This window comes from Pseudomonas sp. W15Feb9B (assembly GCF_000828175.1).
GTDB classification, from domain to species: Bacteria; Pseudomonadota; Gammaproteobacteria; order Pseudomonadales; family Pseudomonadaceae; genus Aquipseudomonas; species Aquipseudomonas parakoreensis.
This window is the reverse complement of sequence record NZ_JTKF01000040.1, coordinates 1-57671: the sequence shown is the minus strand read 5'-3', so window position 1 is coordinate 57671 and position 57671 is coordinate 1. Positions and strand designations below refer to the sequence as shown.

The 57671-nt window shown below is 60.1% G+C and carries 47 protein-coding genes (1 of these 47 running past the window's edge); 25 read left to right on the top strand and 22 right to left on the bottom strand.

What is annotated here, in order from left to right; genetic code table 11:
- Together OC71_RS20390 and pmbA are read right to left on the bottom strand one after the other, a co-directional pair.
- Positions 1-109, bottom strand: partial view of a hypothetical protein gene (locus OC71_RS20390; RefSeq protein WP_041072832.1) — the 5' end (the start) only. Its footprint begins 299 nt before the window's first position; only the first 109 of its 408 coding nucleotides appear in the window; the start codon lies at positions 107-109; the stop codon falls past the left edge of the window.
- A 248-nt stretch (positions 110-357) separates the two neighbouring features.
- The gene (gene pmbA, locus OC71_RS20385) at positions 358-1704 is read right to left on the bottom strand and encodes a metalloprotease PmbA (protein ID WP_041072830.1); all 1347 of its coding nucleotides are present in this window, start codon (positions 1702-1704) and stop codon (positions 358-360) included.
- A 108-nt stretch (positions 1705-1812) separates the two neighbouring features.
- On the opposite strand from pmbA, the gene yjgA reads away from it, so the two are divergent.
- The gene (gene yjgA, locus OC71_RS20380) at positions 1813-2337 is read left to right on the top strand and encodes a ribosome biogenesis factor YjgA (RefSeq protein WP_007961589.1); all 525 of its coding nucleotides are present in this window, start codon (positions 1813-1815) and stop codon (positions 2335-2337) included.
- 106 nt (positions 2338-2443) lie between these two features.
- Here yjgA and tldD read toward each other — a convergent pair whose 3' ends face one another.
- The 8 genes from tldD to mreB form a co-directional block, all read right to left on the bottom strand.
- On the bottom strand, positions 2444-3886 hold the full coding sequence (gene tldD / locus OC71_RS20375) for a metalloprotease TldD (RefSeq protein WP_007961588.1): 1443 nt from the start codon (positions 3884-3886) through the stop codon (positions 2444-2446).
- 4 nt (positions 3887-3890) lie between these two features.
- A complete protein-coding gene (locus OC71_RS20370; RefSeq protein ID WP_041072828.1) occupies positions 3891-4751 on the bottom strand; it encodes a carbon-nitrogen hydrolase family protein in 861 nt (286 codons plus the stop codon).
- Between the two features lie 137 nt (positions 4752-4888).
- Positions 4889-8692 (bottom strand): YhdP family protein, encoded by a 3804-nt coding sequence (locus OC71_RS20365; protein WP_041072826.1) that lies wholly within the window; start codon positions 8690-8692, stop codon positions 4889-4891.
- 75 nt (positions 8693-8767) lie between these two features.
- On the bottom strand, positions 8768-10225 hold the full coding sequence (gene rng, locus OC71_RS20360; protein ID WP_007961585.1) for a ribonuclease G: 1458 nt from the start codon (positions 10223-10225) through the stop codon (positions 8768-8770).
- 58 nt (positions 10226-10283) lie between these two features.
- Positions 10284-10880, bottom strand: a complete 597-nt coding sequence (locus OC71_RS20355; RefSeq protein ID WP_041072825.1) for a nucleoside triphosphate pyrophosphatase — start codon at positions 10878-10880, stop codon at positions 10284-10286.
- 44 nt (positions 10881-10924) lie between these two features.
- Positions 10925-11416 (bottom strand): rod shape-determining protein MreD, encoded by a 492-nt coding sequence (gene mreD / locus OC71_RS20350; protein WP_003221660.1) that lies wholly within the window; start codon positions 11414-11416, stop codon positions 10925-10927.
- Positions 11416-12543: a rod shape-determining protein MreC gene (mreC, locus tag OC71_RS20345; protein WP_084234255.1), complete on the bottom strand. Its 1128-nt coding sequence runs from the start codon at positions 12541-12543 to the stop codon at positions 11416-11418. The genes mreD and mreC overlap by 1 nt, the downstream gene beginning before the upstream one ends.
- 141 nt (positions 12544-12684) lie before the next feature.
- Positions 12685-13722 carry a rod shape-determining protein MreB gene (gene mreB, locus OC71_RS20340; RefSeq protein ID WP_002555108.1) on the bottom strand — a complete coding sequence of 346 codons (1038 nt, stop codon included), beginning with the start codon at positions 13720-13722 and terminating at the stop codon, positions 12685-12687.
- A gap of 211 nt (positions 13723-13933) precedes the next feature.
- Here mreB and gatC point away from each other — a divergent pair, with 211 nt between their 5' ends.
- From gatC to OC71_RS20310, 6 genes are all read left to right on the top strand, one after another.
- Positions 13934-14221 carry an Asp-tRNA(Asn)/Glu-tRNA(Gln) amidotransferase subunit GatC gene (gatC, locus tag OC71_RS20335; protein ID WP_003221657.1) on the top strand — a complete coding sequence of 96 codons (288 nt, stop codon included), beginning with the start codon at positions 13934-13936 and terminating at the stop codon, positions 14219-14221.
- Between the two features lie 16 nt (positions 14222-14237).
- Positions 14238-15689 (top strand): Asp-tRNA(Asn)/Glu-tRNA(Gln) amidotransferase subunit GatA, encoded by a 1452-nt coding sequence (gatA, locus tag OC71_RS20330; protein WP_041072817.1) that lies wholly within the window; start codon positions 14238-14240, stop codon positions 15687-15689.
- 10 nt (positions 15690-15699) lie between these two features.
- A complete protein-coding gene (gene gatB / locus OC71_RS20325; RefSeq protein ID WP_041072816.1) occupies positions 15700-17145 on the top strand; it encodes an Asp-tRNA(Asn)/Glu-tRNA(Gln) amidotransferase subunit GatB in 1446 nt (481 codons plus the stop codon).
- Positions 17146-17336: 191 nt separating this feature from the next.
- Positions 17337-17711, top strand: a complete 375-nt coding sequence (locus tag OC71_RS20320) for a septal ring lytic transglycosylase RlpA family protein (protein WP_041072815.1) — start codon at positions 17337-17339, stop codon at positions 17709-17711.
- A 46-nt stretch (positions 17712-17757) separates the two neighbouring features.
- Positions 17758-18819: a calcium/sodium antiporter gene (locus OC71_RS20315; protein WP_041072814.1), complete on the top strand. Its 1062-nt coding sequence runs from the start codon at positions 17758-17760 to the stop codon at positions 18817-18819.
- Positions 18816-19193 carry a carboxymuconolactone decarboxylase family protein gene (locus OC71_RS20310; RefSeq protein ID WP_041072813.1) on the top strand — a complete coding sequence of 126 codons (378 nt, stop codon included), beginning with the start codon at positions 18816-18818 and terminating at the stop codon, positions 19191-19193. The genes OC71_RS20315 and OC71_RS20310 overlap by 4 nt, the downstream gene beginning before the upstream one ends.
- Before the next feature lie 85 nt (positions 19194-19278).
- On the opposite strand, the gene OC71_RS20305 is transcribed toward OC71_RS20310, so the two are convergent.
- The 5 genes from OC71_RS20305 to kdgD all read right to left on the bottom strand — a co-directional run bounded on the left by OC71_RS20305 (position 19279) and on the right by kdgD (position 25957).
- Complete coding sequence (locus OC71_RS20305) at positions 19279-20220, bottom strand: AEC family transporter (protein WP_041072811.1); 942 nt, start codon at positions 20218-20220, stop codon at positions 19279-19281.
- Positions 20221-20453: 233 nt separating this feature from the next.
- Complete coding sequence (garD, locus tag OC71_RS20300) at positions 20454-22007, bottom strand: galactarate dehydratase (protein WP_041072809.1); 1554 nt, start codon at positions 22005-22007, stop codon at positions 20454-20456.
- A gap of 11 nt (positions 22008-22018) precedes the next feature.
- Positions 22019-23383 carry an MFS transporter gene (locus tag OC71_RS20295; RefSeq protein WP_041072807.1) on the bottom strand — a complete coding sequence of 455 codons (1365 nt, stop codon included), beginning with the start codon at positions 23381-23383 and terminating at the stop codon, positions 22019-22021.
- Between the two features lie 156 nt (positions 23384-23539).
- Positions 23540-24985 carry an aldehyde dehydrogenase family protein gene (locus OC71_RS20290; RefSeq protein ID WP_041072805.1) on the bottom strand — a complete coding sequence of 482 codons (1446 nt, stop codon included), beginning with the start codon at positions 24983-24985 and terminating at the stop codon, positions 23540-23542.
- A 60-nt stretch (positions 24986-25045) separates the two neighbouring features.
- On the bottom strand, positions 25046-25957 hold the full coding sequence (kdgD, locus tag OC71_RS20285; RefSeq protein ID WP_041072803.1) for a 5-dehydro-4-deoxyglucarate dehydratase: 912 nt from the start codon (positions 25955-25957) through the stop codon (positions 25046-25048).
- A gap of 237 nt (positions 25958-26194) precedes the next feature.
- Between kdgD and OC71_RS20280 the strand changes: the two genes are divergently transcribed.
- Positions 26195-27508: a hypothetical protein gene (locus OC71_RS20280; protein WP_041072801.1), complete on the top strand. Its 1314-nt coding sequence runs from the start codon at positions 26195-26197 to the stop codon at positions 27506-27508.
- A gap of 3 nt (positions 27509-27511) precedes the next feature.
- Positions 27512-27700, top strand: a complete 189-nt coding sequence (locus tag OC71_RS20275; RefSeq protein WP_041072799.1) for a hypothetical protein — start codon at positions 27512-27514, stop codon at positions 27698-27700.
- 209 nt (positions 27701-27909) lie between these two features.
- On the opposite strand, the gene OC71_RS20270 is transcribed toward OC71_RS20275, so the two are convergent.
- The 4 genes from OC71_RS20270 to OC71_RS20255 form a co-directional block, all read right to left on the bottom strand.
- On the bottom strand, positions 27910-28659 hold the full coding sequence (locus OC71_RS20270) for a FadR/GntR family transcriptional regulator (RefSeq protein WP_041072876.1): 750 nt from the start codon (positions 28657-28659) through the stop codon (positions 27910-27912).
- Positions 28660-28837: 178 nt separating this feature from the next.
- Positions 28838-30565, bottom strand: coding sequence for an ABC transporter ATP-binding protein/permease (locus tag OC71_RS20265; protein ID WP_041072797.1), 1728 nt, complete (start codon positions 30563-30565; stop codon positions 28838-28840).
- A 96-nt stretch (positions 30566-30661) separates the two neighbouring features.
- Positions 30662-31222, bottom strand: a complete 561-nt coding sequence (locus OC71_RS20260) for a response regulator transcription factor (RefSeq protein WP_003221630.1) — start codon at positions 31220-31222, stop codon at positions 30662-30664.
- Entirely contained in the window at positions 31215-32477 is a 1263-nt protein-coding gene (locus tag OC71_RS20255) for an ATP-binding protein (protein WP_027610820.1), read from the bottom strand. Before OC71_RS20255 ends, OC71_RS20260 begins: the two co-directional genes overlap by 8 nt.
- A 412-nt stretch (positions 32478-32889) precedes the next feature.
- Here OC71_RS20255 and OC71_RS20250 point away from each other — a divergent pair, with 412 nt between their 5' ends.
- A complete protein-coding gene (locus OC71_RS20250) occupies positions 32890-33609 on the top strand; it encodes an SIMPL domain-containing protein (RefSeq protein WP_041072795.1) in 720 nt (239 codons plus the stop codon).
- Between the two features lie 340 nt (positions 33610-33949).
- On the opposite strand, the gene OC71_RS28290 is transcribed toward OC71_RS20250, so the two are convergent.
- On the bottom strand, positions 33950-34126 hold the full coding sequence (locus OC71_RS28290) for a hypothetical protein (RefSeq protein ID WP_161794914.1): 177 nt from the start codon (positions 34124-34126) through the stop codon (positions 33950-33952).
- A 23-nt stretch (positions 34127-34149) separates the two neighbouring features.
- On the opposite strand from OC71_RS28290, the gene OC71_RS20245 reads away from it, so the two are divergent.
- The 15 genes from OC71_RS20245 to OC71_RS20175 all read left to right on the top strand — a co-directional run bounded on the left by OC71_RS20245 (position 34150) and on the right by OC71_RS20175 (position 55514).
- Positions 34150-35313: an acetyl-CoA carboxylase biotin carboxylase subunit family protein gene (locus tag OC71_RS20245; RefSeq protein WP_041072793.1), complete on the top strand. Its 1164-nt coding sequence runs from the start codon at positions 34150-34152 to the stop codon at positions 35311-35313.
- 20 nt (positions 35314-35333) lie between these two features.
- Entirely contained in the window at positions 35334-36419 is a 1086-nt protein-coding gene (locus tag OC71_RS20240; protein WP_052510606.1) for an AraC family ligand binding domain-containing protein, read from the top strand.
- A gap of 3 nt (positions 36420-36422) precedes the next feature.
- Entirely contained in the window at positions 36423-39791 is a 3369-nt protein-coding gene (locus tag OC71_RS20235; RefSeq protein WP_041072791.1) for an ATP-binding cassette domain-containing protein, read from the top strand.
- A gap of 47 nt (positions 39792-39838) precedes the next feature.
- Entirely contained in the window at positions 39839-40771 is a 933-nt protein-coding gene (locus tag OC71_RS20230) for a hypothetical protein (RefSeq protein ID WP_041072789.1), read from the top strand.
- A 13-nt stretch (positions 40772-40784) separates the two neighbouring features.
- On the top strand, positions 40785-41693 hold the full coding sequence (locus tag OC71_RS20225) for a mitomycin antibiotic biosynthesis protein (protein WP_041072787.1): 909 nt from the start codon (positions 40785-40787) through the stop codon (positions 41691-41693).
- A 27-nt stretch (positions 41694-41720) separates the two neighbouring features.
- Positions 41721-42569, top strand: a complete 849-nt coding sequence (locus tag OC71_RS20220; protein WP_041072785.1) for an aminotransferase class IV — start codon at positions 41721-41723, stop codon at positions 42567-42569.
- Between the two features lie 315 nt (positions 42570-42884).
- Positions 42885-44486: an ABC transporter substrate-binding protein gene (locus tag OC71_RS20215; protein WP_041072783.1), complete on the top strand. Its 1602-nt coding sequence runs from the start codon at positions 42885-42887 to the stop codon at positions 44484-44486.
- Between the two features lie 260 nt (positions 44487-44746).
- Entirely contained in the window at positions 44747-46372 is a 1626-nt protein-coding gene (locus OC71_RS20210) for an ABC transporter substrate-binding protein (RefSeq protein ID WP_041072781.1), read from the top strand.
- Positions 46373-46672: 300 nt separating this feature from the next.
- On the top strand, positions 46673-48271 hold the full coding sequence (locus OC71_RS20205; protein WP_041072779.1) for an ABC transporter substrate-binding protein: 1599 nt from the start codon (positions 46673-46675) through the stop codon (positions 48269-48271).
- Positions 48272-48448: 177 nt separating this feature from the next.
- Positions 48449-49861 carry an OprD family porin gene (locus tag OC71_RS20200; RefSeq protein ID WP_041072777.1) on the top strand — a complete coding sequence of 471 codons (1413 nt, stop codon included), beginning with the start codon at positions 48449-48451 and terminating at the stop codon, positions 49859-49861.
- Between the two features lie 77 nt (positions 49862-49938).
- On the top strand, positions 49939-51534 hold the full coding sequence (locus OC71_RS20195) for an ABC transporter substrate-binding protein (protein ID WP_041072775.1): 1596 nt from the start codon (positions 49939-49941) through the stop codon (positions 51532-51534).
- 73 nt (positions 51535-51607) lie between these two features.
- Positions 51608-52618 carry an ABC transporter permease subunit gene (locus OC71_RS20190; protein ID WP_041072773.1) on the top strand — a complete coding sequence of 337 codons (1011 nt, stop codon included), beginning with the start codon at positions 51608-51610 and terminating at the stop codon, positions 52616-52618.
- Between the two features lie 10 nt (positions 52619-52628).
- Positions 52629-53555 (top strand): ABC transporter permease subunit, encoded by a 927-nt coding sequence (locus OC71_RS20185; RefSeq protein WP_041072771.1) that lies wholly within the window; start codon positions 52629-52631, stop codon positions 53553-53555.
- Between the two features lie 10 nt (positions 53556-53565).
- Positions 53566-54534 carry an ABC transporter ATP-binding protein gene (locus OC71_RS20180; protein WP_041072769.1) on the top strand — a complete coding sequence of 323 codons (969 nt, stop codon included), beginning with the start codon at positions 53566-53568 and terminating at the stop codon, positions 54532-54534.
- Positions 54534-55514: a peptide ABC transporter ATP-binding protein gene (locus OC71_RS20175; protein WP_041072767.1), complete on the top strand. Its 981-nt coding sequence runs from the start codon at positions 54534-54536 to the stop codon at positions 55512-55514. The genes OC71_RS20180 and OC71_RS20175 overlap by 1 nt, the downstream gene beginning before the upstream one ends.
- A 210-nt stretch (positions 55515-55724) precedes the next feature.
- On the opposite strand, the gene OC71_RS20170 is transcribed toward OC71_RS20175, so the two are convergent.
- Complete coding sequence (locus OC71_RS20170) at positions 55725-55979, bottom strand: hypothetical protein (protein ID WP_041072765.1); 255 nt, start codon at positions 55977-55979, stop codon at positions 55725-55727.
- Between the two features lie 157 nt (positions 55980-56136).
- Complete coding sequence (locus OC71_RS20165) at positions 56137-57366, bottom strand: MFS transporter (RefSeq protein ID WP_041072762.1); 1230 nt, start codon at positions 57364-57366, stop codon at positions 56137-56139.
- Between the last annotated feature and the right edge of the window lie 305 nt (positions 57367-57671).

Below are 57671 nucleotides of genomic sequence, written 5' to 3'. Positions count from 1 at the left end.
GGTAGTGTTCGATCAGGCGCGGTTCATCGGGGTCCATCGCGCAACGGATCTGGCGACTCATCCAGCGCCAGCTTTCGAGGTACGGCTGCTCGTGCAAGGCAGAACTCATGATCCGGGACTCGTGCGGAGATGAGATTCATTATTAGATGATAATGAGAACCAAAACAAGAGCACCTGGTTACACAAACTCCATTGTGGAAGCGAGCCTGCTCGCGAAGGCGTCGTGTCATTCGCCGCTGCGGTCGGCTGCTATCGCTTTCGCGAGCAGGCTCGCTCCCACAAGGTTTTGTGTGGAGCCAAGAAAAAAGGCGCGCCACCCGATGAGGTGGCGCGCCTTTCTTGTCTGACCGCTGGGGCTTAGCTGCCCGCCACAGTCATCCGCTCGATCAATACCGAGCCTGTGCGAATGTTGCTACGCAGTTCCAGATCATTACCGACGGCGACGATCTGCTTGAACATGTCGCGCATGTTGCCGGCGATGGTCACTTCCTGCACCGCGAACTGGATTTCGCCATTCTCGACCCAGAACCCCGCCGCTCCGCGCGAATAATCGCCGGTGACCATGTTCAAACCATGACCCATCAATTCGGTAACCAACAAGCCGCGACCCATGCGTTTCAATAGTGCCGCCTGATCTTCATCACCATGCGTCACGAACAGGTTATGCACGCCCCCCGCGTTGGCGGTGCTTGGCATGCCGAGTTTGCGCCCGGAGTACGTGCCGAGAATGTACGACACCAATTCGCCCTTTTCGACGAACGGTTTGGCGTAGGTGGCCAAGCCATCACCGTCGTAAGACGCACTGCCCATGGCGCGCATCAGATGTGGACGCTCATCGATGGTGAGCCATTCCGGAAACAGCTTCTGCCCCAGCGTGCCTTCGAGGAACGACGATTTGCGATACAGACTGCCGCCGGAGACCGCTGACAGAAAGCTGCCGAACAACCCGCCCGCCAGCTCGGCAGAAAACAGCACCGGCACTTCGCAGGTCGGCACCGGACGCGCGCCCAGACGACTCGCGGCGCGTTGCGCGGCACGCTGGCCGATGCTCACCGGATCCGCCAGCAGGCTGCCCTGACGATTGACGTCATACCAGTAATCGCGCTGCATCTGGCCATCGGCTTCGGCGATCATCACGCAGCTCAGGCTGTGCCGGGTCGACGCGTAACCGCCGATGAAACCGTGGCTGTTGCCATACACGCGGCAGCCCTGATGGGTGCTGAGGGTGGTGCCGTCGGCGTTCTTGATTCGCACATCAGCGTCGAACGCGGCGGCTTCACAGAGCAACGCCTTCTCGATCGCCTGCTCCGGGGTGATGTCCCATTCGTGGAACAGGTCGAAATCCTGCACATCCCTGGCCATCAACGCGGCATCGGCGAGGCCCGAGGCTTCGTCTTCAGAGGTGTGTTTGGCGATCGCCAGTGCGGCAGCAACGGTTTCACGAATCGCATCCGGCCCGGTGGCGGAGGTGCTGGCCGAGCCTTTGCGCTGGCCGACGTACAGGGTGATGCCAAAGCCCTGGTCGCGATTGAACTCGACCGTCTCGACCTCACGCTGACGCACCGAGGTCGACAAACCCTGCTCCAGCGACACCGCGACTTCACAGGCACTGGCGCCCTGACGCTTGGCTTCGGCGATGATCTGCTCGACCTGTTCCTGCAGTGCCGGCAATGCTTGCGGGCCGACGCTTTGAACTGCACTCATGCTCATCTCCACTCAAATTCTGCTTTCGGCTGGGGTCATCGAGCGACCGGGCCGGACAAGCGGCCCCCGACTGGTTATCATGGCGGCGTTTCTTTGCGGACTGCCACCATGGTTGATTCTTACGACGACTCCCTCGATACGGGAGAAAAAAGCAAATCTCAGGTCAAACGCGAGCTGCATGCTCTGGTTGACCTTGGCGAGCGCCTTACAACACTCAAGCCCGACTTGCAGGCAAAACTGCCATTGACCGACGCTCTGCGCCGGGCCCTGGCCGATGCGCCGAAGCACACCGCGAACATCGCGCGTAAACGGCACCTGCAGTTCATCGGCAAACTGATGCGCGATCAGGATACTGACGCGATTCTGGTCCTGCTCGATCAACTCGATGCCTCCACCCGTCAGTACAACGAGCGTTTCCACAACCTCGAACGCTGGCGTGACCGGCTGATCGCCGGTGACGATGCCGTGCTGGAGAAATTCGTCGTCGAATACCCGGACGCCGATCGCCAGCAACTGCGGTCGCTGATCCGTCAGGCTCAACACGAGGTTGCACACAACAAACCTCCTGCTTCCAGCCGCAAGATCTTCAAGTACATCCGTGAGCTGGACGATACGCAACGCGGCCTGCGTTGATACTCGCCCCTGTAGGAGCTGCCGAAGGCTGCGATCTTTTGACTTTGATTGTTAAAAGCAAGACCAAAAGATCGCAGCCTGCGGCAGCTCCTACAGCTTTTTTTGTTTATGCGCCCGTGCCACCCACGGTAATCGCATCGATCTTCAGCGTCGGCTGACCGACACCCACCGGTACCGACTGCCCGTCCTTGCCGCACGTGCCCACACCGCTGTCCAGTGCCAGATCGTTACCGACCATCGACACCCGGCTCATCGCCTCGGGACCATTGCCGATCAACGTCGCGCCCTTGACCGGTGCGGTGATCTTGCCGTCCTCGATCAGGTACGCCTCGCTGGTGGAGAACACGAACTTGCCGCTGGTAATGTCGACCTGACCGCCGCCGAGGTTGGCGCAGTAGATGCCTTTCTTCACCGATGCGATGATTTCCGCCGGATCGCTTTCGCCACCGAGCATGTAGGTGTTGGTCATGCGCGGCATCGGCAGATGCGCGTATGACTCACGACGACCGTTGCCGGTACGGGCTACACCCATCAGGCGCGCGTTGAGCTTGTCCTGCATGTAACCCTTGAGCACACCGTTCTCGATCAGCGTGGTGCACTCGGTCGGAGTGCCTTCGTCGTCGACGCTCAGCGAGCCGCGACGGCCGCTCAACGTGCCGTCATCGACGATGGTGCACAGTTTGGAGGCGACCATTTCGCCCATTCGCCCGCTGTAGGCCGAACTGCCCTTGCGGTTGAAATCCCCCTCCAGACCGTGGCCGACCGCTTCGTGCAGGAGCACGCCGGACCAACCCGATCCGAGGACGACAGGCAAAGTGCCGGCCGGTGCCGGAATCGCTTCCAGGTTCACCAGCGCCTGACGCAGCGCCTCACGGGCATAGCCCATGGCGCGGTCTTCGGCGAGGAAATAGCGGTAATCGGTACGCCCGCCACCGCCATGCCCGCCGCGCTCGCGACGACCATTCTGCTCGACGATCACGCTGACGTTGAAACGCACCAGCGGACGCACGTCAGCAGCCAGGCCACCGTCGGTAGACGCCACCAGAATCCTTTCCCAGACCCCGGCCATACTCACGCTGACCTGTTGAATCCGTGGATCAAGAGCGCGGGTAGCGACGTCGATGCGCTTGAGCAGCTCGACTTTCTCGGCGCGGCTCAGCACTTCCAGCGGATTGTCCGGCGCATACAACTGCGCGACATCCTGAGTGCTGAACGCCTGCACCGTGCCGTTCTGCCCGGCGCGGGAGATCGAGCGGGCGGCACGGGCCGCAGCGCCCAGGGCTTCGAGGGTGATCGCGTTGCTGTAGGCAAAACCGGTTTTCTCGCCGGACTGCGCACGCACGCCAACACCTTGGTCGAGGTTGAAGCTGCCTTCCTTGACGATACCGTCTTCCAGCGACCACGACTCAGAGATCTGGCCCTGGAAATACAGATCGGCAGCATCGATGCCCGGGCCGGCCAGATCGCCGAGCACACCTTGCAGGCTCTCGATGGTCACGCCGCCGGGCGCCAACAGGTGATCGCTGACTGAGGACAACAACTCGCTCATAGGTTTACGCCTTAAATTCATGTTCTGAAGCAGGCCGCTGGGCGCCCTGCGAGAAAAACCGCCGATGACGGGTCACCGGCATTCGCGCCCTGATAGACGCTTGTTCATCACTGTCGCGTGCGGCCAACAATACCGCCTCGCCTTGATCCTGGTGCGCCAGCACCCGGCCCCACGGATCGACAATCGCTGCATGACCGAAGGTTTCACGCGGTCCCGGATGGGTCCCGCCCTGCGCTGCCGCCAACACATAACACTGGGTCTCGATGGCCCGGGCGCGAATCAGCACCTCCCAGTGCGCCGCACCGGTCACAGCGGTGAAGGCAGACGGGGCGGTGATCAACTCGGCACCAGCGGCGCGCAATTCGCTGTACAACTCCGGAAAGCGCAGGTCGTAGCACACGGTCAGGCCGACTCGGCCAACCGGTGTGTCCGCCACCACCACGCCACTGCCATAAGCATAGTCATCGGATTCGCGATACCGCCCGCGATTGTCCGCCACATCGACATCGAACAGGTGCAACTTGTTATACCGTGCGACGGTTTCACCCTGATCGTTGACCAGTAGCGAACAGGCATGCGACTTGGCGTCCGGTTGCCCAAGCGGCGGCAACGGCAAGGTGCCGGCCACTATCCATAACTTGAGGTCGCGGGCGGTCTGTTTCAACCATGGCAGGATCGGGCCTTCACCGAGCGCTTCGGCCTTACCGATGTCGGCAATGTCGCGACGGCCCATGGCAGCGAAGTTTTCCGGCAGCACTGCCAGCTTCGCGCCACCGATTGCCGCCTGCTCGAGCAGGCGTCGGGCCTGCGCCAGATTGGCCAGCACATCGCTCTGGCTGACCATTTGAATCACCGCTAAAGACATGGCCGCTTCCTGACAGGGAGTCCACTTATCACTGTAGGAGCTGCCGCAGGCTGCGATCTTTTGATTGTGCTTTTAAAAACCAGATCAAAAGATCACAGCCTGCGGCAGCTCCTACACGGGGAAAAGCCTCATGCTACTCAAAAAGGCTTGTCGAAGGTGATTTTCGGCTCTTTCCACGGGCCCTTGACGGTGTATTTGACGCTGGCGAAGCGTGCCACGCGGTCACCGATCAGCTTGTCGATAAGGAACAATGCCCCGCCGACCGCTGGCGCGCCGACAATCAGCGCGGCGATCGGCAGATTGTTGGTCACCGGCAAGGTCACCAGCAATTTTGCATCGACCTGATCGCCAACCAGATCCAGCGTACCGTCCAGCTCAAGATTGCTTGAAGGACCGGTCAGCCGAATCGGCTCGCGGGTGACATACACGCCGCTATTGGCCACCAACAAGCCCTTGACCCGGTCGTAGCTCAAGCCTTTGCCAAACAAGTCGGAGAAGTCCAGACGCAGACGGCGCCCAATGGAATTGAAGTTGAGCAGACCGAACACCCGCAACGCCTGCGCGCCGCCCTCCACTTCAACGAACTGACCTTTATTCAGCGAGGCATCCAGCGTGCCGGAGAAACGCTTGGTCGCCAGCCACGCCGGCGATCCCGGCCAGCGGCCATCGACGTCCATGTGGAATTCTTCACTGGTCACGCTCGGCGCGAAGCCCCAGCCCTTAAGCACATCGGCAAGGTTCTTGCCGCTGATCCGGCCCTTGAACCAGCTGTTGGTCGAACCCGGGGTACCTTCCCAGCCGCCATTGCCTTGCAACAGGATGCCCTTGAGGCCCATGTCCATATTGTTCAGGGCGATGCCTTTGGCCGTTGGCCGTACCTTGAGCGACCAGCCGCCTACCAGATCCGCGCCGAGAAACAATTGATTGATGGTGATGTCCAGCGCGGGGATCTTCGTCGGGTCGACGGAAACCAGCGGATCAGGCGAGTTCTCGTCGGCCTGCACCGTCGGATCCGGTGCCGGCAGCCGCACGTATTGCAGATTGACCGCGATCGGTGCGCCCTTGGCATCGGGAAGACTGGCCGAGCCTTTGGCCTGCTGGCTGTCGAGCGCCAGATTCCACGCCCACGGTTTGCGATTGACCTGAACTGCCGCCTGATCGAGAGTGGTGCCGAATGCGGTGAGCTTGCCCACCTTGAAGTCGGCACTGTTGAGTAATTGCTTGGCGCTGCCACCCGGGTCGTTACCGGCGTATTTATTGACCAGGTCCTGCCACGGCGCGACGTCCAGCTCCGACAGCACACCGCGTATGCGCAGGCCTTTGGCGTCCGGCAGGACTGCGTCGCCAGTACCGAGAAACAGCTCGCCACGACCATCGGCGAAATTGCTCGGCGGTGCGGCGAAGGTGAAGCTGGCCAGTTGATCGTAACTGACCCAAAAACGCCGCTCCGGACCTTGCAAGCTCATGCGGAACACCGTGTCACGCCCTTGCTGGGCCGACATGCCGAACGGCGCCGGCAGATCCACCGCGACGCCTTTCATGCTGGAACTGACCGTCAGTTGACTGTCAGTGCCGTCGAGGTTGACCTGCAACTGATAGGGAAGGGTCCCAGACACCGGCAACGGTTGAGTCACGCCCAGCCAGTCAGTGAGTTTCTTGACCTCGACCTGCCCGGAAGCCGAGACCCGCGTCTTGAGCTTGCCCGGGCTGCCATCCGCGAAAATCTGCGCGGTCACCGGCTTGTCAAAAGCCTTGGCGGCGATGTTCTGCCCACTCAATCCTTTGGCGCTGTCGAAACGGAAATCGCCTTTGAGCTGGCTCAGCTCAAGTTTCGGCTCCGCCAGTTTCAAGCGCGCATTGGCAGTCTTGAAGTCGACGAGGATCTTCGGCAAATCGCCCTTTTCCAGCGGGATATCGAGTTTGACCTTGCCCTGCAGATCGCCCTCGCCTTCCCAGCCGGCAAACGTTTCGCCAGTGCCGATCGGTGCAGTCTGGAGAATTTTCAGGCCATCACCCAACCCACCGGCAAACCCGCCGTCGAGGAACAGATGCGTATGCTGCCCCGCCGGGACATGGGGAATATTGACGAAAACGTCGCTGACCTGGGTGTCGAGCAACTGCCCCTTGTCGGCCACGATGCGCACGCCGCTGTCCTCGATGAACACGTCGCCACTGACCTTGCTCACGTGCGGCCAGCCCGGCTGGAACGCCAGCTCGGCGTCATGCACCTTGAAGAACAGGCTGATGCTGCGATCGACATCCTTGGCATTTTTGCTCAGCGAACCCTGATACTGGAAAAAACCCTGGTCCACCGCGCCTTTGAGGATCGCCGTGCGCAGCCACTCGTCGAGGGCCGGACTCAAGACTTCGGGCAGGTATTTGGCGGTGTAGCGACCGTCGCCATCGACCAGCCCGACGCGCAGGTCCATGTAGTCTTCCTGGCTATGGTCGAAGTGCAGGCGGATCAGGAAATCGCCAGCAATTTTGCCCTCCTCGCCCAGCACTTTCAGGTAAGGCGCGATCAGGGTGAAACCTTCTTTGTCGAGCTTCCAGGTCAGCCGGGCATTGGCCTGAATGTATTGCCATGGCTTGGCGAAGATCGGGTCGAGGTGCAGGACGAAATCCTTGCTGTCCAGGCGCAGCTCGCCGCCGTCGAGGTTGCCGCTGAGGCTGCCACTGACGTTTCGCGCCGCCGGGGCGCCGTGATAGGCGTCGAACCCGACTTTATCCAGATTGGCCGCGAAGCCGAATTTCGAGCCATCGGTAGCGTTGGGGCGAAAATCCAGCAACACGTTGCGCAACCCGCCGGTCACTTTCAGGTGGTCGACAACCGTGGCGAAGCCTTCAGGCAGCGGCCCCAGTGCATTCAGCAACGGGGTGACCGGCTGCAAATCGAGGCGGTCAGCCTGCAGATGCCACAGCTCGTCGACTGCATCAGTGGCTGCCGTCTGCTTGAGCTGCACGTGAGTTTCCCAGCGGGTTTCGCCAAAACTCATCGCCAGCGAATCAAGCGTAACGGTGGCGCCGTCATCGTCGCGCTGGTAATAGCCATTGAGCGCCAGATTGCTGATCTTGATCGGCTTGCGCTCGGCATAAGCGCCGGTCACCTGCGGTGCGTTCAAACGGACAGCGGCGCTTTGCAGGGCGCCGTCGTTCCAGTTCACCCACAACTCGCCGCCCGCCTTGATCTCGGAAAAATTCCATTGCTGGGTCAAACGCTCGGGCAACCACTTCGACCAGTCGCTTTGCGGCAGGCTGACATAGCCTTCCACCGAGCTGTCCGGCAGTCGGGAGGGGCGAATCCGTGTTCGCAGGCTCATCGCCATCGGCTGCCCGTCGGGCAAAGTCAGACGAGCATCGAGGCGCTGCCGGCTGCTGCCGGTTTTCAGATTGAGGCCGACGTAGGTGAAGGTCATCGGCGCATGGTCCAGCGGCTGCACGGTCACCTGACTGTCGAGCACCGACAATTGCTGAACGATCTGCGAGCGCTTGAACAGTTGTTCGGGATCAAGCGGCTGGTCGTTCTGCACCGGCAGGCCTTCCAGCGACCATGTGCCGTCCTGCGCTTCCTTGACGCTGATTTTCAGACCGTTCAATTCCAGATGGGCGATACGTACTTCGCGCGCCAGCAGGCTGCCCCAGAGATCCGGCACCACACGTACCCGGTCCAGACGCAAGGCATTCGCGCCGTCACCGACCATCACGTCATGGGCCAGCAGGATCGGTGCAAATCCGCTCCAGTCACCTTCCAGTTCGCCGATCTGCAGCGGCATGCCGAGCGCGGCACTGGCCTTGTTTTCGATGTCGGTGCGGTATTCCGCCACCAGCGGCGTCAATTCCCGACCGAGGCTGACGTACAACGCCAACAGCACCAGAACCAACGCGCACAGGCCCAGTCCCCAGCGGGTAAGTGCGGCCAAAATGCGTGTCAGACGCTCCATGTCAGTTGGCTCCCATGGCGAAAAAACTGCGAAAAGCTGAGGCCAGCCGTTGTGGATTAAATGTGCTGCAGGGGATCAGAGCAGCACCACATCATATTGTTCCTGGGAATACATGGTTTCGACCTGAAAGCGTATGGTGCGACCGATGAAACCTTCAAGCTCGGCGACGTTACCGGATTCTTCATCGAGCAGGCGATCCACCACTTTCTGGTTCGCCAACACCCGGTACCCCTCGGCCTGATAGGCGCGGGCCTCGCGCAGAATTTCGCGGAAGATCTCGTAACAGATGGTTTCCGGAGTCTTCAGCTTGCCGCGCCCCTGACAGCTGCTGCACGGCTCGCACAGCACTTGCTCAAGACTTTCGCGGGTACGTTTGCGGGTCATCTGCACCAGGCCCAACTCGGTGATGCCGATGATGTTGGTCTTGGCGTGATCGCGCTCCAGCTGTTTTTCCAGGGTACGCAGCACTTGACGCTGGTGCTCTTCATCTTCCATGTCGATGAAGTCGATGATGATGATCCCGCCCAGATTGCGCAGGCGCATCTGCCGGGCAATCGCGGTCGCGGCTTCAAGGTTGGTCTTGAAGATGGTTTCTTCAAGGTTGCGATGGCCGACGAAGGCCCCGGTGTTGACGTCAATGGTGGTCATGGCTTCCGCCGGATCGACCACCAGATAACCACCGGACTTGAGAGGCACTTTGCGTTCAAGGGCTTTCTGGATTTCGTCTTCGACGCCATACAGGTCGAAAATCGGTCGCTCACCCGGGTAGTGCTCCAGACGATCGGCGATTTCCGGCATCAGTTCGGCGACAAACTGCGTGGTTTTCTGGAAGGTTTCCCGGGAGTCGATGCGGATTTTCTCGATCTTCGGGCTGACCAGATCGCGCAGGGTACGCAGCGCCAGACCGAGGTCTTCGTAGATCACGCTCGGTGCGCCGATGGTCTGGATCTGCGCATTGATCTGGTCCCACAGGCGCCGCAGGTAGCGGATGTCCATGAGGATTTCATCGGCCCCGGCGCCTTCGGCGGCGGTACGCAGGATGAAGCCACCGGCCTCCTTGATTCCTTCCTTGGCCACGCAATCGCTGACCACCTGCTTGAGGCGCTCGCGCTCGGCTTCGTCTTCGATCTTCAGGGAAATGCCGACATGGGCGGTGCGCGGCATGTACACCAGATAGCGCGACGGGATCGACAGCTGGGTGGTCAAACGTGCGCCTTTCGAACCGATCGGATCCTTGGTGACTTGCACCACCAGGCTCTGGCCTTCATGCACCAGCGCGCTGATGCTTTCCACCGCCGGGCCTTCGCGCAGGGAAATTTCCGAGGCGTGAATGAATGCCGCACGGTCCAGACCGATATCGACAAATGCCGCCTGCATGCCCGGCAGCACCCTGACGATCTTGCCTTTATAGATGTTGCCGACGATCCCGCGTTTTTGCGTGCGCTCGACGTGGACTTCTTGCAGCACACCGTTTTCGACCACCGCCACGCGCGATTCCATCGGCGTGATGTTGATCAGAATCTCTTCACTCATGGCAGGGTCTCGTTCAGGCATGTTCACGATAATGGCCGCATCTTGATCCATACGACGCTCATTGCGCGTTCAGGTTTTGCCAACAGGGTATGCCGAAATGGCCCAACAGTTCTGCGGTTTCGCAAACCGGCAGCCCGACCACCGCCGAATAGCTGCCATTGAGCCCGGCGACAAACACCGCGCCGAGGCCCTGAATGCCATAACCGCCGGCCTTGTCCCGAGGCTCGCCACTGGCCCAGTAGGCCGCAGCCTCTTCGCGGCTGATCGGGCGGAAGCGCACCAGACTGCGCACCACGCGCGACTCGCAATGCTGGCCTTCCAGCACAGCGATGGCGGTCAGCACTTCATGCTCCTTGCCGGACAACATCATCAGCATGGCGCATGCGTCGACTTCGTCCACCGGTTTGCCAAGAATTTTACCGTCGAGGACCACGGCAGTGTCCGCCCCCAGTACGCAAAACGCCGCGTCGCAGGCGAGCGCGCGTCGACCGGCCTCGGCCTTGCCACGCGCCAGGCGCTCGACATAGGCCGAAGGCGATTCTTCGGCAAGCGGGGTTTCGTCGATTTCCGCGCTGATGGCGGAGAACGGCACGCCGATCTGCGTGAGCAATTCACGCCGGCGCGGCGAACCAGAGGCGAGGTAAAGCGGCTTCATCAAGACATCTCCCTTGTCGAGGTGCGGGCACATGCCTGACCGAATCAGTTGATTTTGTAGCGCCGGCGCAATCCACGCAAAGCGAAGCTGACCCAGGGCCAGAGCAACGCGCTGGTCAATGCCGGCAGCACCAGTGCCAGCGTTGGCTGGCGGTTGCCGGTCAGCGCGCTGAGCCACAGTTGAACCAGCTGAGCGAGGCCGAAGATCACCAGGATCACCAGGCATTGCTGCCACATCGGGAACATCCGCAGACGCTGCTGCAACGACAGCACCAGGAAGGTGATCAGCGTCAGGATCAACGCGTTCTGCCCAAGCAGCGTGCCGTACAGCACGTCTTCGGCCAGTCCCAGGCAAAACGCGGTCACCATGCCGACCGTTTGCGGCAGGGCCAGAGCCCAGAACGCCAGAAGCAGCGCCAGCCACAGCGGGCGCAGGATCTCCATGAATTGCGGCATCGGCGACACACTGAGCAGCAGGCCGATGAGAAACGTCAGCCAGACCATCCAACCGTTACGCGAAGCGGTAGCCCCGACCATTATTCTTGTCTCCCGGTGTTGGCCGGCGTGGTGACAGGCGGTTTGGCCGCTGGTCGAACCGCCGGCTGGGACGCTGCAGGCCGGCTATTCGCGGGCGTGGCTGCAGTTGGTTTGGCAGGGGGCTTGCTGGCGACCGGTTTGGCCGGCGTAGCACTGACTGCCGGCGTGGCGGTCGCGGCCGGCGCAGGCACCGCTGCAGGCGGTGTCACGGTTTTCGGCACCGTGGCCGGAATCACCGGTCCACCGCCCTGCGCATCAAGATTTTCCTGAGCCTGCGCCGCATCGTTGGCGCGCTCTTCGGCGGTGCGGTTGTCGCTGAATACCAGCAGCAGATAACGGCTGCGGTTCAACGCAGCGGTCGGCACCGCACGGACAATCGCGAAAGGCTGACCGGAGTCGTGGATGACTTCCTTGACCGTTGCCACCGGATAACCGGCCGGGAAGCGCTGCCCGAGGCCGGAGCTGACCAGCAGATCGCCTTCCTTGATGTCAGCGGTATCGGCGACGTGCCGCAGTTCCAGACGTTCCGGGTTGCCGGTACCGCTGGCAATCGCCCGCAGACCGTTACGGTTCACCTGGACAGGAATGCTGTGCGTGGTGTCGGTCAGCAGCAGCACACGGGAGGTGTACGGCATCAACTCGACCACCTGGCCCATCAGACCGCGCGCATCGAGCACCGGCTGACCGAGCACCACGCCATCGCGCTCACCCTTATTGATGATGATGCGATGGGTGAAGGGATTGGGGTCCATGCCAATCAACTCGGCCACTTCGACCTTTTCGTTGACCAGTGCGGAGGAATTGAGCAACTCGCGCAGCCGCACGTTCTGCTCGGTGAGAGCGGCGAGCTTTTGCATGCGGCCCTGCAACAGCAGGTTCTCGGTCTTGAGTTTTTCGTTTTCGGCGACAAGCTCGGTGCGACTGCCAAACTGACTGGCGACACCGTCCCACAACCGGCCGGGCAGGTCGGTGATCCAGTAGGCGTCCATCAGCACCAGCGACATCTGGCTGCGTGCAGGTTTGAGCAGACTGAAGCGGGCATCGACCACCATCAGCGCGACCGACAGCACGGCCAGCACCAACAGGCGCACGCCCAACGAAGGGCCCTTGGCGAAAAGCGGTTTAATAAGCCGCTCCTCCCAGGCAAATGTTCTGTTTATTCATACGGCATCAAACCGGCCTGGATGAAGACTGACAGAAGATAAACGCCAACAGGCAGCACTGCAAAGTGCTGCCTGTGCGCTCACCCACGTATTGCAACCCAGCGCTTATTCGCTGGAGAGCAGGTCCATGGTGTGCTTGTCCATCATTTCCAATGCACGGCCACCGCCGCGAGCAACGCAGGTCAGCGGGTCTTCGGCAACGATCACCGGCAGACCGGTTTCCTGGGCCAGCAACTTGTCGAGGTCACGCAGCAGCGCGCCACCACCGGTCAGCACCAGACCACGCTCGGCGATGTCGGAAGCCAGTTCCGGCGGCGATTGCTCCAGGGCGCTTTTCACCGCCTGAACGATGGTTGCCAGAGACTCTTGCAGAGCTTCCAGCACCTCGTTGGAGTTCAGGGTGAATGCGCGTGGAACGCCTTCGGCCAGGTTGCGACCGCGAACGTCGACTTCGCGAACTTCGCCGCCCGGGTAGGCCGTACCGATTTCCTGCTTGATGCGCTCGGCAGTCGATTCACCGATCAGGCTGCCGTAGTTACGGCGCACGTAGGTGATGATCGCTTCGTCGAAGCGGTCGCCGCCCACGCGGACGGATTCGGCATAGACCACACCGTTCAGGGAGATCAGCGCGATTTCGGTGGTACCACCGCCGATATCGACGACCATCGAGCCACGGGCTTCTTCAACCGGCAGGCCGGCACCGATCGCAGCAGCCATCGGCTCTTCGATCAGGAACACTTCACGGGCACCGGCACCAAGGGCCGATTCACGGATGGCACGACGCTCAACCTGGGTGGATTTGCATGGAACGCAGATCAGCACACGAGGGCTGGGCTGCAGAAAGCTGTTTTCGTGAACCTTGTTGATAAAGTATTGCAGCATCTTTTCGCAGACGCTGAAGTCGGCAATGACGCCGTCCTTCATCGGACGAATGGCAGCAATGTTGCCCGGCGTACGGCCGAGCATGCGCTTGGCTTCGGTGCCGACAGCGACGACACTTTTCTGGTTACCGTGTGTCCGAATGGCCACAACCGATGGCTCATTCAGGACGATACCGCGCTCGCGCACGTAAATAAGGGTGTTGGCAGTGCCCAGGTCAATGGAAAGATCGCTGGAAAACATGCCACGCAGTTTCTTGAACATGGGAAAGGGACCCTAGGCAACGCGTGGGTAAAAAAGTGCGGCAAACTCTAACAACGACAGGGATTTTGGGCAAGGCGCCAATATGTTAAATTGGCCGCTTTTCTGTGCACCAAGCCCCACAATCGCGGCCTTATGACCGTAGAAGTGCGGTAGTGTTCCGACAATCTAACACACGGACGCCGTCCGTTCTGTTTTCCACTGGAGAATCCCGATGGCGCTAGAACGCTCCGACGTGGAAAAAATCGCGCATCTGGCCTGCCTTGGCCTGAATGATGCCGATCTTCCGCACATTACTTCCGCCCTCAACAGCATTCTCGGGCTGGTCGACGAAATGCAGGCCGTCGATACCGACGGTATCGAGCCTTTGGCCCACCCGCTGGAAGCCAGTCAGCGCCTGCGCGCCGACGTCGTGACCGAGACCAATCACCGCGAGGCTTACCAGTCCATCGCACCAGCGGTCGAAAACGGCCTGTATCTGGTTCCGAAAGTCATCGACTAAAGGGAAAGAGCCTGCAATGCATCAAATGACTCTGGCCGAGATCGCCCGCGGTCTCGCCGATAAAAAGTTTTCCTCCGAAGAGCTGACCAAAGTCCTGCTGGCGCGTATTACCCAGCTCGATCCGCAGCTCAACAGCTTCATCAGCCTCACCGAAGAGCTGGCGCTTGCGCAGGCGAAAGCCGCCGACGCGCGCCGGGCCAACGGTGAGAGCGGCGCCCTGCTTGGCGCGCCGATCGCCCACAAGGACCTGTTCTGCACCCAGGGCATCCGCACCAGTTGCGGCTCGAAGATGCTCGACAACTTCAAGGCCCCGTACGACGCCACCGTGGTTGCGAAACTGGCGGCTGCCGGCGCCGTGACCCTGGGCAAGACCAACATGGACGAGTTCGCCATGGGTTCGGCCAACGAGTCGAGCTGGTACGGCGCGGTGAAAAACCCGTGGAACCTGGAACACGTACCGGGCGGTTCGTCCGGTGGTTCGGCCGCCGCGGTTGCCGCGCGCCTGTTGCCGGCGGCCACGGCCACCGACACCGGTGGTTCGATCCGTCAGCCCGCCGCGTTCACCAACCTCACCGGTCTGAAACCGACCTACGGTCGCGTATCGCGCTGGGGCATGATCGCTTATGCCTCAAGTCTCGATCAGGGCGGCCCGCTGGCTCGCACCGCCGAAGACTGCGCGATTTTGTTGCAAGGTATGGCCGGGTTCGATCAGAACGATTCGACCAGCATCGATGAGCCGGTTCCGGATTACTCCGCGAGTCTCAACACTTCGCTGCAAGGCCTGCGCATCGGCGTGCCGAAGGAATACTTCAGCGCCGGTCTCGACCCGCGCATCGCCGAACTGATCCAGAACAGTATCAAAGAGCTGCAGAAGCTCGGCGCCGTGATCAAGGAAATCAGCCTGCCGAACATGCAGCACGCGATTCCTGCGTACTACGTGATCGCCCCGGCCGAAGCCTCTTCGAACCTGTCGCGTTTCGACGGCGTGCGCTTCGGCCATCGCTGCGAGAACCCGGAAAACCTGATCGACCTGTACAAGCGCTCGCGTGGCGAAGGCTTCGGGCCTGAAGTGCAGCGCCGGATCATGGTCGGCGCCTACGCGCTGTCCGCCGGTTACTACGACGCCTACTACCTGAAAGCGCAGAAGATCCGCCGCCTGGTGAAGAACGACTTCATGGCGGCCTTCAATGAAGTCGATATCATCCTCGGCCCGACCACGCCGAACCCGGCCTGGAAGCTCGGCGCGAAGAACAGCGATCCGGTCGCTGCCTATCTGGAAGACGTCTACACCATCACCGCCAACCTCGCAGGCCTGCCGGGTCTGTCGATGCCGGCCGGCTTTGTCGACGGTCTGCCGGTGGGCGTGCAGTTGCTCGCGCCGTATTTCCAGGAAGGCCGTTTGCTCAACGTTGCGCACCAGTATCAGCTCAACACTGACTGGCACACCCGCACCCCAACCGGCTTCTGAGGAGACACACATGCAATGGGAAGTCGTGATCGGGCTGGAGATTCACACTCAGCTCACTACCCGGTCGAAAATCTTTTCCGGTAGTTCCACCCAGTTCGGCTCCGAGCCAAACACCCAGGCCAGCCTGATCGACCTGGGCATGCCCGGCGTATTGCCGGTGCTGAACCAGGAAGCGGTACGCATGGCGGTGATGTTCGGTCTGGCGATTGACGCCGAGATCGGTCAGCACAACGTGTTCGCCCGCAAAAACTACTTCTACCCGGACTTGCCGAAGGGTTACCAGATCAGCCAGATGGAATTGCCGATCGTCGGCAAGGGCCACCTGGACATCGCCCTGGAAGACGGCACGGTCAAACGCGTTGGCATCACCCGCGCGCACCTGGAAGAAGACGCTGGCAAGAGCCTGCACGAAGAATTCAACGGTGCCACCGGCATCGACCTGAACCGTGCCGGCACGCCGCTGCTGGAAATCGTTTCCGAGCCGGACATGCGCAGCGCCAAGGAAGCCGTGGCTTACGTCAAAGCGATCCACGCGCTGGTGCGTTACCTGGGCATCTGCGACGGCAACATGGCCGAAGGCTCGCTGCGTTGCGACTGCAACGTCTCGGTCCGCCCGAAAGGCCAGGTCGAGTTCGGCACCCGCTGCGAGATCAAGAACGTCAACTCGTTCCGCTTCATCGAGAAGGCGATCAACTCCGAGATCCAGCGGCAGATCGAGCTGATCGAAGACGGCGGCAAAGTGATCCAGCAGACCCGTCTGTACGATCCGAACAAGGACGAGACCCGTCCGATGCGTTCCAAAGAGGAAGCCAACGACTACCGTTACTTCCCCGATCCGGACCTGCTGCCGGTGGTCATCGAAGAGTCGTTCCTCGGCGAGGTGCGCGCCACTCTGCCGGAACTGCCACCGCAAAAGCGCGAGCGCTTCCAGAGCCAGTTCGGTCTGTCGGCCTACGACGCCAACGTGCTGGCCACCAGCCGTGAGCAAGCGGACTACTTCGAGAAAGTCGCGGCCATCGGCGGCGACGCCAAACTGGCGGCGAACTGGGTGATGGTCGAGTTGGGCAGCCTGCTCAACAAGCAAGGCCTGGACATCGAGGACTCGCCGGTCTCCGCCGAGCTGTTGGGCGGCATGCTGCAGCGCATCAAGGACAACACCATCTCCGGCAAGATCGCCAAAGTGGTGTTCGAAGCGATGGCCAACGGCGAAGGCACGGCGGACGAGATCATCGACAAGCGCGGCCTCAAGCAAGTGACCGACAGCGGCGCGATCTCGGCGGTACTGGACGAAATGCTCGCGGCCAATGCCGAGCAGGTCGAACAATACCGCGCGGCAGACGAAGCGAAACGCGGCAAGATGTTCGGCTTCTTTGTGGGTCAGGCCATGAAGGCTTCGAAAGGCAAGGCCAACCCGCAGCAAGTGAACGAACTGCTGAAAAGCAAGCTCGAAGGCTGACCACAATGGAGCCAGCATTTGTTACTGGCTCTGATCCCCTGTGGCGAGGGAGCTTGCTCCCGCTGGTCTGCGCAGCAGCCCCCCGTCGGCATCCGCACTCTTTCGGAAAGAATGCGGTTGCTGGTTTTGCGACCGCTTCGCGGCCGAGCGGGAGCAAGCTCCCTCGCCACAATTATTCTGGGAGCTTTCGAATGAAACGCCTGCTCGGCGCCTGCGCCCTGCTCTCCTTGCTCGCCGGTTGCGCCAGCAACGACATCATCGACCCGCACGGTTACGACCAGACTGGCGTCGCTTCCTATTACGGTGCCAAGCACCACGGTAAACGCACCGCCAGCGGCGAAGCGTTCAACCAGAATTCCCTGACCGCCGCCCATCGCCAACTGCCGTTCGGCACGCGGGTGAAGGTCACCAACCTGAAAAACGACAAATCCTGCGTTGTGCGCATCAACGATCGCGGCCCGCACACCCGTGGCCGCTTGATCGATGTCTCCCGTGAAGCCGCCGAACGCCTTGGCATGCTAGGCAGCGGCACGGCACGCGTGCGCATACAGGCCCTCGACGACTGATGGAGCGCTGACCATTTTTGCTCTGGCCGATTTACCGCTGATCAACGTGATCGAGTTGCTCAGCGGCCTGATCCTGTTGATCCTCGGCGCCGAACTGATGGTGCGCGCCGCGGTGCGTCTGGCCGCGCGCCTGCATGTGCGCCCGCTGATCATCGGCCTGACCATCGTCGCCCTCGGCAGCAGCGCCCCGCAAATGGCGGTCAGCCTGCAAGCGACCCTGACGCACAACCCCGACATCGCCGTCGGCAGCGTGATCGGCAGCAGCATCTTCAACATCCTCGTGACCCTCGGTCTGTCGGCGCTGATCATTCCGCTGCGGGTCTCGCGGCAACTGGTGCGCCTGGATATTCCGCTGATGATCGGCGCCAGCCTGCTGGTGTTTGTCCTCGCCTGGAACGAACAGATCGGTCGCTTCGACGGCGTGCTGCTGCTCGCGGCATTGGCGTTGTACCTCAGTTTGTTGCTGCGCCAGTCGCGGCACTCGGCGCGTCCGCATTCGCAATTGCCGCAAGCCCCGCAGGTGCCGTGGTTCAGCAGTCTGTTGATGATCGTCGTCGGTCTGGCGCTGCTGGTGTTCGCCGGGCATTTGCTGCTCGGCGCAGCGGTGGCGGTGGCGACGGATCTGGGCTTCTCCGAACGAGTAATCGGCCTGACCGTGGTCGCGGTCGGCACCTCGCTGCCGGAGCTCGCCACCTCGCTGATCGCCGCACTGCGCGGGCAGCGCGATATCGCCGTGGGCAACGTGATCGGCGCCAACCTGTTCAACCTGCTCGGGGTGCTCGGCGTTACCGCACTGATCGCACCGACACCGTTGTCGGTCTCGCCCAACGCACTGGATTTCGACCTGCCGGTGATGCTTGGCGTCGCCGCGCTGTGCCTGCCGGTGTTCTATTCCGGCTATCGCGTGACCCGCGCTGAAGGTTTGTTGTTGCTCGGTTTGTACGCGGCTTACGGGCTGCACGTGGTGTCGTTCACCACCGGCATGCCACTGGCCGGCAAACTGGAAAAGCTGATGCTGTTTTACGTGCTGCCAACGCTGCTGGCGTTTCTGTTGTTCACGTCCGTACGCGCCTGGCGCCGCCAACACCACAAGAGGGATGTGCCATGACCGATTCGCAGAAAACCGGGGTTGAAATGCGCCGTCAGGTAATGGGCGATGCGTTCGTTGATCGCGCGCTGGGCAACGCCACCGAGTTCACCCAGCCGCTGCAGGATTTCGTCAATGAACACGCCTGGGGCGGCGTGTGGAATCGCGAAGGTCTGCCGCTGAAAACCCGCAGCCTGATTACCCTTGCAGCGCTGACCGCATTGAAGTGCCCGCAGGAATTGAAGGGCCACGTGCGCGGTGCGCTGAACAATGGCTGCACGGTCGAGGAGATTCGTGAGGCGCTGCTGCATTGCGCGGTGTATGCCGGGGTGCCGGCGGCGATTGATGCGTTTCGCGCGGCGCAGGAAGTGATCGACAGTTATCAGAAAAACTAAAAGATCGCAGCCTTCGGCAGCTCCTACAGGAGAACGCATTCCAATGTAGGAGCTGCCGCAGGCTGCGATCTTTTGATCTTGCCCTTCAGATCCACCCACCCCACTGCAACAGAAAGATCCCGATATTGGTGGTCACCGCCGCCATCAGCGTGGTCAGCACAATGATCGCCGCTGCCAGCTCATGATTGCCCTGCGCTGCCCGGGCCATGACGAAACTCGCCGCCGCCGTCGGGCTGCCGAAGTACAGAAACAGAATCCCCAGCTCCGCTCCGCGAAAGCCCCACAGCCACGCACCGAGCGTCGCCAGCACCGGCAAACCGATCATCTTCACCAGACTCGAACTGAGCGCCATGCTCCCGCTCTTGCGCAGCGCCGCTAATGACAGCGTGCCGCCAATGCAGATCAGCGCCAGCGGCAAGGTGGTTTGCGCCAGATACTGGCCGGAGGTTTCCAGCCAGCCTGGCAGGCTGATCTGGAAATACGCGAACGGTGCGGCGGCAATCACGCTGATGATCAGCGGATTGCTGAACACGCTTTTGCAGATGCTCCACGGATCGGACTTGATCACCGGGCTGTACACCGCAAGCACGATGGTCGACAGCGTGTTGTAGAACAGGATCACCAGCGCCGCGAGAATTGCCCCGAGGGAAATCCCGTAGTCGCCGTACATGCTCGCCGCCAGCGCCAGACCAATCACCCCGTTGTTGCCGCGAAACGCGCCCTGGGTGTAGATGCCGCGATCTTCACGCGGGCACTTGATGATCGCCCAGCCCCAGGCCAGGGCAAAACTCACCAGCGTGGCGACTGCAAAATAGATCAGCAGCGCCGGTTGCAGCGCGGCGTGCAGATCCGCATGCAGAATCCCGAGAAACAGCAGTGCCGGCATGCTGACGTTGAACACCAGCGCTGAGGCAGTGTGGATGAAGTTGTCGTTGATCCAGTCGATGCGCTTGAGCAACACCCCGAGGAACAGCATGGCGAACACCGGCGCGGTGATGTTCAGGGTTTCGAGGAAGATTGCCAGCATGCCGGGGGAGCCTTTGGGTGAGCGTCGTCAGGGCTTAATGATAAGCCACCCGATCCTTTGGCGTCTGTTGGATCGCTTTCGCGAGCAGGCTCGCTCCCACAGAAACACTACACATCCAATGTGGGAGCGGTCACACCTGTGGCGAGGGAGCTTGCTCCCGCTGGGTCGCGAAGCGGCCCCAAAAAATGGGACTGCTACGCAGTCCAGCGGGAGCAAGCTCCCTCGCCACAGGGTCAGGTAATCGGCGCCGGATTGAACAGGGTGATGTCGTTATGCAGCTTGTGCTTCTCCGCCCACGTCTGCTGCTTGCCGCTCGCCACATCCAGGTAATAGTGGAACAACTCCCAGCCCAACGCCTCGATGGACGCACGACCGGTAGCAATCCGCCCGGCATCGATATCGATCAGATCCGGCCAGCGTTGCGCCAGCTCGGTCCGGGTCGAGACCTTGACCACCGGCGCCATGGCCAAGCCATAAGGCGTGCCCCGCCCGGTGGTGAACACATGCAGGTTCATCCCCGCGGCCAACTGCAAGGTGCCGCAGACAAAATCACTGGCCGGGGTCGCGCAGAAGATCAAACCCTTCTGCTTGAACCGCTCGCCCGGGCCGAGCACGCCATTGATCGCGCTGCTGCCGGATTTGACGATCGAGCCCAGCGATTTCTCGACAATGTTCGACAACCCGCCTTTCTTGTTGCCCGGCGTGGTATTGGCGCTGCGATCCGCTTCGCCCTTGGCCAGATAGCGGTCGTACCAGTCCATCTCGCGCACCAGCTCCTGCGCCACGGTCTTGGTCTCGGCACGGGAGGTCAGCAGATAGATCGCATCGCGCACTTCGGTGACCTCGGAAAACATCACCGTCGCCCCGGCGCGCAGCAGCAAGTCCGAGGCGTAACCCAGCGCCGGGTTGGCGGTGATGCCGGAGAACGCATCGCTGCCGCCGCATTGCATGCCGAGGATCAGCTCGGACGCCGGCACGGTTTCGCGGCGGCGCTGGTCAAGCTTCTGCAAACGGACTTCGGCCAGCGCCATGATCTGCTCGATCATCTCGGTGAAACCGTGACTGGAATCCTGCAGGCGATACAGCCACGGCTCGCTGAGATCCACCGAGGCGTCATCCTCGTGCATCACCTGCCCGGCCTGCAATTTCTCGCAGCCCAGGCTGATCACCAGCGCTTCGCCACCCAGGTTCGGGTTGCGTGCCAGATTGCGCACGGTGCGGATCGGGATGTACGCATCGGTGGCGGTGATCGCCACGCCGCAGCCGTAACTGTGGGTCAACGCCACCACGTCATCAACGTGCGGATACTTCGGCAGCAACTCGTCCTTGATGCGTTTCACCGCGTGATCGAGCACGCCGGTGACGCACTGCACCGTGGTGGTGATCCCGAGAATGTTGCGCGTGCCGACGGTGCCGTCGGCGTTGCGATAACCCTCGAACGTGAAGCCTTCCAGCGGCGACTGCGCGGCCGGTACTTCGGTGGACAGCGGCAGGCTGTCCAGCGGCGGCGCGGTCGGCATGCGCAGTTGATCTTCCTTGACCCAGCTGCCCCGCGGGATCGGCTGCAACGCGTAGCCGATGGTCTGGCCGTAGCGAATCACCTGGCCGCCCTCGGGAATGTCCTCGAGGGTGACCTTGTGGCTCTGCGGCACAAAGTCCACGGTCACCAGACCGTCCGGGAACTCGGTGCCGGCCGGTACTCCCTGGTCGTTGACCACAATCACTACGTTGTCCCGCTCGTGCAGGCGGATGTAGCGCGGCGAGTCGGAATGTTCAATCAACTGCATGACGCCGCTCCTCAGGAATGCGCTTGAGACAATTTGCCGGTGATTTCAGAACCACCGTTGGTTGGCGGCTCTTTGAGCACCACACGTTTGATCGGGCCGACGATCACCAGGTAGCTGAACACCGCGACCAGTGCGTTGGCACCGACGAACACTAGCGCCCACTTGAACGAACCGGTGGAGCTGATGATGTAGCCGATCACGATCGGCGTGGTAATCGAAGCAAGGTTGCCGAAGGTGTTGAACAACCCGCCGCTCAGGCCAGCGATCTGTTTTGGCGAAGTGTCGGACACCACCGCCCAACCCAGCGCGCCTACGCCTTTGCCGAAGAAGGCCAATGCCATGAAACCAACGACCATCCATTCCACGTCAACATAGTTGCAGGCCACGATACTGCTCGAGACCAGCAAGCCGGCAATGATCGGCGCCTTGCGGGCGAAGGTCAGCGAATGCCCTTTGCGCAGCAGGTAATCGGAAATCACCCCGCCAAGCACGCCACCGATGAAACCGCAGATCGCCGGCAGCGAGGCAATGAAACCGGCTTTGAGAATAGTCATGCCGCGCTCCTGCACCAGGTACACCGGGAACCAGGTCAGGAAGAAATAGGTGATGCCGTTGATGCAGTACTGACCCAGATATACACCGAGCATCATGCGGTTGGTCAGCAACTGACGGATGTAATCCCACTTCGGACCGTCGGATTTTTTGCCTTGCTTGACATCCATGTCGACCATGCCGCCGTTGTCGGCGATGAACTGCACTTCGGCTTCGTTGGCCAGCGGATGTTGACGCGGGCTGTGGATAACCTTGAGCCAGACCAGCGAGAAGATGATGCCGAGGATACCCATGACAATGAACACGTGCTCCCAGCCGAAGCGATACACGATCCAGCCCATCAGCGGCGCGAACAGTACAGTGGCGAAATATTGCGCCGAGTTGAAGATCGCCGAGGCCGTACCGCGTTCAGCGGTCGGGAACCAGGCCGCGACAATCCGTGCGTTACCGGGAAAGGATGGCGCCTCCGCCAGACCGACCAGGAAGCGCAGCATGAACAGCGCAACGATCGCCGTGGACATGCCGAATTCACCGACAAAGCCTTGCAGCACGGTGAACAGCGACCAGGTGAAAATGCTCAGGGCGTAGACTTTTTTCGAGCCGAAGCGATCGAGCAGCCAGCCACCGGGAATCTGTCCGGCGACGTAGGCCCACCCGAAAGCGGAGAAGATATAACCGAGGGTGACCGCGTCGATGCCGAGGTCTTTTTGCAGGCTGGAACCGGCGATGGCGATGGTCGCGCGGTCGGCGTAGTTGATCGTAGTCACCAGAAACAGCATGAGCAGGATCAAATAGCGGACGTGAGTCGGCTTGGACGATTGCATGTAGATGTACTCCCACTGATTATTTTTATGCGCGGGTGAATCTGTTGTGCTGCATGTATTCCCTGTAGGAGCTGCCGAAGGCTGCGATCTTTTGATCTTGATCTTCAAACAAATCAAAAGATCGCAGCCTTCGGCAGCTCCTACAGGGGTATTGCTTCAGGAGCCGATGTAGCTGGTCTTCACGACCGTGTAGAACTCTTGCGCATAGCGGCCTTGCTCACGTGAGCCATAGGATGAACCCTTACGACCCCCGAACGGAACGTGGTAATCGACACCGGCGGTCGGCAGGTTGACCATCACCATCCCGGCCTGCGAATGGCGCTTGAAGTGGTTGGCGTACTTCAGCGACGTGGTGGCGATGCCGGCCGACAGACCGAACTCGGTGTCGTTGGCCATCGCCAGCGCCGCCTCGTAATCGGCCACGCGAACGACGTTGGCCACCGGGCCGAAAATCTCTTCACGGCTGATGCGCATCGACGCTGCGCTGTCGGCAAACAGCGTTGGCGCGAGAAAGTAGCCTTCGGTGTCGCAGGTCACCAGACCACCGCCGCTGACCAGACGTGCACCTTCGGACTGGCCGATGTCGATGTACTTCATGTCCTGTTCCAGCTGCGCCTGGGAAACCACCGGACCGATGTCGGTGCCGGATTTCAGCGCGTGGCCGACCTTGATCGACTGCATGCGCTCGGCCATGGCTTCAACGAACTTGTCATGAATCCCGGCAGTGACGATCAAGCGGCTCGACGCCGTGCAACGCTGGCCGGTGGAGTAGAACGCGCTCTGCACCGACAGCTCGACCGCTTGCTTGAGGTCGGCGTCGTCGAGAATGATCTGCGGGTTCTTGCCGCCCATTTCCAGCTGCACCTTGGCCTGGCGCGACACGCAATTAACGGCGATCTGCCGGCCCACACCGACGGAGCCGGTGAAGCTGATGCCATCAACTTTCGGGCTGTTGACCAGCGCTTCGCCGACCACCCGACCGCTGCCCATCACCAGGTTGAACACGCCGGCCGGGAAGCCAGCGCGGGAGATGATTTCCGCCAGCGCCCAGGCACAACCTGGCACCAGATCGGCAGGTTTGAGCACCACGCAGTTGCCGTAGGCCAGGGCCGGGGCGATTTTCCATGCCGGAATGGCAATCGGGAAGTTCCACGGGGTGATCAGACCGACCACGCCGAGGGCTTCGCGGGTGACTTCGACGTTGACGCCCGGGCGCACCGACGGCACGTAGTCGCCGGACAGACGCAGGCATTCACCGGCGAAGAACTTGAAGATGTTGCCGGCGCGGGTCACTTCGCCGATGGCTTCGGGCAGGGTCTTGCCCTCTTCCCGGGCCAGCAGGGTGCCGAGTTCTTCGCGACGGGCGAGGATTTCCGTGCCGACTTTATCCAGCGCATCGTGACGGGCCTGAATGCCCGAAGTCGACCACACCGGGAACGCGGCGCGGGCCGCATCGATGGCGGCGTTAACCTGAGTCAGGTCAGCCTTGGCGTAGTCGCCGATGGTGTCGCTCAGCTCGGACGGGTTGATGTTCGCCGAGTAATCGGCACCGGCGACCCATTCACCGTTGATGTAGTTGTCGTAACGCTTGGAATCAGCCACAGAAAATTCTCCTCTCTACGCAAAAGCCGCTGATTGCTCAGCGGCCTTGTGGGTCGGTGTTTATTGCGCGCCTTGCTTGTCGATCAGCGCGGCGAGCATTTCGAATTCTTCGCCGGTCAGGTCGGTCAGCGGTGCACGCACCGGGCCTGCGTCATAGCCGGCGATTTTCGCGCCTGCCTTGACGATGCTCACGGCGTAACCGGCCTTGCGGTTGCGGATGTCCAGGTACGGCAGGAAGAAGTCGTCGATGATCCTGGCGACGGTGGCGTGATCGTCGCGGGCAATCGCGTGGTAGAAGTCCATCGCGGTTTTCGGGATGAAGTTGAACACTGCCGAGGAGTAAACCGGCACGCCCAGTGCCTTGTAGGCAGCGGCGTAGACTTCCGCAGTCGGCAGGCCGCCGAGGTAGCTGAAGCGATCACCGAGGCGGCGACGGATCGACACCATCAACTCGATATCGCCCAGACCGTCCTTGTAGCCGATCAGGTTCGGGCAGCGCTCGGCCAGACGTTCCAGCAGTGGCGCGGTCAGGCGGCAGACGTTGCGGTTGTAGACCACCACGCCGATGTTCACCGATTTGCACACCGCTTCAACGTGGGCGGCGACGCCGTCCTGGCTAGCCTCAGTCAGATAGTGCGGCAGCAGCAACAGGCCTTTAGCGCCCAGACGCTCAGCTTCCTGGGCGTACTCGATGGCTTGACGGGTCGAGCCGCCGACACCGGCCAGAATCGGCACGCTGCTGGCGCAGGTGTCGACGGCAGTCTTGATGATTTCCGAGTATTCGCTGGCGGCCAGGGAGAAGAACTCACCGGTGCCGCCGGCGGCGAACAAGGCTGAAGCGCCATACGGGGCCAGCCACTCCAGACGCTTGATGTAGCCGGCGCGGTTGAAATCGCCCTGAGCATTGAAATCAGTGACCGGGAACGACAGCAGACCGGCGGAGAGGATGGACTTCAGTTCTTGTGGATTCATTATTCGAACACCCTGGGTAGCAACGTTTTTTGTGAGTTTTATGATTCAGCCAATGCCGAAGTTGTAGGTCATCGTACAACTTAAAAGACAACCGTCAACTGCATTTCATCGTTGCCCCGCACTTTTTGTCGGACAAGATTCGATCTTGACGTAGGAAAAATCTGGTCTAGGCTCGATCTGACTGTATATCCATACAGTTAAAAATAAATCCACCGACGACATATCAAGGAGCCAGAAATGTCCGGACTGCATGCAAAACCACAGGTACGACCCAAACCGGTCGTCGCTCGACTCGATGATCTTTTCACTGTAAAAGGCATCCGCTTCAACGCCGACAATCCGCATCTGCTGCTGCACATCGCCGACGCCCATAGCGATGTCGTACCGGCCGCCGCCCTCCCCGGCAACGCCTTGAACATTCGACCGCCACTGCGCTTCGAAGGCGCTGAACACACGGCCATCGGCGATAACACCCTGCTGCGCTTCAGCGAAAACGCCGAGCCGATTCGCGCGCAAAACAAGCCCTTGCACTTGCCCAATGGCCTTGCGCTGACCTACGGCCAAGTGGTGGCGCTGGCTGGAGATTTCTACGGCGTGGTCGATCGACCGATCAACGAAGGCGCGACCCCGGCTGATCGCCTGAATCGCTTCCACGCTGCATTTGATTCTCTCGCCGTGCTGCCGGCCTCACGCGCCGAGGCCACGCAGATTCTCGCGGTCATGCAAAAGGAGATCGACGCGGTCAAACAGGCGATCAAGGACGGCAAAGCACCACATGAAGCCTACGACGCGCTCGGAGATACGTTGTCCGAAGAGTGGAACAAGCTCACCGGCGGCGGCAGTTTCGTCTCCGCGCTATTCCCGCTTGGGCGCTATCTGAAACTGGCGGCGAACAACGCCGACCACTTTGGTGAATGGGCCAGACTGGCCTACATCGCCGGCCACACCGCCGCCCTGCAAACCGCCGTCGCAGCCCGCGCCAATCACGATGAGCAGCAACTGGAACGGGCCTACGCGATGAACGCGTTTGCCGACCACTTCCTCACCGACCTGTTCTCTGCCGGCCACCTGCGTGTGCCACGCAAAGAGATGGCGGCGGTGGTCACGCCGAGCGATCTCGGCTCGCTGGTCACCCGTTTCATGCACGACGAGGACAGTAAATTCGGCCTCAAGGTGCGCAACGCCCATGGCGATCAATGGCGCGTCTACGGCGACAAACGTTACTTCGACGCCAGCGACGCGGACAACCGAACCCAGGTCAATCTGGCGGTGCAGGCTTCGGCGGATGAAATCTTCGCCGCCTACCTCAGCGGCAACGTGCCCGCCCCTTCAACGTTTGCCGCGCTGCAACGCCTGCCGGATCTGACGGCGGTGCTGAATCTTTCGAATAACTTCGCGCCGCTGTTCCGCGTCGAGGGCGGCAAGGTGCTGCGGCGCAAAGATGTGAACAACCTCAACGACACCGCCACCATCGATGACTGGTGGGGCTGGAGCACTTACTTGCTGCTCAAGGACTACCACCCGACGGGCAACGTCAATCAAGGAGAATGAGCAATGACGATCACTTTGAAACTGGAACTGACGTCGGGGCAGTCGCTGCAGGGCGCGCCGCTGGAGCTGCTGGAGGACGGCAAGCCGATTGCGCGGGGGGTTGTGGATAAATCGGGAGAGGTGGCGTTTGCTGCCAAGCCTGGTAACGCGAAACTGGCAGTGAGGGTGGATCGCTCGATATTGCCGCGCTGAATTCACGGGCCTCATCGCTGGCAAGCCAGCTCCCACAGTGACTGATGTCGTACACGGAATCCGCTGCAACATAGGAACCTGTGGGAGCTGGCTTGCCTGCTCCCCTCAGCGATCGATGTCGTACACGGGATCCGCTTCAACAAAGGAACCTGTGGGAGCTGGCTTGCCAGCGATAGCGGTATGTCAGGCGCACATAATCTGCCAGACACTCATCCGCGCTGCGCCTGCGCCTCTTCATGGGCCTGGCGCAGCCTTTCACGGCTGTTGGTCAAATGCAGGCGCATCGCCGCCCGCGCCGCATCGGCATCCTGGCGGGCAATCGCCTCGTAGATTTCCTCGTGCTCACGGCTCAGGCGATTCATGTAGTGCTGCTGGTCATCATGCGCCAGGCGTGCCGAGTTCAACCGCGTACGCGGAATGATGCTGGTGCCCAGGTGGGTCATGATGTCGGTGAAGTAGCGGTTGCCGGTGGACAGTGCGATTTCCAGATGGAAGGCGAAGTCCGACGCTACCGCATCGCTGGCGTGGGCCACGCTGTCGTTCAGTGCATCGAGGGCGGCGCGCATGGTCGCCAGTTGTTCGGGACTGCGACGTTGCGCGGCGAGGCCGGCGGACTCCACTTCCAGGCTGATGCGCAACTCCAGAATCGCCAGCACGTCACGCAAAGTGACGACGGTCGCCGGGTCGATGCGGAAACCGCTGGGGCTCGGCGTGTCGAGCACGAAGGTGCCGATGCCGTGGCGGGTTTCCACCTGGCCGGCAGCCTGCAAGCGGGAGATCGCCTCGCGCACCACCGTGCGGCTGACGCCATGCTCCTGCATGATCGCCGACTCGGTGGGCAATTTGTCGCCGCGCTTGAGCAGACCGTCGCGGATCTGCTCGGTCAGCACCGTCACCAGCTCCTGGGCCAGGCTGCGGCGCTTGCGCGGGAGGCGTGGGGTGTCGATCGGGTTTTCCATGGTCAACGTCTGGTCTCGAAAAATCGGCTTGGTGGGCATCATAGCGCAGGCGGGTTGTACGATCACTCGTCACAGACTTCCCCTGTAGGAGCTGCCGCAGGCTGCGATCTTTTGATCTTGAAAAACAACATCAAAAGATCGCAGCCTGCGGCAGCTCCTACAGGGGGATTTCTGTGGGTCAGGCGGTCACGGCCTGTTCCACCAGATGCCCGCTGTCGATCCGTACATGCCGTGGGTGGAAGCGCTTGAGGCTGCTGCGGTGGCCGACGCTGACGATGCTCAGGCCCGGCAACTGATCAATCAGCGCCTGATACAACGTTGCCTCATCCTCTTCATCCATCGCCGACGTCGCTTCGTCCATGTACAGCCATTGCGGTGCGTAAAGCATCGCGCGGGCGAAGGCCAGGCGTTGCTGTTCACCCGGCGACAGCATGCGCTGCCAGTGATTGGCTTCGTCCAGACGTGCGACCAGATGCGGCAGACGGCAAGTCTCCAGCACCTGCGCGTAACGCTCTGGCGCATAGGTGTCGCCCGGTTGTGGATAACTCAAGGCTTCGCGCAGGGTACCGATCGGCAGATACGGCTTCTGCGGCAGGAACAGATAACGCGCCGCCGGCAGGCGAATAGCGCCGTGGCCCGCGGGCCACAAATGCCCCATCGCCCGCAGCAACGTCGACTTGCCGCTGCCGGATCGGCCGCTGAGCATCACCCGCTCGCCCGGCTCCACCGTCATGTCGGCATTGGTCAGCAGGTGCCGACCATCGGCCAGGTCCAGGCCGAGGTTGTGCACTTGCAATTCGCTGCCTTGGTTTTGCACGTCGATGGCCGGGCGGCGCTGTTCGTTATCGGTCATGGCCTGACGGAAACTCAGCAGACGATCACAGGTGGCGCGCCAGGACGCGAGGCTCTGATAGGCGCTGATGAACCAGCTGAAACTCTCCTGGACGTTGCCGAATGCCGAGCTGATCTGCATCAGTTCACCCAGCTCGATCTTGCCGGCGAGGTAGCGCGGCGACGCCACGATAAACGGGAAAATGATCGCAGCCTGGCTGTAACCGGCAGTGAAGAACGTCAGGCGCTTGGACACTTTCATGATGTCCCAGAAGTTGTGCCAGACATTACCGAAGCGACCGCTCAAACGACGATTTTCGTTCGGCTCGCCGTTGTACAACGCGATGCTCTCGGCATTTTCACGAATCCGCACCATGGAAAAACGCAGGTCGGCTTCGAAGCGTTGTTGTTGGTTGTTCAGGCCGATCAAGCGGCGACCGATCAAGTGCGTCAGCCAGCTGCCCACCACGGCGTAGACCAGCACGCACCAGAACATGTAGCCGGGAATGGTGATGCCATAGACCTCAATGCTGCCCGACACGCCCCACAGAATGATCGAGAACGACACCAGGCTGACGATATTGCGCAGCAGGCCGATCCCCAGCTCAAGGGTATTGGAGGTGAAGTTATTGAGGTCTTCGGAAATCCGCTGGTCCGGGTTATCGGTGTAACCGCCCTGCTCCAGCTGGTAGTAATTCTTGTCGGCGAGCCAACGGGAGAAATGCTTTTCGGTGAGCCAGGCCCGCCAGCGAATCGTCAGCATCTGGGTCAGATAAAGCCGGTACACCGCACCGACAATCGCCACCGCTGCAATCGCGCAGAAATACAGAATCAGCTGCCAGAACGCCGCTTCATCTTTCTTCTGCAGCGCGTTGTAGAAATCCTTGTACCAGGTGTTGAACCACACCGAGATCCCCACGCTGAGCAACGACAGCGCAATCACCGCAATCAGCAATGTCCAGGCCTTGCCCTTCTCTTCGCTGCGCCAGTAAGGCGTGATGATCCCCCACACCTTGCGAAAAAACTGCCCGCGCACAGCATCGTTGACCGCGGAATATTCAGCGTTCTGATTCATGGAAAAGGCTCGATAAAGAAAAGAACAGACACGCACCGATCATAGTTGATCGGTGCGCGTTATCGCGAGGGCTGGCGATGGCCGTTCAGCGCAGGTTCAGCGACGAACCGGGCGCTTCTGCAGTTTGCGCTGCAGGGTGCGGCGGTGCATGCCCAGGGCGCGGGCAGTGGCGGAGATGTTGCCTTCGTGCTCGGTGAGCACGCGCTGGATGTGCTCCCATTGCAGACGGTCCACCGACATCGGGTTTTCCGGCACCAGGCTGTCGAGGTCGGCGTGTTCGGAAAGCAGCGCAGCCAGCACGTCGTCGGCGTCGGCCGGTTTGCACAGGTAGTTGCAGGCGCCGCGCTTGATCGCTTCGACCGCCGTGGCAATGCTCGAATAACCGGTGAGGATCACCACGCGCATTTCCGGGTCCAGTTCCAGCAGCTTGGGCAGCAGCACCAGACCGGAGTCGCCGTCCATTTTCAGGTCCAGCGCGGCGTAGTCCGGCAGGTCGGCCTGGGCGATGGTCAAGCCTTCCTCGGCGGAGCCTGCGGTACTCACGCGAAAGCCACGGCGGGCCATGGCACGGGCCATTACTCGGGTGAAGGTCGCGTCGTCGTCGACCAGCAGCAGATGCGGCAGTTCTTCGCCTTCGACTTGGATTTCGTCACTCATGTTGGTCTCCTCGGGCGCCGTGGGGCAGGCGCAGCTCGGTGAGCGTGCCGCCTTCCTCATGACTATAGAGTTTCACTGAGCCGCCGGCGCGTGTCACGCTGGCCTTGCTCAAAAACAGGCCCAGGCCGAAACCTTTGCCCTTGGTGGTAAAAAACGGTTTGCCGATCTGCTCGGCGATGGCCAGCGGCACACCGGCGCCGTGGTCACGAATACTGATGGTCACGGTTTCCGCGTCCCAGTCCAGCGTCACCTGAAGATTTTCCGGGCAGGCGTCGGCGGCATTGTTCAGCAGATTGAGCAGCGCCTGGGTCAGATCCGGCGGCGGTGCCATGCGCGGGACTGTGCCCTGGCCGAGACGCTGGAAGCGATAACTGGCCTCCGGACGCATCAGGTGCCAACGGTTCAGCGCTTCGTCGAGCCATTGGGTGACGTCCTGCATTTCCACGGCCATACGACGGTTGGCTTCGGCGGCGCGCACCAGTTGTTGCAACGTTTCTTTGCACAGCTTGACCTGATCCTGCAGCACTTTCAGATCGTCCTGCAACATCGCGTCGGGGTGATCCTGCTGCATTTCCTTGAGCAACACGCTCATGGTCGCCAGCGGCGTGCCGAGTTCATGCGCCGCGCCAGCGGCCTGGGTGGCGACGGCCAGCAATTGCTGATCGCGCAGGCCTTCTTCGCGGCGAATCGCACGCAACTCTTCCTGACGGCGCAGCTCTTCAGCCATGCGCGCAGCGAAGAAGGTGATGACCGCAGCAGCGAGGGCGAAGCTCAGCCACATGCCGTAGATCTGCAGGTTCTCGCGGGCCACCGGCAGGGTTTCCAGCGGGTAGAAACGCGTGAGCATCACGGTGTAGAGCGCCAGCGCGATACCCGACAGAATCACCGAATAACGCCACGGCAGCGTCACCGCCGCGATGGTCAGTGGCACCAGATAGTAGGAAACGAACGGGTTGGTCGAACCGCCGGAGAAATACAGCAGCGCACTGTGGATCACCAGATCGCAGGCCAGTTGCAGCGCATATTCGAGTTCGGTCACCGGCCACGACGTACGCAGTCGAACGGCGGTGAACACGCAGAGCAGAATCGAGCAGCCGAGGGTCATCGCCAGTTGCACCCACGGCAACGGCAACAATTGCAGCCAGTAGGCCAGGCCGACGGACCCGGCCTGCGCGGCGAGCACCAGGGTGCGGATGAACGTCAGCCGCCAGAGGTTCTGGCGAGTGGCGGAAGTCAGTTGTACGGGGGCGAGCATGAGCTCTCCTGATGAGCGCTCCAGGCGGATCGCACGGAGTATAACCAAGCCGCGCCTTTGAGAGGCGAAAGTGCGGCAAATGACCACATGGCGCTGGCGGTAAATTGGGCTACAGCGCATGGCTGTCCGAGATCGACTGTGGCGAGGGAGCTTGCTCCCGCTCGGCTGCGAAGCAGTCGTAAATCCGGTATCTCCGGTATTTCTGGCAGATCACGGTTGCCGGGTTTGGGACTGCTTCGCAGTCCAGCGGGAGCAAGCTCCCTCGCCACAAGAGCGCACTCGACTCAGGATCTGCGGTGAGCTGGGCGATCTGTATAGAAGTTGTAACTGGGCGAACCGCAGCGCAGAAGCTAGAGTCTGATGGTTTCACGCAGGGACGAACCAACACCTGCGCATTATTCAAGGAGCCTTCATGCACACCTTTCGCCGCAGCGCCGCCCTTCTCGCCCTGACCGTCGGCAGCATCGCCAGCCTTACGGCGCTGGCCGCCGATGAGCTGCACTACAACCAGATCTCCCTGCGCGCCGAAGTCAGCCAGGAAGTCGCCCGCGACCTGATGATCGTGACGCTCTACACCGAAGCGCAAAACACCGACCCGGCCAAACTCGCCGCCGATGTCAGCACCACCATGAACAAAGCGCTGGCCCAGGCCAAGCAAGTCAAAGACATCACCCTGCGCCAGGGCAGCCGCAACAGCTACCCGATCTACGACACCAAGGGCCAGAAAATCACCGGCTGGCGTGAACGCGCCGAACTGCGCCTGGAAAGCGCCGACTTCGCCGCCCTGTCCAAACTCACTGGCGAACTGCTGACCGACCTGAAAATGGGCGGCATGGACTTCGCCATCGCCGAGCCGACCCGCAAGGCCAGCGAAGACAAACTGCTCAAAGAAGCCGTCAGCGCCTTCAAGGCCCGCGCGCAACTGGCCACCGACGCACTGGGCGGCAAGGGCTACAAAATCGTCAACCTGAACCTCAACAGCAACGGCTACCCACAACCGTACATGCGCGCCCCGATGATGATGAAAGCCGCCGGCATGGCGGATTCGGCACCGGTCACACCGGAAGTCGAAGCCGGCACCAGCCAGGTCAGCCTGACCGCCGATGGCTCGATTGAAGTGTTGATGCAGTAATCTTTCCGACGAGGGGCGCCATTGCCGGCGCCTCTCTCTACAACTTGGCCGATGCGCAAACTTCAGCGAAGAATAACCTTCCGACATTTCGCTCATCGTCAATTTAATTTTCCACCTTGACATTTTAAAAGAGCAATGAAATGATCCGCCAAGAGTAAAGGAACTTACTCGCTATTCAATATAAAAAATATAAAAGCAAGGATTAGCATGAAACGTTCAAGCAGTACTTCTATGCATTCAAACCTGCATTCCCCAAGTAGCATTCGTCCAGATTCTACACCTCCCGTTCCAGTCCAATCCAATACATCACCTGTCACTCCCATTGCGGGATTGAAAATGCTTATTGCCCACTAAAATACTCTTCAAATTTCAAATCTGCACAACATAAAGCTGTGCAGGCAGTCATGCGCGCTGCATTAATTTTCTTTTCATAATTCCGAATTTCGCTTGTCTGAATATTTTTCAGCGGCCATTCGAAATGTTTTTTCTGCGCTTTTTTAAAGGCAATCAACTTCACATCGACCCCACACAAGGCAGACTATGAAGAATATCGTAATGATCGGTGGGCATGATGAAACGTTCATGCACTACAACGGTTTGGGTTTTGACTTCACCGTATTGCAACTGCCCGACTCGGTAGGCCCCAACCTGACGGCACTGACCGACCGCATTCACCTCGTCAACGATTTTTCCGAGGCAACGGTGCTGGCCAGGATGGAAGAAGTCCTCCTTTCGCAAAGCGTCGATTTCATCTTTTCATTTACCGAGGACGGTCTGCTGCCAGCTGCGCTTGCGAGCAAGCATTTCGCGATCCCCGGGATGGATTACGACACCTGCGAGCGGTGCATCGACAAGGCTTCGATGCGCTCGCATCTGGCGGGAAGCGAGTTTGCCGTCACCAGCAAGACCTGCCACAACCACGCAGAGGTCGAGCAATTACTGGTCAGCCACCCCAGTGGCATTGTGCTGAAAGACCCCAAGGGTTCCGGCAGTGAGAACGTCTTCATCATCAAAGACCGTACGGCGCTTCATGATGCACTGAGCCGAATCGGACAAGCGCCTTTCACTCTGCTCGCCGAAGAGTTCTTGAACGGACGCGAAGTCAGCGTGGAAACCCTGACCATCGACTCCCGACACCGCGTCCTGGCGGTGACCAACAAGCAACTTTATGGAACCTCACTCGCCGAAGAACAGCACATCATTTCACCGGACAACGTCGACCAGCAAACCTTCGAAAATATCAGTGGTTATTGCGAAAGACTGTTGACAGCGATCGATCACAAACATGGCCCATGCCATATTGAAATAATGATCTCCGGAAATAATTTACATCTGGTGGAAATCAACAACCGAGTCGGCGGCGACTACATCGGCTTATTGGTGGAACTTACCACCGGCGTCGACCTGTTCAGAGAAACCCTAAGTTTCCACAGCACAATAAATGGGTCGACCCCGGACAACTTGCCAGAGCGTTACACATTCGCCGGCTCCCACTTGTTTTACGAACCCGTCAACCCTGATGTCATTCGCGATTACATGCAGGAAGTCGACATTATCCGATTGATCATGGGCGACGCCAATCCGCCACTTGATCGTCCGCACACCAACGACGACAAAGTGGGCCTGCTGGTTATTGCCAGCGATGATCGCGACAAGTTCTATCGCGCTATTACCCGTTTGAACACACTCACTTCGGCTAACTGAATAATCAGGAACAAGAAGAAATGGAAGTCATCTCCAGACGCGACATCGAGCCCCTCAACAACGTGACCATCAACGGCGCCTTGCATGATCTGGGGGTGGTAAAGATTTTCTCCCGGCATCCCGCTCTGGCTCAATTCATCCCGACCAACAGCGAGCTGGCCATCAGTTGGGTAAGGCTCGAAAAAGATCAGGAACTGTCCGTTCACCAGCATCCCGAGCCGAGCCTGATCCTGATCTGCGACGGCTCCGGGAAAACCCTCGGCGCTACTGAGCAGGCCATCGAGGCCGGTGACATGGTGTTGGTGCCGCCGCACTCGCTGCACGGTTTCCAGGGGACTGACGATGGGTTCTGGGCACTGTCGATTCAGTTCAATGGCAAGGCACTGTATGAAGACAGCAGCAAGCCCAACGTCGTGTTCAAGTCCCGTGACACCTCAGACGCTCGCCCGGCCGAGGTGCTGCTGGAAGATAACGAACATTTTCTCGAAGACTTCCGTCACAGCCGACTATTGGCGCTGATCAACTCGGCGGTCATCGAGCACCCTCAGGTTCGCGAAAAACTCCTCGACTGCCTGCAGACCTGGTCGGACATGTTCCAGGACTTGCTGCACATACGAGTCGCGATGACGCTCGATCCCGCGCACAAAAAAATCGCCCTCGAACATTTGATCGAAGAGCTCGGCCACAATAACAACTTGCGCGACCAGCGCGAAGCCGGACATACCCCGGTGTGGGATGCAGCGTTTCTTTCGACGATGGAGTGGTTCCGGCACCAGATGCTCTACAAGAGCGACATGGTCAAGACACTGCTGATGCACATCGTGCTGGAGGGCAGCGGGGAAATTTTCCACAGCGAGGCTTCCCGCGTATTTGCCGGCATGCCGCATTTCCAGGAGCACGGCGAAGACGACGGCAGCCACGTCAGCATGGGCATCGAGCTGTTGAATCAGGCATCACCCAAGGAAATCGAAGAGCTGCGCGAAGCCCTGAGCGAAGGCTGGAACATGATGACTTTGCTGTGCAACCGATTTGCCGAAATTGCCTGTGCCGATCATCCGGATAACCCGCCGGCACCTGCCACCGCCCAAACGCGTGCGTACAACTGACCCATGAAGATTGCAGAATTCCTCAAGACAGTCCTGTGGTTCCGGCTCCCGGAGCCGGAAAAAAAACGCGCCGCAGCACAACTGCACGCTCATCGCTGGCAACGCTGGTCGAATGCCGCCAGCCGCGATGCTCGACCGGACGCCGAAACACAGCCGCTGCCTGCGAGGATTTTTGCCGCCCTGAAACAAGATATCGGCCTGGCGCTAATAACGATTGCCGTGCACACCAGCGCGGCATTCGGTGCCGCGATCACCTTGAAGTCACTGCTCGCGCAATTGATGCAGGGTGAGTCGGACATCGCGTCCAACCTGACATTGGGCGTGACCTGCATGGTGCTGACTTACTGCGCCTGGTTGGCCCTCAACCACACGTTTTTCCTCGCGGAGCTGGTGGGTATCGGCAGCCGCTCTTACGTAGAACAACGCTTGCTGCGCAAAAAACCGGCGCTGCAAAAGGCTACAGCTGAACCGAGCCTGACCAGCCTGTTTGATCGCGAAGCCTCCCGTATCGAGTCTTCCTGGTCAGGCCTGATAACCATATCGTTGGCATTGGCCACGGTCATTTTCACCTCGACATTCTTCTTTTATGCGCTGGGTGTCAGCGCGCTCGCGGCGCTGGCGGTCATTGCTATCAGCTCAATGACGGTCTACTGGATTGCCCGTCGCCTGAACCAGGCTTACGAAGCGCTTTCGCTGAGTGCGACCCAACGCCTGGAGGTCGGCGCATTTGCCGTAAAGAACCGGCGCCAAGCCTGGCTGAAAAACTGGACCGACCCATTGATCCGCGAATACGCCAGCAAACGCCACTTGGAAGAACACGCGCTGAAAAGAGCTGCACGTCTGGTCGCGGGCATCAGCCTGGTATCGTCGATGACCCCGATTGCCGCGCTGCTCAGTGCCGCTTTGCTGCAACTGGCCTACACCGGCCAGATCGACGCGCCCGGAGTTTTGGCCGCCATCGCCTTGATCGGCGGATTGCGCTCGGTGGCCAACAATATTCCGGACATCGTGCAAAGCCTGTCGCAGGGTGTCGTCGGGCATAAAAACATCGCCGCGTATTTACTCGCCAAGACGGGCGAAAACAGCCCGTTCGTTGCCCGCCAACTCCCGCCCATCGACGCCCGGCACATCGCGATTGTCGGCGCCGCCGGCAGTGGCAAGACCAGCCTGTTGAAGTTCTGTGCCGAACGACTGGCACACGCCGACGGCAAGGCACTGCTGATACCCGACGAGCCTTGGATCGTCGAGGGTGGCCTGACGGAAAACCTGAGCGTGTACGGGACGCTCTTTACCGACGAAGACGTACGCGATGCATTCGGTTACGCGCGTTTGCCAAAACACTTTTACCTGGACTACCTCAACGAACGGCGCCAAGGTGCAAACCGGCGCTGGGACGTTTCCAGGGGACAGGGCAAACGTCTCGAGCTGGCCCGGGCGCTGATACACCGACCGCAATGGGTGTTCATTGATCAACCCACTTCCGGTCTGGACAACGACATTGCCACGGGTTTGCTGCAATCGATGCTGAGTGGGCCATGGCGCGACACCCGGGTGATTTTCGTGACCGAACGCCCGGATGAAATAGCCGCGGCACAGCAAGTCTGGACGCTCGCAGACGGGCAGATAAACGTCAGTGAAAACCAGCAGCCGGCTACGCTGCCGGGCACGGCATCAGCCGACGAATCGGCTTTCGACAGTTCCCCGACATCGGCACAACGCTCGCCGGCCGATGATCCGCCACCCGCCGCGACGATCCGACCGCTGCTCGACAGCCTGCGCGAGTTCGGCATCTGGAAACTTTCGCTCGTTGCGTTCGCACTGCTCGCGCTGAAGGAAATATTCACCATCACGGGTGACTACATCATCGCCAGCGGCTACATGAGTTCGCACCTGCAAGCATCGCTGATCGGCTTGAGCAGTGTCCTGCTGATCAGCGCCGTGCTGTCGATCGGCAGCGCCCTGCTGACTGTCAGAAGAACCATCGACGCCGCGACGAATCAATGCCTGCGGTATTTCTCCCAGTTGATGAATTCCGGACTCAATCGGCAGCAGCAACAAGCCATCGATCACGACAGCCAGAACAAACTGACCCGCGATCAGCGACGTGTCGACGAAGTGTTGCCGGTGCTGTTGCTGGAAACCATCAGCGCCCTGACCCTGCTGTCGATCACTACGGCCTACGTGGTGCTTGGCAACCCGTATGTCGTGCTGCCATTCCTGATTATCGGCCTGATTTACTGGCACAGCGCACGACAGTCCGATGCCCTGCTGGCACATTTCAACAGTGCCGAGATCGACAGCTCCGGCGCCGTGCTGTCGCGCGTCCAGGCCTTGAGCTGGGCGGGTGGCCGATTCGATCTTGCGGCAGATCAATCTCAGGCGCTGGACTGGCTGGCGCCGGGCCTTGCAACCCGCGCCTTCGCCTCGCTGGACAACGCCGCAACTCGCCGTTGGTACAGCTACAAACTGGACTTGATGGGCGTGCTGTTCCTGTCCGGAATCATCGCGTCGACGATTACGATTCAGGCCGCAGGCGTGGTCAGCACCGCCAACGTGCTGGCGGTCAGTCTCTCGTACAGCCTGATCGCGATTTTCGCCCGGCTCGGCAGATGCGTCGTCGAGTTGCGACAGGTATTGGCCAGCGCTGATCGGCTCATCGTCAGCCCCGCCCGGGCGCCTGCCACGGCGTCCCCTGTCGAAGCTTCAGGCGCTGCAGCGCTTGTGGCGTTTCGCGACGTCACCTTCGTCAACCCGGCCAGCGGCGTGACGGTGCTGGAGCAATTCAACCAGTCATTCGAACCACGGGACGTAGTGGTCATCATGGGCCCCAGCGGCGTTGGCAAATCGACGTTCGCCAATCTGGTGATCGGCAGTCTCCTGCCAAGTGCAGGGCAGATTTCCACGCTCGGCGGCACCGACGGATATCTGTCCCGCCGCCACTCGCAAGAGGTTCGCCTGCTGACCTCCAATCCAGTCTTCAAACCGGGTCTGCTCGCCGATCACTTCAACCGTCCGTCTCCCGAAGCACTGCAACGAGGCGTGCACTTGCTAGGCCTGACGGACGTTGTCGAGCGACTGCAGAACGGCTTCGACCAGCACATTCCCTGGAGTGGTGAACTGGGCCTGAGCAAATCCGAGCTGCAACGCCTGGCCTTGCTGGACCTGACACTCAGTGCCCCGACGATTGCGATTCTTGATGAAGCGACTTCAGAAATGAGCAGCACGGAGGAAGTCGAACTGATCGGCAAGGTCGTTCGCGCGTTGCCGCAGACACTGTTTTTCATCATTACCCACAACCCTGACCTGTGCGAACTGGGCAATCGAACATTCAATTTCAATCACCAACGACGCCTGGTCGAGCAGCCGGCCTGAAGGTTACGGACAGCCTTTTCCAGTGCAGTCATTCAAGGATGGTAAACATGGAGTTGCTTGCGCAGCGGGAAGCGTTTTGTATCAGCTATGGCGTCTCCCGCCCCCAATTGCCCTTGCGGGATATTGCCCACTGGGAGGCTACGCTCAAAGGCACGGCGCACCAGCACAATCCGCTGCACGATGAACTCGCCAGCGTGGCACCCGGCTACTTTTATCTGCCGGTTTCGGCGCATCCCGATCCAATGCAAGTGGATCGCTTGGTCAGTGAAGCGCAAGAGGCCGACTGGCTGCTGATTCCGTCCCTGGACTCTTCGCAGCCTTTGCTGCATCGCCCTTACGATCGGCCGATCATCGCGGTGCCCTTTATGCCGGTCGCGTATCTGCGCGTAGATAACACCCTGGACAACAGCCTTTTGATGTCGATGGGGAGAAAACAACTCAAGGAGATGGTGCGCCTGACACGACGCGCCGAGGACTTCTGCCATACCGAGTTGCATCGACTCGACCGGCTGGCGGAAAACAGCGAAGTCTTGCTGGCATTTTCCACGCTTCAGTCATTGAACGTGGACAAGTACCGGCACGTGCGCAACCTGTATTCGCTGGCGGCCATGCAGGCACTCGCGCGCTCGGCGGATAGCTCCCGGTACTACATAAAAATCAACTACGAGAAAACCACCCGCCTGCCGGTGTATGCCTCGCTCAGCTACGTCGACGAGCAGCAGGGCGTTTTCTCCCAGCAGGTTCAGGGACAGGATCGCGATCGGGTTCCCGCCGGCCTCAATCTGTATGTCAGCGATTACTACCAACTCTATAAAGCCGCCGACGAACTGGGTTTGCGCACCCATTGCCTGGGACGCGGCGCCATCGACATCAAGAAACGCATGGGCGCCAACCTGATCGTCGACCTGGAAAACTGGTTGATTCCCTTACGCACCACCCGCGCCGAGCAGATGCGCGAATTTTCCAACAGAGACAGCTAACAAGGAGTTCAACATGTCTTTTTTTGATATCAACCGGCAACTGGGCAGTGCCCATCTGATTCAGAACGGCGTTTCGATCATGGATTACTCGACGTCTTCCTTTGACCTGGCGGGGACTCTGCAACAAACCCTCGCCAAGCGCTACAACCTGGCCAATGACTTTGCGCTGAACAAGATCCATGAATGCCTGAGCACCGAGCAGATCAGTACCCACCTGGAAGACTCAGGCCACTGGCACGACCCATTGCAGACACTCGGCCAGCCTATGATCGAGCAGTACTATCGCTTCGTCGGCTGGCTCAGCGAACACCTGGGATTCGACTTCGTGTTCGAGAACAACCCCTTGGTCCGCTACCACATTCCGGGTCGTCTGGATGACCGTTACCGACTGGCTGACGGTGAACTGTTCACCCACCATTCCGATACCCTGCTCGGCGACTACTTCCAGCAGATCAACATGTGGCTGCCCTTCTGCGACGTGAAAAACACCGGGGCACTCAGCGTCTGCTCGAAAAACACCAGCATCGCAGCGCTGAAGCAATTCGCCAGCGATCAGGGTTACGCCTACGACCAGTACAAAGAGAGCCGGGTCGCCTTTTTCGATTACGCGAAACAGCGTCCGCAATTGATGGCGGACCTGCGAGCCGACGCCATGCCGACAAACCTGCGTTATGGCCAGTGCCTGATGTTCGATCCACGTGTCCTGCACGGCACGGCCGAGAACATTGAAAACACCACGCGGGTCAGCATGGACTTCAGGATCGTGCCGCTCGAAGACTACCAGGCGATCATCCACGAGCTCGAACTTCAGGGTAAGACCCCCAACAGCTATGAGGGCGACGGTCTGATCAAGGGCGAGTTCTACCATGCCCTCAGTGCACGGGAAGTTGCCGGCACATTGACCACTGCGCACCAGCGCTAACTACACCGACAACCCTGGAAACAGACCATGACCACTGCTATCGCCTGGCTGGACGGTGAGTTCCTGCCGCAGGAAAACATCAATTTGTCACCCGTCACCCATTCACTGTCCTATGCCTCTTCGGTCTACGAAGGCATTCGCAGTTATGGCGGAAAAATATTCAAGTGCGAGGAACACCTGCAGCGCCTGCAGCGATCTGCACAGCTGTTCAAGCAACCATTGGAGTATTCCAATGCCACGCTGAACGATGCCTGCAACGAGCTTCTGCGTCGCAACGAACTTCAGGATGCCTACATCAAAATCATCATATTCCTCGACGACGCCGACGTGAGCTTCATGGGGCGCGGCTGTCGCAGCCGGGTGGTGATCTTCGTCCTGCCCTTCGCGCCCAAGGCCGCCACCACACCCTACCGGCTGAAAATTGCCGATTGGCGTCGTGCACCTGCCCACTGCCATCCGTATCAGGCAAAAACCTCGTCGACTTATGCCCTGAGCTTTCTGAGCTTCCGTGACAAAGGCGAAAACTTCGATGACGTGCTGTTTCTCTCGACAACCGACACCGTGTGCGAGTCCAGCGGCTCCAACATCTTCTTCATCAAGGGTCGCCAACTGATCACCCCGACCACGGAAATGGCACTGGCCGGCGTCACCCGCCGCTTCATCATCGACAAACTGGCCCCCGCACTCGATCTGCAAGTCACCGAGCGCGAAATCAGCGCATCGGAACTGGCCGGATTCGAAGGTGCTTTTCTATGCGGCACCGCCATGGAAATCACTGAAATCAGCCGAATTGACGACATGCAATACAAAACCAACCCATGGATCGAAATGCTCGCAACGCAATACAAGAAAAGCGTGCTGCATCCCCAGCGCTGAGCGAAGGTCGGGGAACAGATTTTTCAAGTGCCCCTCCCAATCCGCTCCCCAGCACTCAACAGGATGAGCGTTAGCTCGATTACCGCGGGACAGGTCCATGGTTACTTTGGGCTGGGCGGGCACTCCGGCGTATGCCAAAAGTGCTCCGCCGTAAGGGCGGAACCCCGAGAAGCCGTTACCGCAGCAACGGAGATGTGCCCAATCAGCCCAGATATACCGAGATAGACACCTCACCTAGAAAAACGATATTTCCGCGCCCACCACCACCCCAGCTAACCTCACCCGCCACAACCACCTCCAACACCCGGGGCAGACATGCATAGACTCACCCTCAAACCACTCCTGATCACCCTAGCCCTGGCAACCACCGCCCCCTTCGCAAACGCAGCAACAACCCTGGTCTACTGCTCCGAAGCCAGCCCCGCCGGCTTCGACCCCAGCCAATACACCAGCGGCACCGACTTCGACGCCTCCGCCGAAACCGTCTTCAACCGCCTCACCCAATTCCAGCGCGGCGGTACCGACATCGAACCCGGCCTGGCGACCCAATGGGACGTCTCCAACGACGGCCTGCAATACACCTTCCACCTACGGCAAGGCGTGAAATTCCACACAACGGAATATTTCACCCCGACCCGCGACTTCAACGCCGACGACGTACTGTTCACCTTCCAGCGCCTGCTCGACCCGGACAACGCCTTTCGCAAGGCCTACCCCGCCGAGTCCCCGTACTTCACCGACATGGGCCTGAACACCACGATCAAATCAGTGGAAAAACTCGACGACAACACCGTGCGCTTCAACCTGAACAACGTCGACGCCGCGTTCGTGCAAAACCTCGCCATGAGCTTCGCCTCGGTGCAGTCGGCCGAATACGCCGCCCAACTGTTAAAGGAAGGCAAAGCCGCCGACCTCAATCAGAAACCGGTGGGCACCGGCCCGTTCGTGTTCAAGCGTTACCAGAAAGACGCGCAGATCCGCTACGCCGCGAACAAGGACTACTGGAAACCCGAGGACGTAAAAATCGACAACCTGGTGTTCTCGATCACCCCGGACGCCGCCGTCCGCCTGCAGAAACTCAAGACCGGCGAATGCCAGGTCAGCGGCTACCCGCGCCCGGCCGACATCGAGGTCATGGAACAAGACCCGAACCTGCGCGTATTGAAGCAGGCCGGTTTCAACCTCGGCTTCCTCGCCTACAACACCACGCATCCGCCGCTGGACCAGCTCAAGGTCCGTCAGGCGCTGGACATGGCCATCGACAAACCGGCGATCATCAAAGCCGTCTACCAGAGTGCCGGGCAACTGGCGCAGAACGCCTTGCCACCTGCGCAATGGTCGTATGACCCGAACATCAAGGACGCGCCGTACGACCCGGTGAAAGCCAAGGCGCTACTCAAGGAAGCCGGGGTTGCACCGGGTACCACCATCAATCTCTGGGCGATGACCGTGCAGCGCGCCTCCAACCCGAATGCGCGGATGTCGGCGCAGATGATCCAGCAGGATTGGGACAAGATCGGGATCAAGGCCAACATCGTCAGCTACGAATGGGGGGAGTACATCAAGCGCGCGAAAAATGGCGAACACGACGCGATGATCTATGGTTGGACAGGAGACAACGGCGACCCGGACAACTGGCTCGGCGTGCTCTACAGCTGCGCGGCAGTCAAAGGTAGCAACTACGCCAAGTGGTGCGATCCGGCCTACGACAAATTGATTCAGCAGGCCAAGGTGTCCACGGATAAAGCGCAACGGGTAAAACTGTATCAACAGGCGCAACTGATCCTTAAACAGCAGGTGCCGATCACGCCCATTGCCAACTCCACGGTGTTCCAGCCGCTGCGCAAGGAAGTGAGCGACTTCAAGATCAGTCCGTTTGGCCTTACACCCTTCTACGGCGTGGGTATAAATAAGTAACACCGAGCCCCAAGGCGGCGCGCACAACGTGACCAATGCACCGTTTTGGGGCCTCATTTGCACCGTAAAAAACGGCCGCAAACGGTCAAATGCGTCAACTCTTACACAAATGCGACATTAAGGTACGTTCGTGCCACGCTTTGAGGCCGGCAGTCGCTCTGGATCTTGCATTGGGTATGGCCCCTGCATAAGTATCCGCAGGCACGACTCACGAGGTCGTACCTCAATATTAAAAAATGACAACAAATCATGAGGCCAACATGCTTAAACACGCGGTCATTCCGTTTTTAGTCGGCGCAGGCTTGTTAGCCTCCGCACCTTTCGCATCCGCTGCGACTAACCTGGTGTTCTGCTCCGAAGGGAGCCCGGCCGGTTTTGATCCAGGCCAGTACACCACCGGAACCGACTTCGACGCCTCAGCCGAAACCATGTTCAACCGTCTGAGCCAGTTCGAGCGTGGCGGCACCGCCGTTATCCCGGGCCTGGCCACCAGCTGGGACATTTCCCCGGACGGCCTGAATTACACCTTCCACCTGCGTGAAGGCGTCAAGTTCCACACCACCCCGTATTTCAAGCCGACTCGTGAGTTCAACGCCGACGACGTGCTGTTCACCTTCAATCGCATGATTAACAAGGATGACCCGTTCCGTAAGGCCTACCCGACCGAATTCCCGTACTTCACCGACATGGGGATGGACACCAACATCACCAAGATCGATAAAGTCGACGATCACACTGTCAAGTTCACGCTGAAAGAAGTCGACGCCGCGTTCATCCAGAACATGGCCATGAGCTTCGCCTCGATCCAGTCCGCCGAGTACGCTGCCCAGCTGCTCAAGGAAGGCAAGGCTGCCGACATCAACCAGAAGCCGATCGGCACTGGTCCGTTCGTGTTCAAGAGCTACCAGAAAGACTCGAACATCCGTTACACCGGCAACAAGGACTACTGGAAACCTGAGGACGTGAAGATCGACAACCTGATCTTCGCTATCACCACCGACCCATCGGTGCGCATCCAGAAGCTGAAAAAGAACGAATGCCAGGTCACCCTGTTCCCGCGTCCGGCGGATCTCGCGGCGCTCAAGGCCGACAAGACCCTGAAGATGCCTGACCAGGCCGGTTTCAACCTGGGCTACATCGCCTACAACGTGATGGACAAGGTCAAGGGTAGCAACGAGCCTAACCCGCTGGCCGACCTGCGCGTGCGCCAGGCGCTGGACATGGCGGTGAACAAGCCGCAGATCATCGATTCGGTTTACCAGGGCGCCGGCCAGCTGGCCGTCAACGCCATGCCGCCGACCCAGTGGTCCTACGACACCACCATCAAGGACGCCAAATACGATCCTGAGAAAGCCAAACAGCTGCTCAAGGAAGCCGGCGTCAAGGAAGGGACCGAAATCGTTCTGTGGGCGATGCCGGTACAGCGCCCGTACAACCCGAACGCCAAGCTGATGGCTGAAATGCTCCAGTCCGACTGGAAGAAGATCGGCTTGAACGTGAAGATCACCAGCTACGAATGGGGCGAGTACATCAAGCGCTCCAAAGGTGGCGAGAACCAGGCCATGCTGATTGGCTGGAGCGGTGACAATGGTGATCCCGACAACTGGCTGAACGTGCTGTTCGGCTGCGACTCGCTCAACGGCAACAACTTCTCCAAGTGGTGCGACAAGAAGTACGACGGTCTCGTCAAAGATGCCAAGCGCACCACCGATCAGGCCAAGCGCACCGAACTGTACAAACAGGCGCAACACGTCCTCAAAGATGCTGTTCCCTACACACCTATCGCTCACTCGACGGTGTTCCAACCCATGCGCGCCAACGTGCAGGACTTCAAGATCAGCCCATTCGGCTTGAATTCCTTCTACGGCGTCAGCGTCAGCAATTAAGCCATCGCAGCGGCGACGTTCATGACGTCGCCGCTGCTTTAGCTGCCGGAAGTCAGGAATTTGCCTACAGCCAATTCCGTTGCGGATGACTGCAACGGCAGGGGATGTGTCGACTTTTCCTACGAGCATTCAGGCAATTACGCATTTACTGCCAGACCCACGGCCCCTACCGTCGGGTTCTGACCAGTTTCTGCGTGGGCCATCGGCTTGCTGTACGTACTGGATTGAGCTCAATGCCACCTCAACTTCCCTGGACGGGATCGCGGTGCATTGAACAACACGACAAAAAGAGGGAGCGTCATGCGCCATACCTTGGTTTTTTCCGCATTGCTGGGCGCCGGCCTGCTGGCCGCCACGTCCGCCAGTTTTGCCGCCAGCAAGAGCCTGGTGTTCTGCTCCGAAGGCAGCCCGGCGGGTTTTGATACCGCGCAATACACGACGGCGACCGATAACGATGCCGCCGAGCCGCTGTACAACCGTCTGGTCGAGTTCGAAAAAGGCGCGACCAACGTCGTACCGGGACTGGCAACCCAGTGGGATATTTCCGAGGATGGACTCAAGTACACCTTTCACCTGCGTGAAGGTGTGAAATTTCATACAACGCCGTACTTCAAACCGACGCGCGATTTCAACGCCGACGACGTGCTGTTCACGTTTAACCGCATGCTCGATCCCGCGCAGCCATTCCGTAAGGCTTATCCAACCGAATTCCCGTATTTCAACGGGATGAGCCTGAACAAGAACATCGCCAAGGTCGAAAAGACCGGGCCGCTGACCGTGGAGTTCACGCTCAACAGCGTCGACGCCGCGTTCATCCAGAACATTGCCATGAGCTTCGCCGCCATCCTGTCCGCCGAATACGCCGACAAGCTGCTGGCTGAAGGCAAGCCAAGCGACATCAACCAGAAACCGGTCGGGACCGGGCCGTTCGTGTTCAAGAGCTATCAGAAGGACTCGAGCATCCGTTATACCGGCAACGAACATTACTGGGACCCAAGCCGGGTCAAGCTGAAGAATCTGATCTTCGCGATCAACACCGACGCTTCGGTGCGCGTGCAGAAGCTCAAGGCCGGCGAATGCCAGATCACTCTGCATCCGCGCCCTGCCGACGTGGAGGCGCTGAAGGCCGACCCGAAACTGCAGCTGATTTCCAAGCCCGGCTTCAACCTCGGTTACATTGCCTACAACGTCCGTCACAAGCCCTTCGACCAGCTCGAAGTGCGTCAGGCGCTGGACATGGCAGTGAATAAACAAGGGATTCTCAACGCTGTTTATCAAGGCGCCGGACAACTGGCGGTCAACGGCATGCCGCCGACCCAGTGGTCCTACGACGACAGCATCAAGGATGCCGCCTACAACCCGGAAAAAGCCAAAGAGCTGCTCAAGGCCGCCGGCGTCAAGGAAGGCACCGAGATCACGCTGTGGGCGATGCCGGTCCAGCGTCCGTACAACCCGAACGCCAAACTGATGGCCGAAATGCTCCAGGCTGACTGGGCGAAAATCGGTCTGAAAGTGAAGATCGTCAGCTACGAATGGGGCGAGTACATCAAGCGCACCAAGAATGGCGAGCACGACATCAGCCTGATTGGCTGGACCGGCGACAACGGGGATCCGGACAACTGGCTGGGCACCCTGTACAGCTGCGATGCCATCGGCGGCAACAACTACTCCATGTGGTGCGATCCGGCTTACGACAAGCTGATCAAAGAGGCCAAGGTCGTCACCGACCGCGACCAGCGCACCACGCTCTACAAACAGGCGCAGCAGTTGCTCAAGCAGCAAGTGCCGATCACGCCTGTCGCCCACTCGACGGTCAACCAGCCGTTAAGCGCCCGGGTTGAAGGCTTCAAAGTCAGCCCCTTCGGTCGCAATGTGTTCTCGGGCGTCAGTATCGATTAACCCAACCGATTAGCCGCAATGCTGAGGGGGGCTGTCTATCCCCCTCACGCAAGCGCTTTGCCGAAATTCGCCGATCCGGCCTTTTGCAAACGTTTGCGATGTGTGAAATGAGTTCTAAACCAATAACCGGCCCACCCAAAAAAGCCGGCATAAAAAGAAAGTAAAGGAGCTTCACCCATGAAACTGAGCAGCACCGCGATACTGGCCCTGGCCATCAGCAGCATCACCGCCACGGCCTATGCCGAGGAACAGAGCCAGGCGTTCACCCCGGTGACCGTCAACGAGAAAAGCGCCCAGGCTGATGCCACCGGCTTCCTCGAAGGTTCCACCATCAGCGGCACGACCCGTAACTGGTACGCCAACGAGCAACTCAAGCGCGGCGGCAAGTTCACTTATCGCAAGGACGGCGTTGCCACCCCGACTGATCGTCGTATCAACTGGGTGCAGGGCACCATCGTCAACTTCACTTCCGGTTTCACTCAGGGCACCGTGGGTGTCAGCACTGAAGTCGCTGCTTACAACGCTGTAGCGCTGGAGCGTAATCGCAAGGACCTGGCCTCCAACAACGGTGGCGCACCGGGTTCGCGTCCAGGCGCGGGCAACAACCGTACGCTGACCAAAGAAGGCGGCGACGCTGAAGGCCAGTGGAGCAAATTGGGTCTGGCCAACGTCAAGTTCCGCGTGTCGAACACCACCCTGACCGCCGGTCGCCAGAACTTCAGCACCCCGATCGTCGACACCATCGGCAACCGTGCGCTGCCTTCGAGCTTTGAAGGTGTGAGCCTGCACAGCGAAGAACTGAACAACCTGTCGTTCGACGCCGGCAGCTTCGACCGCGTATCGCCACGTACCGAAGAAAGCCTGTCGAAATTCCGTTCCGAGTACACCAACAACAACGCCGAAACCGATCGCGTCAGCATCGTCGGCCTGAACTATCAGCCGCTGAAAAGCCTGAAGACCAGCCTGTACGCCTCCAAGGTTGAAGACTTCTGGAACCAGTACTACTTCGGCGCCACCCACGAACTGGGTGACAGCAATGTCGTCAGCCTGACCACTGGCCTGAACTACTACAAGACCGTCGATACCGGCAAAAAAGAGATGGGCGAAATCGACAACGACACCTACTCGCTGTCGTTCGGCCTGACTCACCAGGCTCATAGCCTGACCTTCTCGTACCAGGAAATTAACGGTAACGAGTACTTCGACTACCTGCACGAAACCAACGGCATCTACCTGGCCAACTCCCTGCTGTCCGACTTCAACGGCCCGAACGAGAAATCCTTCCAGGTCGCCTATGGTCTGAACATGGCCGAATATGGCGTGCCAGGCCTGAAGTTCAACATCTACCAGGCTCGCGGCTGGGGTATCGACGGTACTCACTACACCGGCACAGCCTATGACGTACGCAACATGGACGGCGAGCACCACTACGAATACGGCATTGGTGCAACCTACGCCGTACAGAGCGGCCCGCTCAAGGCGACCACCATCCGTGGCACCTACACCGCTCACCGCGCCAGCGAAAACCAGGCTGACGGCAGCATCAACGAGTTCCGTCTCGTGACCACCATCCCGTTCAACATCCTGTAAAAACGCCGACCGACGGCTGACTCATGACGAGTCGGCCGTTCGGTTTTTTGTCTTCAACCGATTGCAGAGGGTTATCGATGAAAATGCTTCCCCTACGTGCGGCCGTCGCGGCTGCGTTGTTGAGCGCCGCCATCGGCGTCTCGGCCAAACCCTTGGTGGTCTGCACCGAAGCCAGCCCGGAAGGCTTCGATATGGTCCAGTACACAACTGCAGTCACTGCCGATGCGGTGGCCGAAACGATCTTCAACCGTCTGGCGGACTTCAAGCCCGGCACCACCGAAGTGATTCCGGCACTGGCCGAATCCTGGGACATCAGTGAAGACGGCCTGACGTACACGTTCCACCTGCGCAAAGGCGTCAAGTTTCACACCACCGAATACTTCAAGCCGACCCGCGACATGAACGCCGACGACGTGGTCTGGAGCTTCCAGCGTCAGCTGGACCCGAATCACCCGTGGCACAAACTGTCGAGCGTGGGCTTCCCGTACTTTGAAAGCATGGGCTTCAAGGAACTGCTCAAAAGCGTCGAAAAAGTCGACGACAACACGGTCAAGTTCACCCTGACCCGCCGCGAAGCGCCGTTCCTGGCCGACATCGCCATGGCGTTCTCCTCGATCTACCCGGCCGAATACGCCGACCAGTTGCTCAAGTCCGGCAAGACCGCCGACCTCAACAACAAGCCTGTAGGCACCGGCCCGTTCATCTTCCAGCGTTACGCCAAGGATGCGCAGGTGCGCTTCAAGGCCAACCCGGACTACTTCCGTGGCAAGCCACCGGCCGATGCGTTGATCCTGGCAATCGCCACCGACAACAACGTGCGCCTGCAGAAGCTCAAGGCCAACGAGTGCCAGATCGCACTGTATCCGAAGCCGGATGACATCCCGAGCATCAAGAAAGACAGCAACCTGAAGGTCGATGAACTGGACGCGATGACCGTCTCGTACATCGCCATGAACACTCAGCACAAATACATGAGCGACGTGCGGGTCCGCAAAGCGATCGACATCGCATTCGACAAGGAAGCCTACGTCAACGCCCTGTTCGGCAAGGGCAACGCGACCGTAGCGGTCAACCCCTACCCGCCGACACTGCTGGGCTACAACCACGACCTGAAGAACCCGCCACGTGACCTCGACAAGGCCCGCGCCCTGCTCAAGGAAGCCGGGGTCCCGGAAGGCACCGTGTTTACTCTGTTTACCCGTAACGGCGGCGGCCCGACCAACCCCAATCCGATGCTCGGCGCACAGATGATGCAGGCCGATCTGGCGAAAGTCGGGATCAAGGTCGACATCCGTGTGATGGAATGGGGCGAGATGCTCAAGCGCGCCAAGGCCGGCGAACACGATATGGTGTCGGCCGGATGGGCGGGCGACAACGGCGACCCGGATAACTTCCTGACGCCTATGCTCAGTTGCGAAGCGGCCAAGAACGGCGAAAACTACGCGCGCTGGTGCAACGAGAAATTCCAGGCACTGCTCGACGAAGCACGGGCTAAAGTAGATCCGGCCGAACGCGCCAAGCTCTACGAACAGTCTCAGGTGCTGTTTAATCAGGACCAACCGTGGATCAGCATGGCCCACACCCGTATGTTTACCGCAATGCGCAATAACGTAGAGGGTTACCACATCAGCCCTCTGACCACGAATAACTTCGCCACCACCCAGGTGAAGTAGATAAGAAACTCCCGGCCTCCCTGACCCCAGGGTCGCCGGGCACGCCTAACCGGCTGATGAGGTACCACACAAGATGTTTAGTTTTATTGCCCGCCGACTGGGGTTGTTGATCCCCACGTTTTTCGGCATCACCCTGCTGACTTTCGCGTTGATTCGCATGATTCCCGGCGACCCCGTGGAAGTGATGATGGGCGAACGTCGGGTCGACCCCGAAATGCACGCTCAGGCAATGGAACGCCTTGGTCTGAACAAACCGCTGTATGCCCAGTACCTGGACTACATCGGCAAACTGGCCCACGGCGATCTCGGCGAATCCCTGCGTACGCGTGAGAGCGTATGGACCGAGTTCACCTCCCTCTTCCCGGCGACCCTGGAACTGTCCATGGCCGCCCTGCTGTTCGCCGGCATTCTCGGTCTTCTGGCCGGGGTGATCGCGGCCCTCAAACGAGGATCCCTGTTCGACCATGGGGTGATGGGCATCTCCCTGGCGGGGTATTCGATGCCGATCTTCTGGTGGGGCCTGATCCTGATCATGTTCTTCTCGGTGAGCCTGGGCTGGACCCCGGTGTCCGGGCGGATCGACCTGCTCTACGACATCGAGCCGCGCACCGGTTTCATGCTGATCGACACGCTGCTGGCCGATGACATGGGCGCATTCTTCGATGCCCTGCATCACCTGATTCTGCCGGCCATCGTGCTCGGCACCATTCCACTGGCGGTGATCGCGCGGATGACCCGTTCGTCGATGCTCGAAGTGCTGCGTGAAGACTACATCCGCACTGCCAAGGCCAAAGGCCTGTCGCCGTCGCGCGTGGTGTTCGTGCACGGCCTGCGTAACGCGCTGATTCCGGTTCTGACCGTGGTCGGCCTGCAAGTCGGTACCCTGCTGGCCGGCGCGGTCCTGACCGAAACCATTTTCTCCTGGCCCGGCATCGGTAAATGGCTGATCGAAGCCATCGGCGCCCGGGACTACCCGGTTGTGCAAAACGGCATCCTGTTAATCGCCTGCCTGGTGATTCTGGTCAACTTCGTAGTGGACATCCTCTACGGCTTTGCCAACCCACGCATCCGTCATCAGCGCTGAGGTCCATACCATGAGCACTCCAACATCCTCAGTAGCCACTTCCGCCCCAAGCGCGGATCAAAGCCTGCTGTATCCGTCACCGTACAAAGAATTCTGGCAAGCCTTCGCGAAGAACAAGGGCGCGGTTGCCGGCCTGCTGTTCATGCTGCTGGTGATTTTCTGCGCGATCTTCGCGCCGTGGGTCGCGCCGCATAACCCGAGCGAGCAATACCGTGACTTCCTGCTGACGCCACCGGCGTGGCTCGAAGGCGGGCAAATGCAGTTCCTGCTCGGCACCGATGAACTGGGCCGCGACCTGCTGTCGCGGCTGATCCAGGGTTCGCGCCTGTCGCTGCTGATCGGTCTGTCGTCGGTGGTAATGTCGTTGATCCCGGGGATCCTGCTGGGTCTGTTCGCCGGTTTCTTCCCGAAGATGATCGGCCCGACCATCATGCGTCTGATGGACATCATGCTGGCCCTGCCGTCCCTGCTGCTGGCTGTGGCGATTGTCGCCATCCTCGGCCCTGGCCTGATCAACACCGTGATCGCCATCGCCGTGGTTTCGCTGCCGTCCTACGTGCGTCTGACCCGTGCCGCCGTGATGGGCGAACTGAACCGCGACTACGTCACTGCCGCGCGCCTGGCCGGTGCCGGTCTGCCGCGCCTGATGTTCATCACCGTGCTGCCCAACTGCATGGCTCCGCTGATCGTACAGGCCACCCTGAGTTTCTCTTCGGCGATTCTCGACGCGGCGGCGCTGGGCTTCCTCGGCCTTGGCGTACAACCGCCAACCCCTGAGTGGGGCACCATGCTGGCCTCCGCCCGCGACTACATCGAACGCGCCTGGTGGGTCGTGAGCCTGCCGGGTCTGACCATTTTGCTCAGCGTGCTGGCAATCAACTTGATGGGCGACGGTCTGCGCGATGCGCTGGACCCGAAACTCAAGAACGCCGCCTGAGGAGATTCCCATGTCACTGCTAGAAATCAAGAATCTCAACGTCCGCTTCGGCGACAAGAACGCGACGCCCGTGGTCGATGGCCTCGACCTGAAAGTCGATAAGGGCGAAGTCCTGGCCATCGTTGGTGAGTCGGGGTCGGGTAAATCCGTGACCATGATGGCGCTGATGGGGCTGATCGAGCATCCCGGCATCGTCACGGCCGACTCGCTCAGCTTCGACGGCAAAGACATGCTCAAGCTGAGCAATCGTCAGCGTCGGCAAATCGTCGGCAAAGACCTGTCGATGGTGTTCCAGGATCCGATGACCGCGCTCAACCCGAGCTACACCGTCGGCTTCCAGATCGAAGAAGTGCTGCGCCTGCACCTGAAAATGTCCGGCAAGCAAGCGCGCAAACGCGCCATCGAACTGCTGGAGAAAGTGGAAATCCCGGGCGCCGCCAGCCGTATGGACGCCTACCCGCACCAACTGTCCGGCGGCATGAGCCAGCGTGTGGCAATTGCCATGGCGATTGCCGGCGAGCCGAAACTGCTGATCGCCGACGAACCGACCACGGCGCTGGACGTGACGATTCAGGCGCAGATCATGGATCTGCTGCTGGCGTTGCAGAAAGAACAGAACATGGGCCTGGTGCTGATCACTCACGACCTCGCGGTCGTGGCCGAAACCGCCCAGCGCGTCTGTGTGATGTACGCAGGTCAAGCGGTAGAAGTCGGCCAGGTGCCGCAACTGTTCGACATCCCGGCACACCCTTACAGCGAAGCCCTGCTCAAGGCGATTCCCGAGCACAGTCTGGGCGCCGAGCGCCTGTCGACCCTGCCGGGCATCGTTCCAGGCCGCTACGACCGTCCGCAGGGTTGCCTGCTGTCGCCGCGCTGCCCGTACGTGCAGGACAGCTGCCGCGTGCAACGTCCAGCCCTTGATCCGAAAGCCAACAGCCTCGCCCGTTGCTTCTACCCGCTGAACCAGGAGGTGGCGTAATGGCCGTCGTACTTACCGCCCGCGACCTGACCCGTCACTACGAAGTCTCCCGTGGCCTGTTCAAGGGCCACGCGACCGTGCGCGCCCTCAACGGCGTGTCGTTCGAACTGGAAGCCGGCAAGACCCTCGCTGTCGTAGGCGAATCGGGTTGCGGCAAATCCACCCTCGCCCGCGCCCTGACCCTGATTGAAGAGCCGTCTTCCGGCTCGCTGAAAATCGCCGGGCAAGAAGTCGCCGGCGCCGACAAGGCCCAGCGCAAACAACTGCGCAAAGACGTGCAGATGGTGTTTCAGAGCCCGTACGCGTCGTTGAACCCGCGGCAGAAAATCGGTGATCAATTGGCCGAGCCACTGCTGATCAACACCAACCTGAGTGCCACCGAGCGTCGCGAGAAAGTCCAGGCGATGATGAAGCAGGTCGGCTTGCGTCCCGAGCACTACCAGCGTTATCCGCACATGTTCTCCGGTGGTCAGCGTCAGCGTATTGCCTTGGCGCGGGCGATGATGCTGCAACCGAAAGTGCTGGTGGCGGACGAACCGACCTCGGCGCTCGACGTATCGATTCAGGCGCAGGTGCTGAACCTGTTCATGGACCTGCAGCAGGAGTTCAACACCGCCTACGTGTTCATCTCGCACAACCTGGCGGTGGTGCGTCACGTCGCCGACTCGGTGCTGGTGATGTACCTCGGCCGTCCGGTGGAAATGGGCCCGAAAGAGGACATCTACACCCGACCTCTGCACCCTTACACTCAGGCCTTGTTGTCAGCGACACCCACGATCCACCCGGATCCGGACAAGCCGAAAATCAAGATTGTCGGCGAACTGCCCAACCCGCTGAACCCGCCACCGGGCTGCGCGTTCCACAAGCGTTGCCCGTACGCGACCGAGCGTTGCAGCACTGAAGAGCCGGCCCTGCGCTCGCTCGACAACCGGCAGGTGGCTTGCCACTACGCCGAACAGTTCCTCGATGGCGCGGCGTAAGCAAAACCGGAGACCGCCACTCAACCTGTAGGAGCTGTCGAGTGAAACGAGGCTGCGATCTGTTGATTTTCAGCATCAGGATCAAAAGATCGCAGCGTGCCGTAGCTCCTGCAGGAATCGTGTTTATCCGGAAATAATGTGTTAACCCAAACCCCTTCTCCCCCGATTGCGCATCAGTCGGGGAAGAAGGGGTTTTCTTTTGCCGGCGCTTTACGACTGGCTGTCGCCTTCGTCATCGTCAGTGTCCGGCTCGTCAGTGGTCGAGTCGTCATCATCCTTGCTGCCGCCCTGGTCCTGATCGCCCGGTTCGGATTCCGACTTGGCCAGCATGATCACACCGGCTTGCCCGTGGGCTGCGTTAAACCCCTGTGATGGTGTGGCAGAACTTGCCCACGCCGCCGTAGTGCCAAGCGTCAACATCACCAAAACCTTAAGCAACAGCACAATGCGTTGAAAAATGCTCATAGCCATTTCCATCCTTTCGTGGTTGAAGCCTGGGGTGCCGATCCGGCGCTGAATGAAATCTAGTTCCGATCAGTCCGGTTCACCAGATAGGACGCTGACCAACCCCGGGAAATGCCCTGGTACGAGAGATCACTTGTGAATAACCGCTATAACCGAATCAGCTAAGCGAGGCCGTGGGTTCGCTGGTGGCCAGCGCTTTGGCCTGGGTCGACGAGCGCGTCGCCAGGCAGATCAGCGGCAAGGTCAACAACGCCAGTGTCGCGCTTGCAAGCCATACGCTGTGCCCTCCCAAGTGCCCATACAGCTGACCACTCAACACCGGCGACAACAATGCACTGGCGCTCCAGCTCATGAAAAACAGACCGAAATACTGGCCGCTTTTGCCGCCCTGCGCGTGCCGCATGACCAGTACATTCAGCGGCGGCATGAAAAAAGCTTCACCCAAGGTCCAGATCACCGTCGACAGACACACGTAAAGCAAGCCGGAGCCAAACGGCAACATTCCCAACCCGACCGCCAACAACACACAACCCGCGAGCAATTGCCGACGCAAGCCCCACCGCTCGCCCCAGTGCGTGAGCGGGATCTGCAGCGCCACCACCAGCATCGCGTTAAGCCCGAACTGCCAGCCGATGGCCTCGGTGCTCAAGTGGTAGTAGTCGCGCAGATAGTTGCCCAGCGTGCTGTAAACCGTGTCGAAGGCCATCCCCAGCAACACGGCCGCACCGAGCAGCCAGAGGAATGCCGCGTCGCGCAACGGTGTACCAGTGCCAGCTTCGGTCACCTCATCGGGCTTGAGTACCGCGCGGCGCCATGTAGTGTGCACAAACCACAGCAACGCGAGCAGCGTCATCGCCGCACTGACAAAAAACACCCAACGGAAATCCGTCTGCGCCAACACCCCGCCGGCCACCCCGGCAGCCGCCATGCCAAGGTTTCGCGCCACCCGGCTCAAGGCTTGGGCACGGGAGCGCTGCGCAGGCTCGCAATACTCCATGATCAGCCGCTGATGCAGCGTTCGAATCGCCCCGTCGACGGCACCACTGAGCAACAGCAACACGGCCAGCAACGCCACCTGCGTCACCAGCCCCAACAGGATCAACACCCACATGGAAACAAAAAACAACGCGGCGGTCAGCCGCGCCGTCCGCACATGATCACTGAGCAACCCACCGAGCATCGAACCAATCAACAACCCGGCACCGTAGGCCGACAACAGCCAGCCCACCGTCTCGATCGCCAGCCCCAGCTCCTGGCGCAGATACAGCGCCATGAACAACTTGACCATGCTGCTCAAGCGATTGATGAACAGCAGCGCCGCGAGCACCCAGGCCATCAGGCTGAAATAGCCGTTGGGGTGCAGCAGATGGACGAGGTTGCGCGTCATTCCATTGACCTCTCAAAGCGACTGGCGTGGACCTGAAACACTAACGCCCAGCACACCGGTTGTCGCGCTCAAGGACATCGATATCTCAAAATACAGAGTCGCCCTACAACCCTGTGGGAGCTGTCGTAGGCAGCGATCTTTTGACTTCGCGCTTCAAGTCCAAAAGATCGCAGCCCTCGGTCGCTCAGTTCGATTAGAAAATGGTCGGCTCGCAGGCCGCCATCGCTGGCAAGCCAGCTCCCACACAAGAGCAAGAGCAGAACGCGCACCGCTCTTGCTCCTCACCACTCAACACAATGAGCGTT

Bases quoted from the DNA above. Each gene is read 5' to 3' on its own strand.
- pmbA (WP_041072830.1), bottom strand. From the start codon at position 1,704: ATGAGTGCAGTTCAAAGCGTCGGCCCGCAAGCATTGCCGGCACTGCAG.
- yjgA (WP_007961589.1), top strand. From the start codon at position 1,813: ATGGTTGATTCTTACGACGACTCCCTCGATACGGGAGAAAAAAGCAAA.
- tldD (WP_007961588.1), bottom strand. From the start codon at position 3,886: ATGAGCGAGTTGTTGTCCTCAGTCAGCGATCACCTGTTGGCGCCCGGC.
- OC71_RS20370 (WP_041072828.1), bottom strand. From the start codon at position 4,751: ATGTCTTTAGCGGTGATTCAAATGGTCAGCCAGAGCGATGTGCTGGCC.
- OC71_RS20365 (WP_041072826.1), bottom strand. From the start codon at position 8,692: ATGGAGCGTCTGACACGCATTTTGGCCGCACTTACCCGCTGGGGACTG.
- rng (WP_007961585.1), bottom strand. From the start codon at position 10,225: ATGAGTGAAGAGATTCTGATCAACATCACGCCGATGGAATCGCGCGTG.
- OC71_RS20355 (WP_041072825.1), bottom strand. From the start codon at position 10,880: ATGAAGCCGCTTTACCTCGCCTCTGGTTCGCCGCGCCGGCGTGAATTG.
- mreD (WP_003221660.1), bottom strand. From the start codon at position 11,416: ATGGTCGGGGCTACCGCTTCGCGTAACGGTTGGATGGTCTGGCTGACG.
- mreB (WP_002555108.1), bottom strand. From the start codon at position 13,722: ATGTTCAAGAAACTGCGTGGCATGTTTTCCAGCGATCTTTCCATTGAC.
- gatC (WP_003221657.1), top strand. From the start codon at position 13,934: ATGGCGCTAGAACGCTCCGACGTGGAAAAAATCGCGCATCTGGCCTGC.
- gatA (WP_041072817.1), top strand. From the start codon at position 14,238: ATGCATCAAATGACTCTGGCCGAGATCGCCCGCGGTCTCGCCGATAAA.
- gatB (WP_041072816.1), top strand. From the start codon at position 15,700: ATGCAATGGGAAGTCGTGATCGGGCTGGAGATTCACACTCAGCTCACT.
- OC71_RS20320 (WP_041072815.1), top strand. From the start codon at position 17,337: ATGAAACGCCTGCTCGGCGCCTGCGCCCTGCTCTCCTTGCTCGCCGGT.
- OC71_RS20310 (WP_041072813.1), top strand. From the start codon at position 18,816: ATGACCGATTCGCAGAAAACCGGGGTTGAAATGCGCCGTCAGGTAATG.
- OC71_RS20305 (WP_041072811.1), bottom strand. From the start codon at position 20,220: ATGCTGGCAATCTTCCTCGAAACCCTGAACATCACCGCGCCGGTGTTC.
- garD (WP_041072809.1), bottom strand. From the start codon at position 22,007: ATGCAGTTGATTGAACATTCCGACTCGCCGCGCTACATCCGCCTGCAC.
- OC71_RS20295 (WP_041072807.1), bottom strand. From the start codon at position 23,383: ATGCAATCGTCCAAGCCGACTCACGTCCGCTATTTGATCCTGCTCATG.
- kdgD (WP_041072803.1), bottom strand. From the start codon at position 25,957: ATGAATCCACAAGAACTGAAGTCCATCCTCTCCGCCGGTCTGCTGTCG.
- OC71_RS20280 (WP_041072801.1), top strand. From the start codon at position 26,195: ATGTCCGGACTGCATGCAAAACCACAGGTACGACCCAAACCGGTCGTC.
- OC71_RS20275 (WP_041072799.1), top strand. From the start codon at position 27,512: ATGACGATCACTTTGAAACTGGAACTGACGTCGGGGCAGTCGCTGCAG.
- OC71_RS20270 (WP_041072876.1), bottom strand. From the start codon at position 28,659: ATGGAAAACCCGATCGACACCCCACGCCTCCCGCGCAAGCGCCGCAGC.
- OC71_RS20265 (WP_041072797.1), bottom strand. From the start codon at position 30,565: ATGAATCAGAACGCTGAATATTCCGCGGTCAACGATGCTGTGCGCGGG.
- OC71_RS20260 (WP_003221630.1), bottom strand. From the start codon at position 31,222: ATGAGTGACGAAATCCAAGTCGAAGGCGAAGAACTGCCGCATCTGCTG.
- OC71_RS20255 (WP_027610820.1), bottom strand. From the start codon at position 32,477: ATGCTCGCCCCCGTACAACTGACTTCCGCCACTCGCCAGAACCTCTGG.
- OC71_RS20250 (WP_041072795.1), top strand. From the start codon at position 32,890: ATGCACACCTTTCGCCGCAGCGCCGCCCTTCTCGCCCTGACCGTCGGC.
- OC71_RS20245 (WP_041072793.1), top strand. From the start codon at position 34,150: ATGAAGAATATCGTAATGATCGGTGGGCATGATGAAACGTTCATGCAC.
- OC71_RS20240 (WP_052510606.1), top strand. From the start codon at position 35,334: ATGGAAGTCATCTCCAGACGCGACATCGAGCCCCTCAACAACGTGACC.
- OC71_RS20235 (WP_041072791.1), top strand. From the start codon at position 36,423: ATGAAGATTGCAGAATTCCTCAAGACAGTCCTGTGGTTCCGGCTCCCG.
- OC71_RS20230 (WP_041072789.1), top strand. From the start codon at position 39,839: ATGGAGTTGCTTGCGCAGCGGGAAGCGTTTTGTATCAGCTATGGCGTC.
- OC71_RS20225 (WP_041072787.1), top strand. From the start codon at position 40,785: ATGTCTTTTTTTGATATCAACCGGCAACTGGGCAGTGCCCATCTGATT.
- OC71_RS20220 (WP_041072785.1), top strand. From the start codon at position 41,721: ATGACCACTGCTATCGCCTGGCTGGACGGTGAGTTCCTGCCGCAGGAA.
- OC71_RS20215 (WP_041072783.1), top strand. From the start codon at position 42,885: ATGCATAGACTCACCCTCAAACCACTCCTGATCACCCTAGCCCTGGCA.
- OC71_RS20210 (WP_041072781.1), top strand. From the start codon at position 44,747: ATGCTTAAACACGCGGTCATTCCGTTTTTAGTCGGCGCAGGCTTGTTA.
- OC71_RS20205 (WP_041072779.1), top strand. From the start codon at position 46,673: ATGCGCCATACCTTGGTTTTTTCCGCATTGCTGGGCGCCGGCCTGCTG.
- OC71_RS20200 (WP_041072777.1), top strand. From the start codon at position 48,449: ATGAAACTGAGCAGCACCGCGATACTGGCCCTGGCCATCAGCAGCATC.
- OC71_RS20195 (WP_041072775.1), top strand. From the start codon at position 49,939: ATGAAAATGCTTCCCCTACGTGCGGCCGTCGCGGCTGCGTTGTTGAGC.
- OC71_RS20190 (WP_041072773.1), top strand. From the start codon at position 51,608: ATGTTTAGTTTTATTGCCCGCCGACTGGGGTTGTTGATCCCCACGTTT.
- OC71_RS20185 (WP_041072771.1), top strand. From the start codon at position 52,629: ATGAGCACTCCAACATCCTCAGTAGCCACTTCCGCCCCAAGCGCGGAT.
- OC71_RS20180 (WP_041072769.1), top strand. From the start codon at position 53,566: ATGTCACTGCTAGAAATCAAGAATCTCAACGTCCGCTTCGGCGACAAG.
- OC71_RS20175 (WP_041072767.1), top strand. From the start codon at position 54,534: ATGGCCGTCGTACTTACCGCCCGCGACCTGACCCGTCACTACGAAGTC.
- OC71_RS20170 (WP_041072765.1), bottom strand. From the start codon at position 55,979: ATGAGCATTTTTCAACGCATTGTGCTGTTGCTTAAGGTTTTGGTGATG.
- OC71_RS20165 (WP_041072762.1), bottom strand. From the start codon at position 57,366: ATGACGCGCAACCTCGTCCATCTGCTGCACCCCAACGGCTATTTCAGC.